Origin of the sequence: Blautia sp. MSK17_66 (assembly GCF_020538025.1) — a bacterium.
GTDB lineage: Bacteria > Bacillota > Clostridia > Lachnospirales > Lachnospiraceae > Blautia_A.
On the sequence record NZ_JAJBNQ010000010.1, the window covers coordinates 57,672 to 109,501 of the forward strand.

General features: G+C 40.2%; 54 protein-coding genes and 4 pseudogenes (1 of these 58 only partly in view). 9 read left to right on the top strand and 49 right to left on the bottom strand.

The window, feature by feature from the left end:
* The 6 genes from dcm to LIR34_RS06930 all read right to left on the bottom strand — a co-directional run.
* A protein-coding gene (gene dcm, locus LIR34_RS06905; RefSeq protein WP_202017292.1) for a DNA (cytosine-5-)-methyltransferase crosses the window boundary here: on the bottom strand, positions 1 to 458 show its beginning. 844 nt of this gene lie to the left of the window's left edge; the window shows 458 of its 1,302 coding nt (coding positions 1-458); the start codon lies at positions 456 to 458; its stop codon lies off the left edge, out of view.
* Positions 459 to 533: 75 nt separating this feature from the next.
* Positions 534 to 1,106, bottom strand: a complete 573-nt coding sequence (locus tag LIR34_RS06910) for a hypothetical protein (RefSeq protein ID WP_015533347.1) — start codon at positions 1,104 to 1,106, stop codon at positions 534 to 536.
* A gap of 218 nt (positions 1,107 to 1,324) precedes the next feature.
* Entirely contained in the window at positions 1,325 to 1,618 is a 294-nt protein-coding gene (locus tag LIR34_RS06915) for a hypothetical protein (RefSeq protein WP_006428275.1), read from the bottom strand.
* A complete protein-coding gene (locus LIR34_RS06920; RefSeq protein WP_173744202.1) occupies positions 1,606 to 2,514 on the bottom strand; it encodes a ParM/StbA family protein in 909 nt (302 codons plus the stop codon). The genes LIR34_RS06915 and LIR34_RS06920 overlap by 13 nt, the downstream gene beginning before the upstream one ends.
* A 164-nt stretch (positions 2,515 to 2,678) precedes the next feature.
* A complete protein-coding gene (locus LIR34_RS06925; RefSeq protein ID WP_055149049.1) occupies positions 2,679 to 3,800 on the bottom strand; it encodes a DUF4062 domain-containing protein in 1,122 nt (373 codons plus the stop codon).
* A gap of 122 nt (positions 3,801 to 3,922) precedes the next feature.
* Positions 3,923 to 4,267: a hypothetical protein gene (locus LIR34_RS06930; RefSeq protein ID WP_015533346.1), complete on the bottom strand. Its 345-nt coding sequence runs from the start codon at positions 4,265 to 4,267 to the stop codon at positions 3,923 to 3,925.
* A gap of 129 nt (positions 4,268 to 4,396) precedes the next feature.
* Between LIR34_RS06930 and LIR34_RS06935 the strand changes: the two genes are divergently transcribed.
* Complete coding sequence (locus tag LIR34_RS06935) at positions 4,397 to 4,648, top strand: helix-turn-helix domain-containing protein (protein WP_015513363.1); 252 nt, start codon at positions 4,397 to 4,399, stop codon at positions 4,646 to 4,648.
* 54 nt (positions 4,649 to 4,702) lie between these two features.
* On the opposite strand, the gene LIR34_RS06940 is transcribed toward LIR34_RS06935, so the two are convergent.
* The 18 genes and pseudogenes from LIR34_RS06940 to LIR34_RS07025 form a co-directional block, all read right to left on the bottom strand.
* On the bottom strand, positions 4,703 to 5,311 hold the full coding sequence (locus LIR34_RS06940) for a DUF6664 family protein (protein ID WP_055147690.1): 609 nt from the start codon (positions 5,309 to 5,311) through the stop codon (positions 4,703 to 4,705).
* A gap of 296 nt (positions 5,312 to 5,607) precedes the next feature.
* A pseudogene (locus LIR34_RS06945) lies at positions 5,608 to 6,105 on the bottom strand (carboxymuconolactone decarboxylase family protein); the annotation flags it as partial.
* A 28-nt stretch (positions 6,106 to 6,133) separates the two neighbouring features.
* The gene (locus LIR34_RS06950) at positions 6,134 to 6,604 is read right to left on the bottom strand and encodes a flavodoxin (protein WP_161286316.1); all 471 of its coding nucleotides are present in this window, start codon (positions 6,602 to 6,604) and stop codon (positions 6,134 to 6,136) included.
* Between the two features lie 125 nt (positions 6,605 to 6,729).
* Positions 6,730 to 7,608 carry a LysR family transcriptional regulator gene (locus LIR34_RS06955; RefSeq protein WP_161286317.1) on the bottom strand — a complete coding sequence of 293 codons (879 nt, stop codon included), beginning with the start codon at positions 7,606 to 7,608 and terminating at the stop codon, positions 6,730 to 6,732.
* 76 nt (positions 7,609 to 7,684) lie between these two features.
* The gene (locus tag LIR34_RS06960) at positions 7,685 to 8,053 is read right to left on the bottom strand and encodes a helix-turn-helix domain-containing protein (RefSeq protein WP_173902524.1); all 369 of its coding nucleotides are present in this window, start codon (positions 8,051 to 8,053) and stop codon (positions 7,685 to 7,687) included.
* A 309-nt stretch (positions 8,054 to 8,362) separates the two neighbouring features.
* On the bottom strand, positions 8,363 to 9,616 hold the full coding sequence (locus tag LIR34_RS06965) for an ATP-binding protein (protein WP_173902523.1): 1,254 nt from the start codon (positions 9,614 to 9,616) through the stop codon (positions 8,363 to 8,365).
* 447 nt (positions 9,617 to 10,063) lie between these two features.
* Positions 10,064 to 10,192, bottom strand: coding sequence for a hypothetical protein (locus LIR34_RS06970; protein WP_264475595.1), 129 nt, complete (start codon positions 10,190 to 10,192; stop codon positions 10,064 to 10,066).
* Positions 10,193 to 10,215: 23 nt separating this feature from the next.
* Positions 10,216 to 11,568, bottom strand: a complete 1,353-nt coding sequence (locus LIR34_RS06975) for an ABC transporter ATP-binding protein (protein WP_244092279.1) — start codon at positions 11,566 to 11,568, stop codon at positions 10,216 to 10,218.
* Between the two features lie 35 nt (positions 11,569 to 11,603).
* Positions 11,604 to 12,281, bottom strand: a complete 678-nt coding sequence (locus LIR34_RS06980) for an energy-coupling factor transporter transmembrane component T (RefSeq protein WP_173902521.1) — start codon at positions 12,279 to 12,281, stop codon at positions 11,604 to 11,606.
* Positions 12,281 to 12,877, bottom strand: coding sequence for an MptD family putative ECF transporter S component (locus tag LIR34_RS06985; RefSeq protein WP_173902520.1), 597 nt, complete (start codon positions 12,875 to 12,877; stop codon positions 12,281 to 12,283). Before LIR34_RS06985 ends, LIR34_RS06980 begins: the two co-directional genes overlap by 1 nt.
* A 15-nt stretch (positions 12,878 to 12,892) precedes the next feature.
* Complete coding sequence (locus LIR34_RS06990; protein ID WP_173902519.1) at positions 12,893 to 14,653, bottom strand: ABC transporter ATP-binding protein; 1,761 nt, start codon at positions 14,651 to 14,653, stop codon at positions 12,893 to 12,895.
* On the bottom strand, positions 14,638 to 16,449 hold the full coding sequence (locus LIR34_RS06995) for an ABC transporter ATP-binding protein (protein WP_173902518.1): 1,812 nt from the start codon (positions 16,447 to 16,449) through the stop codon (positions 14,638 to 14,640). The genes LIR34_RS06990 and LIR34_RS06995 overlap by 16 nt, the downstream gene beginning before the upstream one ends.
* Entirely contained in the window at positions 16,439 to 17,446 is a 1,008-nt protein-coding gene (locus LIR34_RS07000) for a helix-turn-helix domain-containing protein (protein WP_173902517.1), read from the bottom strand. The genes LIR34_RS06995 and LIR34_RS07000 overlap by 11 nt, the downstream gene beginning before the upstream one ends.
* Positions 17,447 to 17,617: 171 nt before the next feature.
* Positions 17,618 to 17,794: a hypothetical protein gene (locus tag LIR34_RS07005; RefSeq protein ID WP_202017291.1), complete on the bottom strand. Its 177-nt coding sequence runs from the start codon at positions 17,792 to 17,794 to the stop codon at positions 17,618 to 17,620.
* 40 nt (positions 17,795 to 17,834) lie between these two features.
* Entirely contained in the window at positions 17,835 to 18,536 is a 702-nt protein-coding gene (locus LIR34_RS07010) for a transglutaminase-like domain-containing protein (RefSeq protein ID WP_173902516.1), read from the bottom strand.
* Complete coding sequence (locus tag LIR34_RS07015) at positions 18,526 to 19,194, bottom strand: class I SAM-dependent methyltransferase (RefSeq protein ID WP_173902543.1); 669 nt, start codon at positions 19,192 to 19,194, stop codon at positions 18,526 to 18,528. Before LIR34_RS07015 ends, LIR34_RS07010 begins: the two co-directional genes overlap by 11 nt.
* A 143-nt stretch (positions 19,195 to 19,337) precedes the next feature.
* Positions 19,338 to 20,120 (bottom strand): ZIP family metal transporter, encoded by a 783-nt coding sequence (locus LIR34_RS07020; RefSeq protein WP_173902515.1) that lies wholly within the window; start codon positions 20,118 to 20,120, stop codon positions 19,338 to 19,340.
* Between the two features lie 227 nt (positions 20,121 to 20,347).
* Positions 20,348 to 20,584, bottom strand: a complete 237-nt coding sequence (locus tag LIR34_RS07025) for a hypothetical protein (protein ID WP_227240636.1) — start codon at positions 20,582 to 20,584, stop codon at positions 20,348 to 20,350.
* 202 nt (positions 20,585 to 20,786) lie between these two features.
* On the opposite strand from LIR34_RS07025, the gene LIR34_RS07030 reads away from it, so the two are divergent.
* From LIR34_RS07030 to LIR34_RS07040, 3 genes are all read left to right on the top strand, one after another.
* On the top strand, positions 20,787 to 22,070 hold the full coding sequence (locus LIR34_RS07030; protein WP_173902514.1) for a sensor histidine kinase: 1,284 nt from the start codon (positions 20,787 to 20,789) through the stop codon (positions 22,068 to 22,070).
* Positions 22,071 to 22,784 (top strand): response regulator transcription factor, encoded by a 714-nt coding sequence (locus tag LIR34_RS07035; RefSeq protein ID WP_173902513.1) that lies wholly within the window; start codon positions 22,071 to 22,073, stop codon positions 22,782 to 22,784.
* Between the two features lie 88 nt (positions 22,785 to 22,872).
* Positions 22,873 to 24,135, top strand: coding sequence for a hypothetical protein (locus LIR34_RS07040; RefSeq protein WP_173902512.1), 1,263 nt, complete (start codon positions 22,873 to 22,875; stop codon positions 24,133 to 24,135).
* Between the two features lie 146 nt (positions 24,136 to 24,281).
* Here the strand turns inward: LIR34_RS07040 and LIR34_RS07045 are convergent.
* The 6 genes and pseudogenes from LIR34_RS07045 to LIR34_RS07070 form a co-directional block, all read right to left on the bottom strand.
* Positions 24,282 to 24,749: pseudogene (locus LIR34_RS07045) on the bottom strand (flavodoxin).
* A gap of 95 nt (positions 24,750 to 24,844) precedes the next feature.
* Positions 24,845 to 25,555, bottom strand: a complete 711-nt coding sequence (locus tag LIR34_RS07050) for a hypothetical protein (protein WP_173902511.1) — start codon at positions 25,553 to 25,555, stop codon at positions 24,845 to 24,847.
* On the bottom strand, positions 25,555 to 25,677 hold the full coding sequence (locus LIR34_RS07055) for a hypothetical protein (protein ID WP_265107713.1): 123 nt from the start codon (positions 25,675 to 25,677) through the stop codon (positions 25,555 to 25,557). Before LIR34_RS07055 ends, LIR34_RS07050 begins: the two co-directional genes overlap by 1 nt.
* Before the next feature lie 25 nt (positions 25,678 to 25,702).
* Positions 25,703 to 26,134: a flavodoxin family protein gene (locus LIR34_RS07060; RefSeq protein ID WP_173902510.1), complete on the bottom strand. Its 432-nt coding sequence runs from the start codon at positions 26,132 to 26,134 to the stop codon at positions 25,703 to 25,705.
* An 83-nt stretch (positions 26,135 to 26,217) separates the two neighbouring features.
* Positions 26,218 to 27,561 (bottom strand): MATE family efflux transporter, encoded by a 1,344-nt coding sequence (locus LIR34_RS07065; protein ID WP_173902509.1) that lies wholly within the window; start codon positions 27,559 to 27,561, stop codon positions 26,218 to 26,220.
* Positions 27,562 to 27,803: 242 nt separating this feature from the next.
* Positions 27,804 to 28,505: a Crp/Fnr family transcriptional regulator gene (locus LIR34_RS07070; protein ID WP_173902508.1), complete on the bottom strand. Its 702-nt coding sequence runs from the start codon at positions 28,503 to 28,505 to the stop codon at positions 27,804 to 27,806.
* 97 nt (positions 28,506 to 28,602) lie between these two features.
* Between LIR34_RS07070 and LIR34_RS07075 the strand changes: the two genes are divergently transcribed.
* Complete coding sequence (locus LIR34_RS07075) at positions 28,603 to 29,199, top strand: ATP-binding protein (protein ID WP_173902507.1); 597 nt, start codon at positions 28,603 to 28,605, stop codon at positions 29,197 to 29,199.
* 17 nt (positions 29,200 to 29,216) lie between these two features.
* Positions 29,217 to 30,821 (top strand): hydroxylamine reductase, encoded by a 1,605-nt coding sequence (gene hcp, locus LIR34_RS07080; protein WP_173902506.1) that lies wholly within the window; start codon positions 29,217 to 29,219, stop codon positions 30,819 to 30,821.
* Positions 30,822 to 30,900: 79 nt separating this feature from the next.
* Here the strand turns inward: hcp and LIR34_RS07085 are convergent, their stop codons facing one another.
* From LIR34_RS07085 to LIR34_RS07125, 9 genes and pseudogenes are all read right to left on the bottom strand, one after another.
* A complete protein-coding gene (locus LIR34_RS07085) occupies positions 30,901 to 31,374 on the bottom strand; it encodes a pyridoxamine 5'-phosphate oxidase family protein (RefSeq protein WP_173902505.1) in 474 nt (157 codons plus the stop codon).
* 83 nt (positions 31,375 to 31,457) lie between these two features.
* Complete coding sequence (asrC, locus tag LIR34_RS07090; protein WP_173902504.1) at positions 31,458 to 32,423, bottom strand: sulfite reductase subunit C; 966 nt, start codon at positions 32,421 to 32,423, stop codon at positions 31,458 to 31,460.
* A gap of 13 nt (positions 32,424 to 32,436) precedes the next feature.
* A complete protein-coding gene (gene asrB / locus LIR34_RS07095) occupies positions 32,437 to 33,225 on the bottom strand; it encodes an anaerobic sulfite reductase subunit AsrB (RefSeq protein ID WP_173902503.1) in 789 nt (262 codons plus the stop codon).
* 1 nt (position 33,226) lies between these two features.
* Positions 33,227 to 34,243 (bottom strand): anaerobic sulfite reductase subunit AsrA, encoded by a 1,017-nt coding sequence (gene asrA, locus LIR34_RS07100; RefSeq protein ID WP_330603658.1) that lies wholly within the window; start codon positions 34,241 to 34,243, stop codon positions 33,227 to 33,229.
* A 2-nt stretch (positions 34,244 to 34,245) separates the two neighbouring features.
* Positions 34,246 to 34,935, bottom strand: a complete 690-nt coding sequence (locus tag LIR34_RS07105) for a Crp/Fnr family transcriptional regulator (RefSeq protein ID WP_173902502.1) — start codon at positions 34,933 to 34,935, stop codon at positions 34,246 to 34,248.
* Between the two features lie 169 nt (positions 34,936 to 35,104).
* A pseudogene (locus LIR34_RS07110) lies at positions 35,105 to 35,593 on the bottom strand (AI-2E family transporter); the annotation flags it as partial.
* Positions 35,580 to 35,956: pseudogene (locus LIR34_RS17955) on the bottom strand (P-type ATPase); the annotation flags it as partial. The pseudogenes LIR34_RS17955 and LIR34_RS07110, both read right to left, overlap by 14 nt.
* Before the next feature lie 287 nt (positions 35,957 to 36,243).
* Positions 36,244 to 36,432, bottom strand: coding sequence for a hypothetical protein (locus LIR34_RS07120; RefSeq protein ID WP_044925941.1), 189 nt, complete (start codon positions 36,430 to 36,432; stop codon positions 36,244 to 36,246).
* Between the two features lie 40 nt (positions 36,433 to 36,472).
* Positions 36,473 to 37,648: an MFS transporter gene (locus tag LIR34_RS07125; RefSeq protein WP_161284241.1), complete on the bottom strand. Its 1,176-nt coding sequence runs from the start codon at positions 37,646 to 37,648 to the stop codon at positions 36,473 to 36,475.
* A 124-nt stretch (positions 37,649 to 37,772) separates the two neighbouring features.
* Between LIR34_RS07125 and LIR34_RS07130 the strand changes: the two genes are divergently transcribed.
* On the top strand, positions 37,773 to 38,675 hold the full coding sequence (locus LIR34_RS07130; protein ID WP_173902501.1) for a helix-turn-helix transcriptional regulator: 903 nt from the start codon (positions 37,773 to 37,775) through the stop codon (positions 38,673 to 38,675).
* 16 nt (positions 38,676 to 38,691) lie between these two features.
* Here LIR34_RS07130 and LIR34_RS07135 read toward each other — a convergent pair whose 3' ends face one another.
* Positions 38,692 to 39,285 carry an MBL fold metallo-hydrolase gene (locus LIR34_RS07135; protein ID WP_173902500.1) on the bottom strand — a complete coding sequence of 198 codons (594 nt, stop codon included), beginning with the start codon at positions 39,283 to 39,285 and terminating at the stop codon, positions 38,692 to 38,694.
* 49 nt (positions 39,286 to 39,334) lie between these two features.
* On the opposite strand from LIR34_RS07135, the gene LIR34_RS07140 reads away from it, so the two are divergent.
* Positions 39,335 to 39,577, top strand: coding sequence for a helix-turn-helix transcriptional regulator (locus LIR34_RS07140; RefSeq protein WP_265107715.1), 243 nt, complete (start codon positions 39,335 to 39,337; stop codon positions 39,575 to 39,577).
* Between the two features lie 11 nt (positions 39,578 to 39,588).
* Here the strand turns inward: LIR34_RS07140 and LIR34_RS07145 are convergent, their stop codons facing one another.
* The 5 genes from LIR34_RS07145 to gnpA all read right to left on the bottom strand — a co-directional run bounded on the left by LIR34_RS07145 (position 39,589) and on the right by gnpA (position 45,585).
* On the bottom strand, positions 39,589 to 40,914 hold the full coding sequence (locus LIR34_RS07145; protein WP_173902498.1) for an MATE family efflux transporter: 1,326 nt from the start codon (positions 40,912 to 40,914) through the stop codon (positions 39,589 to 39,591).
* Between the two features lie 172 nt (positions 40,915 to 41,086).
* A complete protein-coding gene (locus LIR34_RS07150; protein WP_161284236.1) occupies positions 41,087 to 41,248 on the bottom strand; it encodes a rubredoxin in 162 nt (53 codons plus the stop codon).
* A gap of 240 nt (positions 41,249 to 41,488) precedes the next feature.
* The gene (locus tag LIR34_RS07155; RefSeq protein ID WP_173902497.1) at positions 41,489 to 42,217 is read right to left on the bottom strand and encodes a nitroreductase family protein; all 729 of its coding nucleotides are present in this window, start codon (positions 42,215 to 42,217) and stop codon (positions 41,489 to 41,491) included.
* Positions 42,218 to 42,249: 32 nt separating this feature from the next.
* Positions 42,250 to 43,284, bottom strand: a complete 1,035-nt coding sequence (locus LIR34_RS07160; RefSeq protein ID WP_161284289.1) for an alcohol dehydrogenase — start codon at positions 43,282 to 43,284, stop codon at positions 42,250 to 42,252.
* Between the two features lie 144 nt (positions 43,285 to 43,428).
* Positions 43,429 to 45,585, bottom strand: a complete 2,157-nt coding sequence (gnpA, locus tag LIR34_RS07165) for a 1,3-beta-galactosyl-N-acetylhexosamine phosphorylase (RefSeq protein WP_161284232.1) — start codon at positions 45,583 to 45,585, stop codon at positions 43,429 to 43,431.
* A 381-nt stretch (positions 45,586 to 45,966) separates the two neighbouring features.
* Between gnpA and LIR34_RS07170 the strand changes: the two genes are divergently transcribed.
* On the top strand, positions 45,967 to 46,800 hold the full coding sequence (locus LIR34_RS07170; RefSeq protein WP_161284231.1) for an AraC family transcriptional regulator: 834 nt from the start codon (positions 45,967 to 45,969) through the stop codon (positions 46,798 to 46,800).
* A 108-nt stretch (positions 46,801 to 46,908) separates the two neighbouring features.
* On the opposite strand, the gene iadA is transcribed toward LIR34_RS07170, so the two are convergent.
* The 4 genes from iadA to LIR34_RS07190 form a co-directional block, all read right to left on the bottom strand.
* Entirely contained in the window at positions 46,909 to 48,057 is a 1,149-nt protein-coding gene (gene iadA, locus LIR34_RS07175) for a beta-aspartyl-peptidase (protein WP_161284287.1), read from the bottom strand.
* Between the two features lie 17 nt (positions 48,058 to 48,074).
* Positions 48,075 to 49,595: a putative basic amino acid antiporter YfcC gene (yfcC, locus tag LIR34_RS07180; protein ID WP_161284228.1), complete on the bottom strand. Its 1,521-nt coding sequence runs from the start codon at positions 49,593 to 49,595 to the stop codon at positions 48,075 to 48,077.
* Between the two features lie 142 nt (positions 49,596 to 49,737).
* Entirely contained in the window at positions 49,738 to 50,307 is a 570-nt protein-coding gene (locus tag LIR34_RS07185) for an NUDIX hydrolase (protein ID WP_173902496.1), read from the bottom strand.
* Positions 50,294 to 51,580 carry a DNA polymerase Y family protein gene (locus tag LIR34_RS07190; RefSeq protein ID WP_173902495.1) on the bottom strand — a complete coding sequence of 429 codons (1,287 nt, stop codon included), beginning with the start codon at positions 51,578 to 51,580 and terminating at the stop codon, positions 50,294 to 50,296. The genes LIR34_RS07185 and LIR34_RS07190 overlap by 14 nt, the downstream gene beginning before the upstream one ends.
* Between the last annotated feature and the right edge of the window lie 250 nt (positions 51,581 to 51,830).

Here is a 51,830-nt window from a genome sequence, read left to right on the forward strand (position 1 = left end):
TTGCTGTTAAGCACTTTCCATTCGACATGATACCCCAGTTCAGATAGCGTACTGAGGATGGTGTGAAACGTCCGCCCTTTGTCATGCGAAAGCAGACCGGGTACGTTTTCAAGGAGAAAATACGCAGGTCGTTTGTCTGCAACCAGTCTGGCAACTTCAAAGAAAAGGGTTCCTCTTGCATCGGCAAATCCTTCCCTTCGTCCAGCGATTGAGAATGCCTGGCAAGGAAATCCCGCACATAAAAGATCAAAGTCCGGCATTCGTTCTGTTTCAATATTTCTTGCGTCATTGCAGAACCACTCTCCTTCCGTATCAAACAGCACCCGGTAGTTGTGGTCTGCATATGCATCTGCTTCACAGTGTCCGACACAGGTGAAGCCCCCTGCCCTGTGCAGCCCTTCTCGGAATCCTCCGATTCCACTGAACAGGTCAAAAAATCGAATTGTTCCGGCTATCAGCCTCCCTTCGCTGCGAAAAAAACAGTGCAGATTTCTCTGCACCGTTTCCGTCTCTTGGTTTCTGTTTTGTGATGTCTATTCTTCTGATTCCGCTTCCTCTGGCTCAGATTCTTCTGCTTCTTCGGTTTCCAGTTCTGTTGGCTCTGCTTCCGCTGGCTCTTCGTTTTCTGGCTCTGTCGGCTCTTCATCTGCTTCAGCTTCGTCCGGTTCTGTCATTTCTCCGTCTGTTTCAGCTTCCAGTGCTTCTGTCTCAGGCTCTTCTGCTTCAGGTTCTACTGACTCTTCATCCGGTTCTGATTTTGCAGTCTCAGGATCTTCCATTTCTGTTTCTTCGGCTTCCTCTGACTCTGCTTTCCATTTGGCTTCTTCTTTTTCGATTGCATCTTCGATAAGCCCGATTAAGAAGTCTTTCTGTTTCATGCCATTCCTGGCGAGGACTGCTTTCAGTCTGGAAAATAAATCCTCGGTTACCTGTACTGCTACTGTTCTTAAATCTGCCATGTTCGCCTTTTCTCCTTTTCTTGTCATGTGTTCTTCGATTACCATTTCAAGGTATTTTGGTATGCTGATTCCTAACTCTTCGACTTCCAGTTTTAGCTTTTCATGCAGCTCTACCGGGATTTTTCCGCATATGTTTTTCATCTCCATTGTGTTCGTTCTCCTTTCTTTTTTCTACATACAACATACCCTAAAACGTGACAGAAAGCTATTCACAATACCCAACGAATATGAGGCTCTCAAAAGCTCCCAAAGGATGCAGATCCAATAACATTCAATAGGCATCACCCCTTTCAAAAATCCGTGATTTATACTAATTTGACTGCTTGAAATTTGGCTATTTTATCACCAGGAAAGACTTGACTTTTTCAGAATGCATCCTCAAGCCCGGAGAGAAAATCCAGCATCTGGGACGGGATTTCTTCCTTTTTTGAAACACTCTCCCCGGAGCCAGAAATGGAAACACCTGCCAGTTCTTCCCGGATTGCCTGCCGGATGCTTTTCTCCAGCTGGTTGTTTTCCTGATCTTTTAAGATCACCTGAACCAGATAGCTGCTCTTCTGTCCATCTGGAACACTTTGCAGGATCTCCCATGCCTTTTTGTGATCTGGGTTATCAAGGTTCAGGCGGAACGAGAAAACGGGTCTCTTTACTTCGCGCACATCTGCCCCACAATCCGCTCATAGCCGGAAGCATTGGCGTGTACGTCTGTCAGGTAAATCTGCCGACACAGCCCGTCCTGCGGTGTCACGTGCCGTTTCAGAATGCTGGCTCCGCCGCCCATGATCACGGACGGAATTGCCTTCAGATCGAACCCGGCTTCCATAATTGCAGACAGTATTTTCTCCGTGTAGAGCCTTCCCTGCCGGACAATGATTTCTTTTGCGGCCGGGTCCATGCTGCAGCTCTGGCCGTTCAGAACACGTTCGATCTGAATATCCGTTACAGACAGTCCGGTATTTCTGCGTACCTGCTCGGTGATCTCATCCACACACCGGATCACACCAAGTTCCAGGCTGCGGCAGGTAGCGGCATTTGGAACACTGTTGTCCAGCCGCATCAGGTCTACGGTCCAGCCACCGATATCTGCGAGAAGAACAGAAGGCTCGTCCCGAACACATTCCGGGTGGAGAGCCAGGGCTGAGTATCCCTGTGGGAACAGTTTTACATCCTGAATCCGGATCTCATAGCTCTCATCCTCGTACCGGAAACGCAGAGGCTGCTCTTTCCGAAACAGATATTCCCGGAAACCTTTTTTCTCCCTGCCAAAACTTGCCAGTGGGAGGCCGGCTGCCAGAACCACATCTGTTTTCCTCTCTCCCCGGCGGTAGCGGATCTCCTGTGCAATGGCTGCCATTGTCAAAAGATAATAATTGTCATTGGAAGTCTTGCTTCTCACCAGCGTCTGCCGCCCAGTTCCACACACATAAAATTTCCCATTGTACTGCAGGACATTTTGCATGGTATACGGCTCATAATCGTACCCGGTCAGTCCAGTCGGGAAACACACATGGGGAGTTTTGATGGCATAATATCCATGATCGATTCCTATAACAATAAGTCACCACATCCTTTCAGGTTTTTCTTGTTCTTTTCCAGCAGGTGGTCTTTTGGTCTGGAAAAAGAAAAAGGGCAGAACCCCGAAGAGCCCTGCCCGTAATAAAAAATACAGCCATGTATATTTGCAAATAAATACGCATAACTGTATTAGTTTAATTCTTATTAATCTTCAAACTCTTTTAACTCGTCAAGCGGTTCTTTTGAAGTATCTATTGCCATATTGTTCTTTAACCAATCAGCTTTGCTATAACCTGTTCCGGTCAATTCAAATATTTCACCTTTATACCCTACAGCTTTAACCCAGCCCCATTCTATAAGTCTGTCTAAAGCCTCTTCCCATCTCGCAGATTCTCTTTTTGAATTATCAGCCATAAACTGCTTACCTGATGTAAAAATCTGAGTAGGTGAACCAAGTGTCCGTATCTTTAGTATTTGCCCATCACCATCAGCCGCATATACTAATAAAAAGGCAGAGTCCACTGGAATGTTCCCAACATCATCTAGCCCTACAACTGATTTATTTTCTTCTGGATTTCCAATAATTAACGTATTATCTTCAACCTGGAACAATTTTTTGATATCTTCACTTGTTGCTGTAGGAATTTCTTTCAAGGTTAACTGGTTATTTTCTAGGTCAGTGAGTCTACTATAGAATTGAGAAAACATCTCTTTCATGTCATCTAGCATCTTCTGCTGATGTTCTCCAAGTTCAGTATTTGCTTTATTTCGTCCTTCTGCCTCTTCATTAATTATATCCACTATATCTCGATATCGAACCCATCCAGCGTTATCATCAACATAGTTAACGGCGTTCCTAAATGTCGGTGATGCCACATACTTTAAACTGTTTAAATCTGTGAAAAAATCAACTGTATTTTTATCATTTTTGACTTTTTCTCTAAACTCATCCAGTTTCTTCATTTTATCATACTTATCATTTCCGGTATCCTTTTCACTTTCAGAAATAGCCGAAGGTTGTTTAATCAATACAAGTACTGGTAATCCTTTAGTTTTTGCATAATTGTATTCTTTCTCTGTGTAACTTATACCAGTTTCTTCATCAATTGACCCATACCTAGCACCAATAACAAGAAGATAAAAATCACACTCATCAATCATTTTTGTTATAACATTCCATTGACTTGTAGGTGCAGCATGAAATTGCTCCATTCCTACCGGAATAAAATTATTCTCTAGTGCCACACCTACCAATGCCTGTCTTTCCTTTTTAAGATCTTCATAGGTAGAACTTATAAAAATAGAAAACTTTCGTCTATTCTTCATATCAATATGCTCCTTTTATACTTATCTCTTATCACTCCAGGTTTCCGCAAAATCAAATTTCACAAACTCTACTAATAATGATACCACAAAAATGAGTTAGGGTATATTTTTATTTACATTTCTTAAGCTAATTCTCGAAGCCATTCTCTGATTTCCATTGGTGTATTTTTGCAAAAATCCCTAATCCACATTTCATGCAATCTGGACTCTGATTCTGTATTTTCTATGCTCACAGCACATCCACCTGTTTCCTGAAGTGCTTCCAAACAATCCCATTCTTTTTTAAAGTCTCCTGCAAATTCCATCCAAACTTTTATGTGATATTCCTTAAAACCAAGATGATAAATCAGATAAGTCAACCTGTCGAAATCAGCTAACTGCATTTTTTCTTTCTTAAATAATAGCCTTTTATCATGCTCGCTGCATAAATATAAAAATGCAAACTGTTCTATTTTTACCTGCTCCATATATTTCTCCCTCTTCTGTTCTTGTCTCACTTTTACAACCGATTCTACCTTGTCCAATCGTTAAAATCAATACAGATGGTGCAAAAAGTGAGACAAGCCATCCTTTTACCAGAGAGGAAGAGATTTAAGATGCCAAAGCCAAGGACACAGTCTGGTGAGAAGAATCTGATTAGCCAGCGATTGATTGAACTTCGCAAGACCCACAATATGTCTCAGCGTGATCTTGCCTATAAACTCCAGTTAGCTGGTTACGATATGGATAAAAATGTAATCACCAGAATCGAAACAAACAAGCGTTATGTCACTGATCTTGAATTAAAAGCCATTGCTGAAATCTTTCAGGTTTCATACATATTTCTCATTGATGGCAAAGATGAATAGAAGTGACAAATGGGGAAGTTCCTTTCGTGCTTCCCCATTTTATCCGTCCCTTTTTTACAAATTTAATAGTTCCAGAATTTTCTGCATGCCAGCCTGATATAAAGATTCCGCATATAATATCCATCTCTCACTAACTTCAGTAACGTATTTGTCTATTGTTTTTCGCTTTTCTTTTGATAATCCCATTGTCTGAACCTGTTCTTCATATTTCGATATTTTTTCAAGCATTCCCTGGTACACTGTATTTTCTTTCAGCTGATCTTCAACCTCATCAATCCAGGTATCCAGCAGCAACTCCAGCAGTTTCTTTGTGTCACCGTCATCATTTCCCAATATTGCTTTTTTAATTTTTCCAAGCATTGCTCCATAGGAGATCATTTGAGCCTGTCCCATATAAAAATGGTACTGTTCTTCTATCATTTCCTTTTCGCTTTCCAGTCGGAAATATTGATGCACTGCCTTATGCTCTTCTGTCGTTAGACTGATTGCCTGATTCGACTCCATAAATGTTTCTATTACTGGATACCTCTCTGTAAGTTCCAGTATTTTATTTTGCAGTCTCTGGTATTCCGCATCATGCTTTTTCAGATAGGTGCAAACCTGTTCTCCTATCCGTATCCCCAAGCATTGCTCATTCCAGATGATATCTGGCTGTGCTGTCATATCGGTGTCTCCCTTCTGTGTAGTTTTCCTGTTCCAAGCACAAGACTATACCACACTTCTGGGAGAAAGCTATTCACCAAACCTACTGAAATCTCCTGGCAGATCCTGTGCAACCTATCCCTTTTTCCACAAAAAAACTGGTATGAAAGACTCCTTGTTCTCTCATACCAGCTATCTATTTCTTATTTAACTGAATACACATTCTTTTCTATTCTCTGTGTATCCTGTACTTATTTATGGCAAAAATCAGACTACAGACACGCTATACACTCTTATGCTACATAATCCAGTTTACTGCATCCAGGTTCAAATGTTACATTGAAAATTCCAACCTGAGATGTAGAGATTGGTGCAAGAAAACTTCTGCCAGAAAAATACTGTGCAAAGCCATCGTTTGGTGCACCAATTGGAAATACCATCTCTTTTGCATGCGCCCGCATCGCTTCCTCTTCGTATGGCAAATCTCCTTCGCCTGTCTCCCACACTTCCTTTGCAAGATTGAAAACAGCCCATGCTTTTGGCCATCCTGCATAAAATGCGACATGTGCGATTACTGCGGCAATCTCTTTTTGTGTTACACCATAATTTTTTGCATTTTGAAGATGATATTTTAAAGAAGAATCTGTAATTCCGGAAGCCATCAGAGCAACCACTGTGATGATACTTCTTGTTTTTACGTCAATATCCTGGTTATTCCAGTTTTCACCGAAAAGGACATCATCGTTAAAATGTGCAAACTCCGGTGCAAATTCACCAAGTGCATTTCTTCCTGCTGTCTGTATTATTTTTCCCATTTTCTGTATACCTCCATAGCACTGTTATTTATAAAGATTTTACCCACTCACTGATTTCCTGTTTTGTTCCACGGTTTAACAGGCTGCCTTCTGTGATAACTGCATCCGGTGCAGATGGCTGTAATTCCTTTACAGTATTACCGAATCCACTTCCACCGGATGTTGCAAAGAGCACAATCTTTTTACCACTGAAATCGTAAGCTTCTAAAAATGTATTGATGATTGTCGGAGCCACATACCACCAGATTGGGAATCCCAGAAGGATCTCGTCATAAGAACTCATATCCATCTCTTTTTTCATAATCGCCGGTCTATATTTTTTATCACTCATTTCCACACTGCTTCTGGATTTTTTATTCATCCAGTCAAGATCAGGCTTTGTATATGGAACTTTCGGCTCAATCTCAAACAAATCCGCTTTTACTTCCTCTGCGATCATCTGTGCTACTTTTTTTGTTGTTCCGCTTGCACTGAAAAATGCCACTAATTTTTTACTCATAATAAAAAGCCCCTTTCTATACGTATTTTTCACAAAAAATAGATGTATAAGATTTACATTCATCTTACACATCTATTTTAAGCTCTATCGCTTCATTATGTCTAATGCTTATATTGAATTTTGTTTTATGCCTGAAAAGCATTAATCTCCTCGATCATTTTACGAACTGCCAAAGAATATGGGATATTCCGTCGCCAGGCAATCACCGTACTGGTCGTGATTTCAGGAGAAATTCTTCGCTGTACAAGAATATCCTCTCGCCAATACTTTGCAGCACCCTCAATTGAAATTGGATACCCCAGTCCATTTGCCGCCATAACTCCGGCATTCGTTCCAAGATTACTCGTAAAAGCAATCTGTAATTTTGAAAAGTCTTTCCCAAACCAGTTGGCAAGTTCACTTTGAACGTTCATTCTTTCCGGCAGGATCAAGGGCTTTCCAATAAGATCTTCTTTTTTTATAAACTCTTTTTCTGCCAGCGGATCATCCGGCCGCATTCCGACACACCAGTGATCGCAATCTGTGATCCGGATATAATCCAGCCCTTCGGTGTCCACCGGCTCCATGAATAATGCGATATCTACAAGTCCTTTGTTCATCATCTCATACACTGCATCTGCTGTTGCAGTATGCAATACAATCTGAACCAGCGGATATTTTTCTTTATATGTTTTACATATCTTCGCCAATGTCTCCACTGCTGCAAATTCACCGCATCCAATGGTTATCGTGCTCTCTACAACCTCTTCTTTTCCTTGCAGTTCCTCAAGCGTCCTTTCCTCAAGATTAAGAATCTCCAAGGCACGCCTTTTTAATAAAATTCCTTCATCAGTGAGCGATATTTTCTTCCCGTTTCGAATAAATAATGTTATTCCCAGGTCCTCTTCAAATGCCGCCATTTGTCTGGATAGCGTTGGCTGGGTAATATGCAATTGTTCTGCTGCTTTTGTAAAGCTCTGTTCTTTTGCTACTGTTAAAAAATAGCGTAATAATCTTAATTCCATATCTTTATATTCCTACAAATTTTTCTTGTAACCATTCTATCATATTGCATCCCAGACATCATCTATATCTTTACCTTTAATAATAAATCGCACACAAATCAATTATATCAAGAAGTAAATTATACTGCTTCTTTGCTGTATCGTTCATTTCATGATTCATCGGTGCGTTCTGTGAATACAACGTTGCTTCCGAAAACTTTGATGGTGCTGAATGATATAACATCAAGTCTTCTACCGTTATATTGAGCAATTTCAGTATTTTCTGCAAATGGCGATCAAAAGAACTCTTACTGTCTATATTGCCATTCAGCAACTTATCAAGAGTTGGTCTTGAAATGTCTGCCTTTGCCGCAAAGGATACTTTTGTATAACCCATATCTCTAATACAATCTTTTAACTTCGAAGCCACCAGACTTCTCTGTTCAAATAATTCATCAAACTTCATTGTGATGACCTCCTTTTCTCTTCAATTTGTTTGCAAAAAAGCCATAAGATTTCTCTTTCCAAAATCTTACAGCTCTTCTATCATATTGCGTCCCCAATATCATCTATATTTACATGTAATATCTGCACAAAATACCGTGGGTTATTTTGGGGTTATTTTCTAACCGCCTATGCCCTTCAGACTGTGATTTTACTGGCTTTTGAGCGAAGCTTTCAAAGAGTGCCGTGGCATAAAAATAAAATTTTTATCATATGATTTTCTCCTTGTGTTATTGAAAGATTGTGTAATTTGAACCCTCTATGTTCTCAATCACTTAATGATATATTTTGTTCCTCTGCCTTTTCCTTCAACTGCAATCACACCCTTTTTCTCCATAGCTTTCAGTAATTGTGTTGTTTTTGATTTGCCAAATGGGACATATGGTGCAATTTCACTTATTGGTTTCAGCATCGTCTTACTTAAAAATTTGTAAATCACTTTTTCGTCTTCGGTTAAATTGACATTCGTTTCAAATATCGGTAGTACAATTTTTATAGCATTTTCTGACACTTCAAATTCTGGTTTTATCAAACTCTCTGCATACAGTTGTTTGATTCGTGTAATTCCTGTTCCAAATATCTCTACTAATCCCAGTCTGTAAAATACATTTGCAAGATTTCTATTTCTTAAAATAGATAGTTTACCCGATAAATATTCTTCTGCCGTTATTCCAGCCGGCAATCCACCAGGAGACACTACTTCTATTCTATCATCAAACATAGAAACTCTGATGTGTGAATTAATATCCCATACCCTATGAATCAAGGCATTTGCAATTGCTTCTCTGAAAGCTGCTTCCGGTATTTTCTCTACCATCTTTCTGTCAGCCCCCTGTATTACTTCATATTGGTAATAATCTCTAAATACAGCAAGTGCTTTTTCATATATTTCTAAAACCGATATATGTTCAAACGTTACTCTTTTTTGAATAATACTGATATTCTCACCGAACTTAACAATATCAATTCCTGAAAAATGATTTTTATCTGCCAAAAGTCCCGCTGCATTATTATAACCATTTATATTGTTATACAGGTTCAATATCTTTAAAGTATCTTGATTGAAAGTTTCAATGTAAATATTTTCTTTCAGTTTACACTGTAAAATTTCAAAAGATAGCTCCTGATCTTTACAAGATAATTCTTCGAAGCTAATATTTTTTCCATCTAATACAAGCCTTGAAAATTCCAATGTATCTACCTCTATCGTTGCTGTATCATTTCGTTTGTATGCTTTTGATTTATATAAATACGGTTTTTGAAGACCATTTTTTACAGTAAGTTTTATCGTCTGGTCATTATTCTGTATTTCAAGTATATAGTTTGGTTGAGGTGATATACTGTCATTGATTTTATTTTCGATATCCAGACAGGCCTGTTTTACATCTGGCAATCCTTTCACATTTCCATTATCATCAACCCCAAAAAGAATTGTTCCACCATTGTAATTCGAAAAGGCACTAACTGTTTTCAAAAAAGTATTCGTAATCGTTTCCTTGAATTCTAATATTCTTGTCTCACGCATAGTAATCGTTCCCTTTCCAACCATAATGATTATATTATATGCAAAAACGCGCAAAAAATCAATCGTATTTTTTTACGATTGATTTTTTAATTAATTTTGAGTGTAGTATTCTTTTTTGACCAACTGAATTATGACAACTTTTTTAATTATTCCGATCCGATCTTCCAAAGGTGTAAATTCTACGTTTCCACCCAAGAGACCCAATAAAATCAAGACTTTTGCCCCGTCCCTTAAACACTGCCGTGACATATAAATAGTATTTTGACCACGTTTTTATCTCCTTTCGTGCCAACGGATTTGAGGTGATAAGCCTTTATTTTTCAACATTTTTACACATTTTTATATTTAATTGTTTTTCATTTCTCCTCATAAATAAGGGGATTTCCTTTATAACTTTATATGTTAGAAAGTGTGTTATGCCTTTGATATATAACACACTATCATTTTTTAGTCTTCGCCGTCTGCTTCTTCTGAAAAATCCGTTTCCGGTTCTTCGTCGTAATCATCATTATTCAATGATACAAGGGCAGGCACGTTATTCAGTGAATAAAAATTATACGGCTTGCTTTGTGCCATATTAGAGAACTGTTTCCTAAAAGTCAACTATTTATTCTAATATACCTCTTACAAGCTCGATTCAAAAACTCATAGTCATGTGTTACAACTATAATAATATATTTTTCTTCTGCCAGCCGTTTCATCATTTTTTCCACCTGACACATATGCCTAAAATCCAGGCCACTGGTAGGTTCATCGAAAATAAGCATTTTTTTTCCACTCATAACTGCCTGGCAAACAGCAAGCCTTTGTCTTTGTCCGCCAGATAATATCATCGGATGATATTCTGCATACTCTTTCAAGTCAAATTCTTCAAGCAGTTCCCTGATTTCCTGTTCGGAAGCGTCTTCATTTGCAAGCAGGCATTCATTTTTCACACTATCTGAAAACAACTGATGATTGACTTCCTGCATGACCATCCCGAACAGTTTGGTCCGGGCCTTTTCTGACAGCTTTTTCCCTTGATACAGAATCTCGCCGCCTTTGGGCTTAAGCAGACCGCACAAGCAATTGCAAAAAGTAGATTTTCCGGCACCGTTTTTCCCTGTGATACCGATGATGTCTCCCGCTCTTGCAGATAAACTAATATTCTGAAAAATCATCTGTTTCTTTCTCTTAAAGGAAAGATTGCACACCTTAAGCTCTGCATTTTCCAAGTCACCGGAAATTTCCGGAATCTGTATCTGTTCCGGCACTATACTCCTTAATCCCAACTGTTCCCGCTCTGAATCTGACAAAGCCCTGAACTCTGATGGTGTAAATTCCCGTTCTATATGTCCTTCTTTCATATAAAGAATTCGGTCTGCAAATTGCTGAACCCAGGAAAGTCTGTGCTCCGCCACAACTACCGCATGCCCTTTTCCCTTAATTACCCTCAGTCTTTCACTCAACCGTTTGATTCCTGCCATATCAAGATTTGCCGACGGCTCATCAAGCACATAAATCTGCGGATTCATGGCATATACTGATGCAAACGCAAGAAGCTGTTTCTCACCACCTGACATGGAAAATACATTTCGGTCTTCCAGCTTCTCTATATCTAATTCATTTATTGTATTCTTAATTCTTTTTCGTATATATTCCGGTTCCACGCCTCTGTTTTCCAGGCCGAATGCCATCTCAGCATTAGAATTCGTATAAAAAAACTGAGTTCTTGGATTCTGAAAAACAGACCCTACAAGCTCTGCAATTTCATACATAGGCATCTCTGCAACATTTTTCCCGTAAACCGTAATCGTTCCATCTACGCTGACATCCCTCACAAAATGTGGAATCAATCCATTAATCAATTTTGTCATTGTGGTTTTTCCACATCCACTTTCCCCGCATATCAATACGAACTCCCCATCCTGTATCTCCAGATTTACATCTGACAGAATTCTTTTTCCTTGCATTGTTACATTTACATTTTCAAACTTTATCATTTTCTTTATCCTGCAATCACCACTATAAGTATTCCAAATGTTACCAAAATCATTATCAACCAGTCTGAAATCCCCATGTGAAGTATTATTTCACTGGTCTTTTTTCCTGGATTCTCGATTCCTCTTGCCACTGCCGCCGCTGCTATTTCATCCGATGTATTGACTGCAGACACAATCAATGGAACTACCGTACACTCCAAGCGGGATGCCCATGAGATATTCTGAAGTTTCATGGCAGCATTTATATGTACGAACTCCTCTTTCAAAGCTGGAAAATATCGAAGTGTCGTAGACATTGCTATGATAAATCCTTGTGGTAGATGCAGTGTATACATGGCAGCGATCATTTTCCGCATGGACGATGTTCGAAGCAACAACAAACCTGCCAAAACACACGGCAGCATACGCAATGAATAATTAACTAAAACTGGAAACACCATATTCATCCATGCGGGGCACTGCGGAAATACATACATTAGTAAAAGGTGGAAAGAAATAAGTAAAACGATACCTTTACCTGCCGCCTTATATAGTCCATGCACCAGCATAAGCAGGAGAAATATGCCTGAAAGCATACTCCCCTGCTCAGAATTTTTCTGACAGAACATACCAATATTTGCCATTAAAAGCAGCCACAGCCCAGCTCTTGGATCAAGATGATTGATGACTGTTCTCTTATTCATCAGACAATCCCTGCTTTCTTAAAATGTTTACGGAATAAACCTTTAGCAATCAACGCTCCAATCACGCCTCCTATGACTGGAGAGATACAAAGTATAATCAGCATTGGCGTAGAAATCAATCCTGATAAAGACCGGACATATTCTGCAGACATTCCATTTTGCTGAATCTGCGCCAGAAAACTGTCTTTATACACCCATATTGCCAGTGGAGAGCCAAGCATTCCATAACAAAAAAACACAAACGATATCATCATATGTGTAAAACTGTTATCATACTTTGTCACAGCTCTGTACAGTTCTGACAATATACATGCAATGGCAAATGTAATCAGTAACAATACTGTAAACTGACCAGTCACAAAATAAAGCAATGCAGTAATTGTTCCCATAATAAGTACTGCCCCTGATTTTCTCACTTTAGATGCCATAAGCAGGAATGGGATTCCGGTCACAATTCCTGTCACGCCCGGTAACAGCAGCCACAACACTGGCACAAATCCAGTAAACATAGCTGCCAGATTGAGCATAAAATAAATTGCAGAGAAGATTCCTATTGTAATAAGATCCTTTCCTGATAGTTTTCTTGATTCTTCCATGTTTTTCGTTCCTCCTTAGCCAATTTTCCAGCCTTCCGACTGGCTTCTTATATCTACAAAATCCTTGTATTTTCCAGGAATAACCACAAGTTCTCTGTGGGTTCCTCTCTGAACAATCTGCCCATTATCTAGCACCAGAATCTGGTCTGCCTGCTCAATCGTCGCCAGTCTGTGTGCGATTGTTACTATGGTTTTTCCTTTTGTAAGTTCCGATATAGCTGCCTGGATCAAATGTTCATTTTCCGGATCTACACTGGCTGTCGCTTCGTCAAGTATAATAATCGGTGCATCCTTCAGAATCGCTCTTGCGATGGAAATGCGCTGTTTTTCTCCACCGGACAGGCTCCCACCCCCTTCACCGATGACAGTATCGTAGCCTTCCGGTAATGCCATAATAAAATCATGGCAGCACGCTTTCTTTGCCACTTCGACCATTTCTGCTTCTGTTGCATCCGGTTTTCCAAAGCAAATATTATTCCTCACTGTATCATGAAACAGATATACATTCTGAAATACCATGGAAATGTTGGATAACAGACTGTCACAGGTAAATTCTTTCACATCATGTCCTCCCACACGAACACTTCCACTGTCTGCATCATAAAATCGAGCAATCAGATTGCAGATTGTAGATTTTCCGCTTCCGGAAGGACCAACGATTGCTGTAACTGAATACTCCGGAATTTTCAGATTCACATTATGAAGCACCTGTCTTCTTTCCTTCCCTTCCCCGTAAGAAAAATCTACATTCTGAAATTCGATATCATAGTGTGCAATCTCTATCTGCTGTCCATCTGCATCAATGAAGGACTCTTTTGTCAACGCATCCAAATGATCCAAGGCATCATCAATGACAGCCAGTACATGGGCGCAGTCTGCAATCGGCTCCAAAGAACCAAACACATGGAATGACAACAGAATGATAATCATCATATAAGTAAAATCCAGCTGTCCAGAAAATCCCAGATAAAATGCAGCGATCACGATACACACACTTGCTGTCTTTAACGCCAGCAGATGCAGTGCATTATAAGGAATATACCCCCATTCTATTTTCAGATTAATATCACGGCTGTCCCTGCATGCTTTTTTCATAGAATCCATAGAAGCTCCTGCTTTTCCAAAGGATTTTACTACAGAAAGTCCTCTGGCATATTCCAGGGTTGCTCCAGTCAGATCTCTGTTTGCCGCAGCTAGGATTGGTGCATTTCTTGTACTGTACTTTGAAATGATAAGCAGAAATATCAGAGAAACAGCAGCACCCGTCACTGCAATCAGCCCCACTCTCCAGTTCATACAGGTGAGCCACAAAAGGATGCAGATAAAATTCAGATAACCTCCCACAAAGTTATCAATCATACGGATTCCCATTCCTTCCAGCGTATGAAGGCCTGTCGTGATGGAATTGAGAATCGTACCTGTATTCATATTCTGGAAATATCCTAAAGATACACGTTTCAGTGCATCTCCTACTGCAAGTCTGTCTCTGGCAATCAATTCATAACTGATCGACTCCTGAAATCTTGCTCTCAGATAATCAAACAGAAAGCGCAGAAAAATGAAGAACAGCAGAATCACGATACTTTTCCCAATCCAAACCGTTGAGACAGCTTTTCCCTGTCCTTCGCATTCTACAAGCTTCCCGATCATATATGCAGCCCATACGACCGGCATTGCCGCAAACCAGCCTGAAAAAAAGGAAAAAATAAAACCGATATACAGATTCTTTTTAAAGCTTCCACACCAGTCAATGATTCTTTTTACAGTACCAAACATGATTCTTCACCTTCTTTCTGGCTTTCAACTGCCCAGTGCCTTACTCCCACATGGGCCTGCCACATTCTCTGATAAAGCGGACAGTTCTGAATCAGTTCTTCCTGAGTTCCTGCTTCTTCTATACAGCCATTTTTCAAAACAACGATTTTGTCTGCATCTGTGATTGTGGAAAGTCTGTGTGCAATGACCAGCAATGTCTTGCCTTTTGTCAGTTCTTCAATACTCTTCTGAATCTTGTTCTCATTTTCCGGATCCGTAAATGCAGTCGCTTCGTCAAGGATGACGATCGGTGCATTTTTTAATACCATTCTGGCAATAGCAATTCTCTGCTTTTCTCCACCGGACAGGCGTTTTCCTGCTTCCCCTGCCTGAGTATCATACCCCTGTGGCAGTTTCTCTATAAATTCCTGGCAGCATGCCTTTCTTGCCGCTTCCTGCACCTCTTCATCCGATGCTGCCGGATTACCAAGACGTATATTTTCCATAATGGAACACCTGAACAGAAAATTATCCTGTGTTACAAAACTAACCATTTCTGAAAGCTGTGACAGCGGAATTTCCTTAATATTTACATCACCTATAGTAATGCTGCCTGACGTCACATCCCAGAATCTTGAGATCAACCTTGCTACTGTGGATTTACCTCCGCCGCTTGATCCGACCAATGCGGTAAAACTTCCTGCCGGCATTGTCAGGTCTATTCCATGCATCACCTCATCCTTTTCCTCACCAGTATAGGAAAAATGCACATTTTCCAGCTTCACATCATAATTGCTGATATTTACACGTACAGAAGACTCCGGCAATTCTTGCATCGTAAGGAAATCCTGTATGCTTTCAATGTTGTACTGCATTTCACGAAGATTTTCGGAAAATACCTCTATCTTTGCAAAAGATGTTACCATGGACATGGACAACATGATTACCAAAACAAGCTGTGATATGGTCAACTGACCATGCATCGTCAGATACAGCCCCACAGGCAGAGTTCCAAGCAGTGTCGATGGAAACAGGGCGAATGTCATTTTCATGGTGATCCAGGTGGAGGACAGCCATTTCACAACAAATTTCTTGTAATCCAGGATTGCTTTTGCATATTTCTCATAAGAGGTTCCAGCCCTGCCAAATGACTTAATGACTTCGATTCCTTCTATGTATTCTACAATGGTACTGTTCATATGTGCATTAGATTCATCGTACTGAGTGAAACTTTTTCCGCTGATAATCATGGTAAGTGTCATAAATACCATGGACAATGGAACGGTTACAAGAGAAGCCAGTGCAATTCTCCAGTCCAATGTAAACAAAGCGATAAAGCTGATTACCGGAAGCAGGAGATGTCCGCTTCCTTCCGGAATCATATGGGCAATGGGAGGTTCCATATTTTCGATTTTTTCTATCATAATGCTCTTGATTTCACCAATACTGTGCCCTTCTACATCTCCTAACGGTGCTTTCAGAAACCGGTCTGTCAGGCGGATCCTTAGACCCTCCAATATGTGATAGGCTGCTATATGGGAAATCCATGTGGATGCAGAAAAGCTTACAATTTTTATAATGTAAAAGAGTAGGGCATATAGACACCACTTTAAAATTTCCTGCATAGGAGCCTGGTTCAGATTTCTTATATACAAATCAATGCCACGGTAAATGCAATAATATGGCATGAGTCCACTGATAATACTGATAACAGATAAAACAACGGATATTCCAAGCCTTTGCCCGCTTCCTTCGGTATAGCCAAGCAATACTTTCAGCCAGCTGTCTTTTTTTTCTGATGTTTTCCTATTTCCCATCTAATATTTCCCCTTTCCGAAATCTGTACTCTACAGGTGATAACCCCATCACACTTCGAAATGCAGATGAAAATTTTCCCGGATTTTCATATCCTAAACAGGAGGCGATCTCCTGTATTTCTTTCGCCTTATCCTGTAACAACATATTTGCAGCCAGATTCATGCGGTATCTCTTCTGATAAGAATAAATAGAATCTCCATAAACATCTTTGAAGCATTTTTTCATAGTTGTCAGTGGAATCTCATACATAGAGGAAAGTTCTTCGATGGTAAACCGTGTCTGAGGATTCCCTGTGATCTGCGCATGAATCCCTTTGATTTTTTCCATCTGAGTTTTGTAATAATATGGTCTGACTTCCTTCCTGTCTTCTACGGTCATCGTGTTTAAGTACAACAATAATTCCACGACTTTTATCTGATAATATTCTTTCGTTTTTGCAAGCTCTGGATGAGCCATGTTTTTCTGGTAAAATCCGGAAAGAATCGACTCAAGTTCCTTATCTCCCCGAATTACATAAGGTTTCTCTTCGGCACAATACCGGCTTCGAAGATTCTCAATGGATACGGAGAATCCCTGAAACAATTCATCAAGTGCCTTCTGAACTTCCACAACTTCCATGAAAATACTGACTCCATGATAATGCTTCAGAGGATAATAAGTTGTCCCTTTATGATTTTCTCTGTTATCCAGACGAAGTTCCTTTTCCTGCATAATACTGAACACACCAGGCTTTACCTCCATCTCAATTCTTCCCTCCCGGCAGTGGTCAATACAGAATATTTTTCTGTCATTCTTCAATTCAAATTCAGATACACACTGTTCCATATGCATGTCTGAAAAGCAAATCATCACTCCGGGCAGCACACGGTAAATTGTCATCACTCCTTCTCCTGTCATATCATTCAGCATAAGGATCGAACAATTCTCATTTTGAATCACAGGTTTCACATTACTTCCAAGGCTTGCAATTTCATTCACATTCAAATTTCTTCTCATTCCCTTCATATAGCTGTATTTTCTCCGTTAGTTATTTCTAACTTTTTTTTATATCTTACCATGAGAATTAAGCTTTATCCATACCCGAATGGACCTTGGTAATCCATTTGGACAAAAAATAAAGTTCCAGACTTATCATCTGAAACTTTATAATGAATCATCATCATTGCATTACTTCACGCAATAGAAATATACCATGGAACCATCAACATGGACATCAGTTTCTTTATATAGTTTTTGAAGGATATTTCTTAGCTCTTTCTCCGTCTGACACGGTGGAGAAAACCGACCTTTCTTTGCAAGAATATTTTTTGATGTTTTATAGGCATTTTGTATTTTGTCTGCCATATTACCCTCCAAATTGAATTTTAATTCTAAAATCTTAAAACTATCGTTCTCTCATCTTCCTGACATTACGATTCATGAGGTGTCTTCCAATATGTCTATAAGCAAATGCTTTAAAGGCTGAAATTTCTTGATGATGTTCCTTCAACAGTTCATCTGGACAATCATAAACACCAAAATCCTGATTGATTCCCTCGCTCTGAATATAAGTATTGTTCCTATCAAACTCAATAATGAGATTTCTGAAATCCTTGACTGCTACTCCATAACCGCAAAATGCACCTTTACATTCCGGATTTCGTTCCTGTAACTTCTTTATATAGGTTTTATCCAAAATGAAAGCTTCCAGTTCATACCACTGATTTTCAAAATTAATTTCTACCCAGCTATGGAAAATATTTTTTGGAGCATTACGGTAAACAAACCCGGTCATAGTTCCTTTCTGCAGGCTTTTATCAATCGTAAAACCATGTACTCTGCATGGAATATTGCAGGCACGTAAAAGTGCCATGAATAAAGTTCCTTTAGTATTACATTGTCCATAACCATCTGCAAGTACTTTTGAAGCTGAAATTCCGTCATCAATATTATATCCAAATAAAACATCATCTCTTACATAGTTGTAGATTGCCTTAATCCTTTCAAATTCATCCATTTCCTTCCATTTCATATTTTGAATAAGTTTTTGAATTGCCGGATTAGAAAAATCAACCATTCGTGTTTCCCTAAGATACTTATCTTTCATTTCCTATCGCCTTTCCCATAGGTTTTCTCACAACACAATGCATTCGCATACCTTTACGAATTTCAAATTTTTCTACTTTTAATCCTGCTTTTTTGCAACATTTTATGACCACATCTCTTGTTGGCACTTGGACATCTCCATGTCCGCATATATTTGCCAACGGCATTTCCAATGTATTCATCAGCCATACCAATACTTTATTGTCACTGGTCACATCTCTCAGTATCAATCTTCCATTTGGGCGAAGACATCTTTTCACACTGTCAAAAAATGCCTGCGGATTCGGATAATGATGGAAACTCATAGAACAAATAATTGCATCAAATGAATCGTTTTCAAAAGGAAATTTCTCACAGTCTCCTACAACAAATGTTGCATTTGAAATATTTTTCTTTTTTGCCTGTTCAATCATGGCAGGAGTCAGATCCAGTCCTGTATAATGCCGGTCTGGATATTTTTCTGCTAATAAAGAAATCATCGGAGCAGGTCCACAACCTGCATCTAATAAATCTCTAAATGGCTCCTTTTCTAATTCTTCCAGAATATCCGGATAATCTTTCTTGCACATTTCGTAAATACCAGCATGGCTACTTTCATATCTTCCTGCTGCTTTTGTAAATTCTTTAATTGACAATTTTTTATATTCTTCATTTTTCATGCTTTTTTCTCCAATCACTGTGCCTTTTTCGTCTTGCATCCACATTTCTTCCTTCTTTTCATATAAGCATAAAACTGCTTATGCAATTCCCTCATTTCATCTGGTGCCTTCATAGCATTCTCATAAGAATCATTCCTCTCCTCTTACCCCAGTGCCACATCCAAGATCATCATCAAACTAAATCCAAGTGCAAAGAAAAGCGTACCGATATTCGAGTGCTGTCCCTGAGACATTTCCGGAATTAGTTCTTCAACCACGACATATAACATGGCTCCTGCTGCAAAACTCAGTAAATATGGTAATGCCGGGATTACCAGCTGTGCAGCAAGAATCGTCACTACTGCTCCAATCGGTTCAACCACTCCTGAAAGTACACCTCCAAGAAATGCCTTTCTCTTACTTTCACCCTCTGCCCTAAGCGGCATGGATATAATCGCTCCTTCTGGAAAATTCTGGATAGCAATTCCAAGTGATAAGGCAAGTGCACTTGTTGCTGTAATCTGTGCATTTTCAGCAAGAAATCCTGCATACATTACACCAACCGCCATACCTTCAGGGATGTTATGTAATGTAACTGCCAACACCATCTTCGTAGTACGATCTAGTTTGCTTTTCGGTCCCTCTGCCTGTTCACTTCCAACATGAAGATGCGGAATCAAATGATCAAGAGCGAGTAAAAACAATATACCAATCCAGAACCCAACAACTGCCGGAACAAACGATAAAGTTCCCATATTCTCAGATTGTTTAATAGCCGGAATCAGAAGACTCCAAATTGAAGCAGCAACCATTATACCCGCTGCAAATCCTGCAAGTGCACGTTGCAGTAACTTGCTAAGTGTTTTTCTCATAAAAAACACGCATGCTGCACCTAGCGTTGTTCCAACAAATGGAATCAGTATACCTTCAAAAATATTTATTTGCATTATATTTTCCTTCCATATATGCTCGAAAAAATTCATTGGCAAAAATAATTATCTTCAGCGGTATAGTATTAGTTCTATAGCTTATTGATTATATTGCCTAATATCTGTTATTCTATAATCTTTCATACTTTCATTGTGTTAGTTTCAACTAACTGTCTAGTGTAAAGAAAACCGTGCAAAAAGTAAACTGTAATTTCACACGGTTTTCTTATGCTTAAGTATATCACTTACATAATCATATAACAATATATTTCTTTCAACAATTTACAAAATCTAACGTGTGAATTAATATCCCATGCCCTATGAATCAACACGTTGGCAATTGCTTCTCTAAATGCTGCTTCCGGTATTTTCTCTATCATCTTTCTGTCAGCGCCCTGTATTACTTCATATTGATAATAATCTCTAAATGCATCTATTGCTTTTTCATATACATCTAAGGCCGATGTGTTTTCGAAGGTCACTCTTTTTTGAATGATACTGATGTTTTCTCCGAATTTGACAATATCAATTCCCGGGAAATGATTTTTATCTGCCAGAATTGTTCCAGGTTTTCGACTCCTCCGGTTTCACATAACCAGGTTGTTTTTCTTACTCTGTTTATGATAAAATTACAGTAACTTCAGAAGCTTTCCCATTGTTTTCTTTTTACTGGAGGATTTTTCAATGCAGGAAATACATCATTTTTTTCACTCATTATTCAGTCCCACCCTTGATTTCCGTGTTCGGCTGTTTAATATCCTGGCTTTAGGAGGCACTGTGATCAGCCTGATCATGGCCTTTCTCAGTCTCGGAACCGGTTCCTTTGGAAATGTCCTGATCAACATTATGCTGGTCGCAGTCTCAGGAGGACTTTTTCTTTATTCCTATTACAGTGGGAAATATCAGCGCTGCTATCTGATCACCATTGTCATGATTTTTCTGATTGTTTTTCCGGTGATGTTTTTTACCAGCGGCGGATATCATGGCGGTATGCCGGCCTTCTTCGTGTTTGCCATTATTTTTACCGTGCTGATGCTGGAAAAAAGACGTGCTCTGATCGTTTCTCTGCTAGAAATTATCCTATATATGGGACTGTGTCTGGCCGCATACCATTTTCCGCACATTGTAACTCCTTTTGCCACGGAAGCAGACCGACTGGCAGATATTCTTCTGGCATTTGTCTCTGTAAGTACTGTCTGCGGCATTGTTCTCTATTTTCATCTGAAGGAATACAACCAGCAGCAGCTCCTTCTGGAGGAACAGAACCTGCGGCTGCGCTCCCTTGACAATGCCAAGTCTACCTTCCTGACCACCGTTGCCCACGAGATCAAAAATCCTCTGAGTTCCATCTCCCTCCACGCCCGGGACACCTCTGAGCTCCTTGAGGAAGAACCCCTGGATTTCTCTCTTATGCAGGAAAATCTCCGTACCATTGAACAGTCAGTAATGCGGATCGACCGGATCGTGCTGGATTTGATGGATACCGTTTCCATTGAGCAGGGACGGCTGGCCCTTTCCCTTGTGCCATCAGATCTGGGAGCACTTTTACATTCTGTGGAAAAAGATTTCAGCAGTCATCCAGGTTCCGAGAATAATCAGATGGTGCTTACGATACAACCCGACCTCCCGGAAATCTCTGCAGACCCGGAACGGCTGATTCAGGTTATCACCAATCTGGTCTCCAATGCAGAGCGTCACACCCGAAACGGAACCATCACTATTTCCCTTACAGGCGAACCGGGCTGGCAGACCATCTGCGTCTCCGACACTGGAACCGGTATGTCAGAAGAAATGCGAAAAAACGCACTCAAGGGTTATGTTTCTGCTGATAAAGATTACTGGCGGCACGGCATAGGCCTCTATGTCTGTCATCAGATCATCACTGCCCACAGCGGCAAAATATGGCTGAAAAGCAAAGAAGGTGAGGGAACTCAGGTGTTCTTCTCACTTCCGGAGGAGGAATCATAAATGAATGAAAAGAAATCGCTTATCCTTATGGTGGAGGATGAAGAACAGGTGCTGAATGCCAACTGCCGGATGCTGCGGCGCCGTGGATACGATGTCCGCACTGCACAGACAGTCTCCGAAGTCTATCATCAGCTTGAAGAACAGCTGCCAGATCTTCTCATCCTGGACATTATGCTTCCGGACGGAAACGGCCTGGATATCTGCCGCCACTTCCGCGAAAAAACCATGAACCCGGTTCTTTTTCTCTCAGGAAAAAGTGATATCCGAGATAAGGTAGAAGGACTTCAGCAGGGAGGCGACTATTATCTCACCAAGCCTTATAATTTCGACGAATTTCTGGCCGTGATCCAGATGCTTCTGGAACGCCAGAAACGAATAGAAGAAAAAATAAAAGAAAAATTTCAGGCTTCCCGCCAGATCACCATTGGAAGCCTGCGGCTGGATCTTTCGGACGGCCATGCATATCTCAATAATGCTGACACAGGTCTTACCCGTACCGAATTCTCCCTGCTGCGTCTCCTTGCTGAAAATCAGGAGAAGATTTTTTCTGCAAAGGAGCTCTATGAAGCAGTATGGGGCATCTGTGCGGGAACAGATACCAGCACGGTACGGCGGCATATCTTTAACCTGCGGGTCAAGATTGGTGCCGAGGATACCGATGAATATGACATTGTCTCGGTTTATGGTAAGGGATATCTTTTTACCTGCCGGTAAATGTCTCTTTTTCTTCACATTTCTGAATGTCAGAATCTGTCTGTTACAATATACTTAACAGACAGGTTCTTTTTATCAGGAGGTGCCTATGCATAAAAAAATCTTAATTCTTTTAACAGGCTCGATTGCTCTTTCCATATCTGCAGTCCCGGTCCTCGCTTCTGACTCTCCAACCGATGATGGGCAGTACATCTGGCAGGATGAAAACGGAGATTACTGGTACCGCAATGGTTCCGAGGATGAATATATCGGTGAAGGTAATTATGCCCCTGATCCGGATTCCGGTGAACTGATGGAAGGCAACGATGCCGGCTGGACCGAGCAGGACGGTTATTTTGAACCTCATTATTATTATGAGGATGGCAGTGTATGGCTGGAGGATGCTACCGGAACCACTTATATTGGCTCCAGAGATAACTATTATATTGATGACTACGGCAATCTTCAGGAATATTCCGCTTCAGAAGCTGATTCCTCCTCACAGAATTCTGATTCTTCATCCCCCAGTTCCTCTTCCGATACAGATGTAGAAGAAGCCTCTGAATCAGAAAAGCGTGGCGAGCTTCATATGCGGGTTGGCTTTCCTGCCGATGATACAATCAGAGAATCCATGCCCGAAAAAGGAGGTTATTTCGAGCAACGTTCCGTAAATGAGGGAAAAAGTACTGCCTTTGTTTTAAAAGTAGCTAATTCTTCTCTGGAGGATTCTTCCCTGAAAGGTTTTCTGGCAGAATACTATCCGGTAAAGGGTGAGATCATCACCCAAGAGGACCTTACCTTTGAATCTTATCCTGCTACGAAATATCAATATTTAACTGCTGTCAACGAAGAAGAACAAAATGTAGATGCTCTTGTATGCCAGACTGACGATTATACATTTGGACTTTTTATCCTGACCCCGTCAGACACCTATGATAAAGCCGCTGAAAAAAAAGCTGCAGAGCTGATCAAATCCATAGATTTCGTTTACGCAGAGCGTGTGGATATGGCCATGACGGATTACTTTCAGGTTCTTACTCCGGAGCGTTGGAAATATCTCTGCCGTTATGAAACGACCAAAACCGAAAATGGTGGATATAAACTGACTTATTACAATGAGGATGTTCCTGTGCTGACCCTGGAAGCCAGATATTACGATGGTGAAGACCAGCCTCTGGACAGTGTATGGCAGGGCTATCTCGGCCGCATCGAAACCGTCGATGGCAAAAAATACGATCTTCTGTCCACCATCAGCCAGTACTCCGAGGATGCCTCTGATGAATGGAAGGAAATGTATGACACCTATCTGGATACCATAAACGGAATCCGCATGATGGACGGCTGTTCCCTGACCAAAGGAAGCCATGCCTGATTCTCCTTGCCCCTCTGCCGTTATTTTGCAGACCGGAAAATCTATAGCTGTATCTCCGCAAAAGGCACATCATATTTACACAAAAAAAGCTGCAGAACTTGAGTCTTCATTGTTCTGCAGTTCCTTTATTGAAGTGATTCTCTACTTCATCTGAAGTAACGAGAATGTGACAAACAGTTATTCAATTGACCATATACTTCATCTGTAACCGGATCACACCACTCATTGGATATCTCTTCTCCTGGCACTTCAATTGCCAGATGAGAAAACCATTCATCTGGTGCGGATGGCTGCAGTTCTTTTACGGTATTACCGAATCCACTTCCACCGGATGTTGCAAAAAGCACGATCTTTTTACCACCAAAATCATAGGCTTCCAAAAATGTATTGATGATTGTCGGAGCTACATACCACTAGACAGGAAATCCTAAAAGAATCTCGTCATAAGAACTCATATCCATCTCTTTCTTCATAATCTCCGGTCTGTATTTCTTATCACTCATTTCCACACTGCTTTGGGATTTTTTATCCATCCAGTCAAGATCAGCCTTTGTATATGGAACTTTTGGCTCAATCTCAAATGAATATTTCGCATAAAAACAGATGTATAAGATTTGAAGTTCTCTTCTTTTTAATAGTTTTGGATTCATTCCGAACTTAGCCATATTAGAGCAGTACAAATGTATTATTCCTTTTTATCTTACTGTTATCATTTTCTTTTTTTGTATTTTGTCTGAAGAAGCCATTTCTGATCTATCACTTTCATTTCTTCTCCAAAGCGAATATGAAGACTCACAGAGCACGCTTGTTGCTCTATTTTTTCTATGATTCCTTCGCCAAATTTTGGATGATTGACGCTTTCCCCTTTTTCATATTTTATAATCACATTCTGCGTTCTTCTGTATTCCTGCTCTCTTCTGTGCTGATCCCGTATGGTGACTGTTTTGTCATGAATCGGATTCCTGAGAGTTTTTTCATAATTGTGATTCATCAGTGCCTCACCCGCTTTATAATAGGGCGTTGGTGCCGCACCTATCAATGAGCAGCAGTATTTCCATGCACTTCCGTGAATTCCAGGCTGCCACTGATACTGTTTCGGAATAGGCATATTGTATCGCATATAATGTGCGTATTCGTGTTTGTAAAGATCCATTCTATCTTCTTTGCTGAGTGGATTATTTACGGCATATCCTATGAAAAACAAAGAAAAATGAAAATGTTCTTTCTGCCCGTGTCCATTTTGATTATAAGACCCCAATGAGTCCCTGTCAAAACCAAAAGTTATTGGCACTTTTGCTCCCTGAAGATGAAATTTCTTATCTAATTCTCTGTACAACGCACGAATCTGCGCAATAAGAATTGGTGTTTCTTTCTCAAGTATTGCCCGAAGACTTTCATAAGTATTGTAATCTGTCTGCATTATTTCACATTCCTGCCCAATGTTTTTATTTCTTCCATACCCTTATCATCTTTGATATTAGAGTTCCGTATATTTTGCAACGCTACCTTTATTTTACGAATGATTGGTTTTGCAACCTCCATTTTCCTGTGCCTCTTCTTTACGTGTTTACAAGTCTTTTACAAATTCCACTGCATTTTGAATATCTTTATCATCTGGATGTCCCTTCGCAATACCTCCGACCAGTTTGAACGGACCAAATGTATCGTATCCTTTGCATCCAAATTTTCCCACTACGCTGGCATGTTTTTTATCCAAAACCTGCTCTATGGATTTATAATTCGCACTTCCACCATAAGTACAGATCAGGAATACCTTTTTGTCATCTGGTAAATTCTTTTCGGCAAATTTCAATATCGACTGATGAAACTTTGAAAAATAGATTCCTGATGCAAATCCGATCATATCATACCTGCTCAGATCTGCATCTGACTGTTTTACTGCATCAATCAAATCGACCTGACACTCTTCTGCTATGCTTTTTACTAATTTTCCTGTATTTCCATGATGCACAGATGCATATACGATTGCTTTTCTCATATCGATACCCTTTCTATCAACTCAACAATAAAATTATACCATCATATACTCATTATAAATTTCTCCTTGTGAATTGCTTTAAGTTATCGAGATGACGCCACTTTATCAGTCGGCCATGATCTCCTGAGAGCCACATAGGATATTAAAAAGTTTGCAAACCAACCGGCTGGTACAGCAATCCAGACAAATACAATGCCAAAACGCGGTGCAAAAATCAAAGCAACAGACAGACGAATCGCAAGGTTCACCATGTTTGCAATGAGGAACGGGCGCATGATTCCGAGACCTCTAAGGACTCCATCGGTTGCCATTTTGATTCCCATAAAGATAAAGAAGTAACCGAGCCATCTCATATAATCCTCGGATACCTGATAAGCCAGGGCGGTTCCGTCTTTACCAAGGAACAGCGAGGAAATTTGAGTATGCAGTGTTTCTATGACTATAAAAGCAAGAACTGCAAAACATATATCTAACACCAGCGCAGCGTGATACCCCTTTTTGATACGTTCAATTTTCTTTGCACCAAGGTTCTGGGAAACATATGGCGAAACTGCATTACCAATGGATACAAAAATCAATGAAAAAACATTCTCTACCCGCATCGTCGCCGCATACCCCGCGAGTGCCTGTGTGCCAAAAGGATTTACAACTGCCTGTACGATCATCATACCGATGGACACTGTAGACTGCTGAAGAATCGAAGGTACAGCAATTTGAAGCATGGCATGTAACTCCCGCCTGTCAAACCAGTCAAAATGACTTTTATATTGCCGCATCCGACTAAGGAAAATCAAAAGTGAAAACACTGCCGAAATCCCCTGTGCTATGAGAGTCGCAAGAGCTGCACCAAACACACCGAGACCAAGGCCAGCAACCATCCAAAGATCCATAATAATATTTAAGATTGACGAGAATATCAGGAGTCCTAGTGGAATTTTTGATTCACCAATGGAAGTGAACATGGTAGAAAGAATATTATACATAAACAGAAACGGAAAGCCCACAAAATAGACCCGCAAATACAGCACTGCGTCATCCAGTATATCAACGGGTGTTTGTAAAACACTCATCATCGAGTGAGAAAAGCAAAAGCCAAAAACACCAAGGGCTATGCTTAAAATTAAAAAACTAAGCAAAGACGTTGACACGATGGTTTTCATTTTTCCGTACTCCCTGGCACCGAAATAGCGGCTCACAAGCACACCGGCTCCGACACCGGCTCCCAGTGCCACACAAATAAAAACATTGGTCAACGCTGCACAGGCACCGACAGCTGCCAGTGCAGAGGAACCAACAAATTGACCGACAATGATGGAGTCAGCCATATTGTATATTTGCTGAAAAAAGCTACCGAGAATCATTGGCATTGCAAAAACCGTCAGCGCTTTAAGAGGCGCATCCGTGATTAAATACTCATCTTTTGACATTATCAATAACCTCCACTGTTTTCTGCTTTTTGTCCGAAGCATTCGTAACAAAACAAGCGAGATACTATTCGTATTTTCATCTATTCTTCCCTTCATCAGAATTTATTTTGTGCCTTCGAAACATAAGCATTAAGTTACATTACGGAACAAATTATATGCAGATACAACTAATAAATCAAGTCATTGCTTACTTTTGGCAATATATTTATCAGGTATTTGCGACTCCCGGAACTGTTCCTTTGTCATCTTGTAAAATGGAGATTCTTTAAGTCTGTGCCATTATATACATTCAGTTCAAAATGATTTCGATTTGTTTTTATAAAGCCTTCTTTTTGTAACTTTGATATCTCCGTAGACATTGCCGCACGGTCTATGCAGAGATAATCCGCCAGCTGCTGCCGGTCAAAAGGAATGTCAAAAGATAACGATGAATGTCTGATGGATTCTGCTGACAGATATGACAATAGTTTATCCCTTGTCGTTCGCTTACCAACATGTGTAATCTTATCGTTCAGAATCAGTATCTTATTTGCAAGGACACTGACCAGGTTACGAATCAACTTCTGATGATGCTCGCATGCAGTTGAACAAGTAACCAGCAACCTCTGGACATTTAGAAAAACAATTTCACAATCTTCATCTGCTACCACACTGATATTCAGAACAGCCCCTGGGCTTGCCGCATATGGTTCTCCAAAAAAATCTCCGGTATGACATTTCGACAGAATATTCCGATGTCCCCAGAGATCTTCCTGAATAACAAGAACACAGCCTGACACCACAAGTCCCATTACTTCAGTAGAATCTCCTGCTCTGAAAATATAAGAAGCTCGTTCTTTTGAAATTATTGTTGCTTCTACACAGTGGAGTATAGATAATATCTCGTTATCCGTAAGGCCTTTAAAAAATGGACTTTTTCTTAGAATGGGTAAATATTTTTTCAAAATCATTCCTCCTGTTGGAAATCAAACATACAAGTTGTAGTTATCATACTATAATTCCAACAGAAACAAAAGGTAAATACTATTGACGGAGGTAAAAATGATAAGAAAGATTATCCGGATTGATAAAGAAAAATGTAACGGCTGCGGTGCCTGCGCAGATGCCTGTCACGAAGGTGCTATTGATATCATTAACGGAAAAGCCGAACTGGTAAGAGAACATTTCTGTGATGGACTAGGCGATTGTCTCCCGGAATGTCCCACAGGTGCCATTTCTTTTGAAGAAAGAGAAGCCCCTGAATATGATGAAGAAGCCGTGAAAGAAGCACAGAAAAAAACACTTCAGAACTGGCCGGTACAGATTAAGCTGGCTCCAGTCATTGCACCATATTTTAATGGTGCAAAGCTTTTAATCGCAGCTGATTGTACTGCTTACGCATATGCAAGCTTTCATCAGGATTTTATTCGAAATAAGGTAACTTTAATTGGTTGTCCAAAATTAGATCAGGTGGATTATAGTGAGAAACTGACCGAGATTATTCAAAACAACAACATTCAAAGTGTGACAATTGTAAGAATGGAAGTTCCATGCTGTGGTGGTCTGGAGATGGCAGCAAAAAAAGCACTTCAAAATAGTGAAAAATTTATCCCATGGCAGGTTATAACGATAAGTATTGATGGGAAAACTATAGAATAAAAAAGGAGAATACAATAATGGATAAGAAAATGTTTTGCTTTCAGTGTGAACAGACAGTCGGATGTACCGGCTGTACAGGAAATGCCGGTGTCTGTGGAAAAAAGGCAGATACAGCTAAATTACAGGATGAACTGACAGGTGCGTTGATCAGTCTTGCAAGAGCTGTCGATGGCGCAGAAACTATTTCCAAAAGTACCTGGCAGGTAATGATCGAAGGGCTGTTTACTACAGTTACAAATGTAAGTTTTGATGATGCGTCAATCAAAAATATGATACAAAAAGTCAGAGCAGAAAGAGAAAGACTGGTTCCTGACTGCGGCAAATGTCAGTCACCGTGCGGTAAAACAGACGAATACGATATGCAGCAGCTGTGGAATGCCGATGAAGATATCCGTTCTTTGAAGTCTCTTATTCTTTTCGGGATTCGCGGAATGGCAGCCTATGCCTATCACGCAAGTGTTCTGAATTATGAAGATGCTGAAGTAAATCGTTTCTTCTGCGAGGCATTATTTAAGATTGGATATGAAGAAAGTGCGGAGACTCTGCTCCCTACAGTACTGAAAGTAGGAGAAATCAACCTGAAGTGTATGGCACTTCTTGATAAGGCAAATACAGAAACCTATGGAACGCCAGAACCAACCGATGTTACACTTACGATAGAAAAAGGACCTTTTATTGTCGTGACCGGTCATGATCTGAAAGATCTGCAGCTTTTGCTTGAACAGACAGAGGGGAAAGGCATCAACATCTATACTCATGGTGAAATGCTTCCTGCCCATGCCTATCCACTTTTAAAGAAATTCTCTCACTTAAAAGGAAATTTCGGAACCGCATGGCAGAATCAGCAGAAAGAGTTTGATCATCTTCCGGCTCCGATTCTCTACACCACCAACTGTCTGATGCCCCCAAGAAGCAGTTATGCTGACAGAGTATTTACAACAGAAGTAGTTGCTTTCCCAGGTGCTGTTCATATCGATGAAAAGAAAGATTTTACGCCGGTTATTGAAAAAGCACTGGAATTGGGCGGTTACAAAGAAGATCAGATACTCACAGGCATCAATGGCGGCACAAAAGTGACAACCGGTTTTGGTCATGCTGCTATCCTGTCCCATGCAAATACTGTAGTAGAAGCTGTAAAATCAGGTGCGATCCGCCATTTCTTCCTGGTTGCCGGCTGTGATGGTGCTAAACCGGGACGAAACTATTACACCGAATTCGTGAAACAGACACCTTCTGACAGTATCGTTCTCACCCTGGCATGTGGCAAATTCCGTTTCAATGACCTCGATCTGGGAGAGATTGGTGGTCTGCCGCGACTGATGGATATGGGGCAGTGTAATGATGCTTACGGTGCAATCCAGGTTGCCGTAGCACTTGCGAATGCATTTGGATGTTCCGTAAATGAGCTTCCGCTTTCCTTCGTTCTCTCCTGGTACGAACAGAAAGCCGTCTGCATCCTGTTAACGCTCCTGCATCTTGGCATTAAAAATATCCGTCTTGGTCCTTCACTTCCGGCGTTTTTGTCTCCTAATATTCTGAACTTTCTGGTGGAAAATTATGGTATTGCACCGATCACCACACCGGAAGAAGACATCAAAACGCTGATGAACCATAATAAATAAAATTTTCAAAACCTTTGTAAAATCAACAAAGCCGATACTGGATTTCCAAATCCCGCATCGGCTTTATTGAGTGATTCTATTACTTCGGTTTCTTTCTTTTTCCTGTCATTTTTTCTACCTCCAAAACGTATACAAGTGTTCTGGAAATTGCTGCCGGATTAAAATAAGCATCTTTTCCCATATGATAATGATCCATAAGTTTCTTTAGTGCATCCATTTTTTCTTCTTCATCAAGAATTTTAATGCGTCCTCTGCCAATCACACTTTCATATGCCATTGTACAGTAACCTTTTTCCTCAAAATACTGAAGCTGATGTTTGCAATCCATTTCAAATGACGCTCTGTTATCTTTTTTAATAAGGTCTGCTTTATAACCTTCAAGAGCACTGTGAAAATACAGATTAACTTTTCCATCAACTATTTCCATTCCAAAATTCAATGGTAAAATATATGGATACTCATCATCGTTAAGTGCCAGTCTGCACACATCACAGTTTTTCATAACTTCTATGATTTCATTAAACTCTTTTATTTCTCTATTTTCCTGCCTCATATTTCTGATCTTCCTCTTTTCTTTTGTGCGAATCCCATACAATGGAATATTGATTCAAAGCATATCCATGCAGCAAACCTGAATTATCTGTAATGTATACCGCTCCAGTAAATATTGTCTTTCACGACTGTTTCAGGTGGAATCTCTACACCATCCAACGCCCATTTTTTATATTCCGCAAAACCCACACGGTCAATAATATACCCCACATGTTCCTTACCGCCAGGCGCATTTGGATCAATATATTCTTTCACAAATTTATAGGTATTCAGGATAACTTTGATGATGGTGTCTTCATCTGCCCAGATCAGAAAATCTTCTCCCAGACGTGGATTTTTCTTTCCTGTTCGTCCCATAAGTGTCAGACGATAGTATTTTTTTGCACTTCTGGTCCATGCTCTGGTCGGACATTTTGTCACGCAGACTCCACATCCCACACATTTTTCCTCATTGCGCACGATCCGGTAGTTTTCCATCTTTAATGCATCCACCGAAAGCTTATCACAGCCTTTTACACATGCACCACAGGAAACGCAGCGGCTAGGGTCATATTGTGGCTCTGTCATACCAATAATTCCAAAATCATGCATTCTCGCCTTGATACAGTCATTAGCACAACCTGTAAGTGCAATTTTAAAATGAAGATCATTAGGAAATATAGCTTTTTCAATTCTCTTTGCAAAGACTGCTGTATTATAATTTCCAAAAGGACAGACTCTGTTTCCGATACATGCACAGACATTTCTGGTTCCTGATGCCGGATACCCGGTACCTGCTTCATTTTGATTGATCTGAAGATTATCAATGATCGGTTGAAGCATCTCATTAACTTTATCCATATCTTCCATATGGATTCCTTCAATTTCAAATCCCTGACGGGTGGTAAGATGAATCTGGCCATTTCCATATTTTCTGGCAATATCTACTACCTGCTGCATGACATCCGCATTACAGCAGCCTCCCGGAACACGCACTCTGGAAGCCGTAAGCCCACGGACTTTTGATACACGGAAGGCATTTTTCTTCAGTTTCTTTGTATTGATATCCATTATAATTTCCTCCCTAATCAAACAATTTTTTACCTTCTGAATAACAGAATACCGGACCATCCAGACAAATATATGTGTCATTCATTCGACAATGCCCACATTTACCAAGTCCACAGCACATTTTTCGTTCCTGCGAGATCCAGATTTGTTCTTCCTGCAATCCCATCTTTAAAAGCTCTGCTACTGCAAATTTCATCATAATCGGCGGTCCGACAACAATAGCTGCAGTTTCATGAATATTATCAAGTTCAAGTTCCGGAATATATTTTGTAACAAGCCCCGTTCTATAGAAAGGGACATCGGATGAGTCCACCGTCAGAATCAAATCCATCTGCTGTTCCCAGTTCTTCAAATCATCACGGAATAAAATATCTGCCGGAGATTTAAACCCAAGTATTGTATGTAATTTTTTTACTTCATCCGGATGCTCACCGAAGTAACTGATCACGCCTCTCACAGGAGATACTCCTGTTCCACCTGCTACTACGATCAGCTCTTTTCCCTGATAATTTTCTTTTTCAAAACCATTTCCATAAGGACCACGCATAAAAAAGCTGCTTTCCTCATTCAGTTCAAAAATTTCTCCGGTTACCTTACCAACCTTACGTATTGTCAGATCAACATAATCTTCTCCTATGCCACTGACAGAAATCGGTGCCTCACCATATTTAGGAATAGAAACTTCAAAAAACTGTCCTGGTTTTACTTCACCCACATATGTCATGCGAAATGTATATTCTGTCTCTGTATGCTTTACAATTTCTTTTATCTTAGATAAGAAAGGAATATATTCATTTGTCATCTTATTTCCCCTCCTTTTCTTTCAGTTTCTGAAGACATGCAACATAGGAAATATATTCCGGACACACATTTTCACAACGTCCGCATCCGACACACATATGGTATCCAAATCTTTTCTTATAATCTGAAATTTTATGTAATACCTTAAAGCGCATTCTTTCACCCTGGCTCTGACGGAAGCTGTGTCCTCCTGCAATGTCAGAATATCCATCCACCTGACAGGAAGCCCATACACGGCGCCGCTCTCCTGTCTTTGGATTATCTTTATAAAAAATATCCTGCATAGTAAAACAGGTACATGTCGGACAGACAAAATTGCAGCGGCCACAGCCAATACAGCGGCTGCCATATTCCTGCCACATAGGATCCTGATGAATTGCATCTGGGAGTTTCTCCGGAATCTCTACATGTATCTCATTCTTTTCCACAAAAGTCAGTTTCTCCTGTGCATTCTGTCCATAATCCCATAATAATTCTTCCAGTTCTCTGCATCTCAGTTCCATATAACAGCCCTTTTCATCCTGGAAAATATACATATCATATTCTTCACAACGATTTGTCCCCATACTTACACAGAAACAATTTTTTCCAGATTCTTTACAACCCATCACAGCAAAAACTGTATTTTCCCGCATTCTTCTGTAATAATAATCTTCTACACCGTTTTTCATGTATATCTCATCCAGACGTTTCAGAGCATGAAAATCACAGCTTTTCACAAAAACCAATCGCTGTCTTGCCGCTTCATCTGCGGTTTTTGTCTCGTTTTCCGTAAAATAAAGAATTGTCTCCGAAACCGGAAGCAGCACTTCCTTAAAACTGTAATCTGACTTCTGATTCCAGACAAGTTCTTCCCAACTGTTCAGCAAACCATAACGAACTATATCTGTATCTGAAAAGCAGCCTGCTCCCCGGTAAATTTTCGGTCCAAAGATATCGTACGATTTCTGCAGAATTTCAAAAATCTTCTGCATCTCATCACTGTTGAGTCGTTTTCCCATCAGATACCCCTTTCTCATAATCACATTTTATAAAAGTCTGCAAGACCATCAGAATCTGTCAGTGTAAACCTCTTATTACCATAACGAATCAAACCTCTGTCCGTAAGAACTTTACAGGCACGGGAAACATTTTCCCTTGGTGCACCAACTAAGTCCGCCATCAGGGTAATAGTAAGATCAATATCTATCATCACCCCATCTTCCGTATCCACACCAAAATCACGACCTAGCTTCCATAATTTTGCAGCTATTTTTCGCTCCATCTGCATGTTTCCGGTCGTATTTTTTAACTGGTGACCCATTCGCCAGAGATTTCTTTCATATTCTCTCAGAACAGCTCTTGTTAAAGCATGGCTCTGCTCCATAAGCTGAAGGAATTGTTCTTCTGCAATTTCTATTACCTTCACTGGACAGGCAGCCTCACAAAAAAGTGCATTTGGCTTTTTGCTTACAATACTCTGATTTAAAAGCTGTCCTTTTCCCAGGATAAAAATCACCTTTCTATTTCCGTGCTTGGTCAGATTGTAAAGCATCACTTCCCCAGAATACACGAAATATACTGTTTTCGTTCTGCTGCGTGAATGAAAAATCACTTCCTTTTTCTTATATGAAACAACCTTACTTTCATTAAGCAGATTCTGCAGAATATCCTTTGGTATTTCTTTAAAAAAATCCATATTCTCCAGTTCTCTGATCGTTATCTGTCCCATTTTATCAACCTCGCTGGCATAACTTTTACAGTCATTGATAATAAACTGCTTCTGTCTTGCTTTCCTTTTGTATTATAATTAAAAAGTTTATCATTTTCCGTGATGTATGTCACATTAAAAAAAGACGTAAGTTTCCCTACGTCTTAATTCTGCCAGTTTCATCACTCAATTACATCCTCTTATCATATTCTTCCACTTCTGTCCGCGTTACTCGTTTTATATTCTGTTTTTTCAGACGCAAATAGACATATTCGCGAAAAATAGTATAAAACACCGATACAGTCGGAATAAAAATGAGCATACCTACTATTCCCATAAGATTTCCACCGATTGTCACTGCCGCCAGCACCCAAATCGACGGAAGGCCAACAGATCCGCCAACAACATGCGGGTAGATCAGATTACCTTCAATCTGCTGTAAGAGTAAAAATATAATAATAAATAAAACTGCTTGTTTTGGACTTACCATGAAGATCAAAAAACTACCCACTACACATCCAATAAAAGCTCCAAAGATAGGAATCAATGCCGTAAATGCAACCAAAATTCCAATCAAAAGCGCATATGGCATTTTTAATATACTCAATGTAACAACAAACATGGAGCCCAGAATTATGGCTTCGAGACACTGTCCGGCAAGAAATAGTGAGTGCACTCTCATCAACCTTGAGGCTTGCATTTTCAATCAATCTTCCATCCGCCGGGATCATATCTCCAGCTTCGAGCAGTATCACATCTCCAATGACCAGTTCCCTGGCTGGAATCTGAACAGCAGATCCATCACGCAGTACCTTTGCCTCCGGACCAGAAAGCTTCTTTAAACTCTGTAAGGATTGTTCCGCTTTTACCGTCTGTACTGTTCCCAAAAAATCTGCAGGATATTTTTCTTCTTTCCTTCTGCAAGTTCATTCCATCCGCATTTTTCTCTGGAAGATTTCACCTGTTCACTCGTAAGGCCTGATATATTGCCTTTCACTCGCTCAAATACTTCTTCTACTGTCTGTTGATAAATTTCTTTCATCACTTATGCCTCCTCTTTTCATAAATGTCTATTGGATTTTTATGCAATGAAAGATCTTTTCGATAAAAATGTATAAAAAAAGAAACCTTTATTGCATAACAAAAATGCAATAAAAGTCTCACCATTTTCTTGCGGTACCGGATGTTTCCACCGTACTGACGATACCACAAACGCAGATTTTAAAAGCGTAGGTTACTCCCCTTTATTTGGTACAATCATATATCAAATCAATATCACTGTCAAGAAGTTCCTAAGCCTTGTAAATCAGACATTCTTCAAAAGAGTTCTTATATAATTATTTTTCTATGAATTATACGCATTTGCAAGTCTTTCCCACACAAAAAACAACTTTCATAACCCAAATCAGTATATCGTGGTTCATGTAATACAGGCACTTGTAGATCAATCATTGCCAGTGTTATTTCTATAACATCCTCATCCGTCCTTGTTTCAAGAATAATTTGTTTTGTTTCCATTCGTATTTTCATCTCTTTTCTGTAGACCAATTTTGAAAAGTTATCTGGACTTTATCTTATCAAAAAATAAGAGTCCGATTACCATTACCACGGGAAAGATCAGGCCGACCAACATGCCGCTCCTTATATTATCTCCCGCCATCTGGGTTACTCGTCCAACAATACCAGGACCGATGCTTCCTCCCAGATCTCCAGCCATGGCAAGAAGTGCAAACATTGCAGTACCACCTGCCGGAAACTTCTTAGATGAGATACTTAATGTACCCGGCCACATGATTCCAACAGAAAAGCCACACAGGATACATCCTGTAAGTCCGACTACAGGATTTGAAAAGAGTGATGCAAGAACATAACATACTACGCATAACGCACCTGAACCAAGCATGAACTTTGACAGATCTACTTTTTCTCCGTATTTTCCATATAGTATTCTGCTGATTCCCATGGAGACAGCAAATAAACATGGTCCCAGAAGATCTCCCATTGTTTTACTTAAGCCAAGCGCTGCCTCAGCATATGCAGAGGCCCATTGTGCCATAGATAATTCAGAAGCACCTGAACATACCATCAAAATAATAGCAATCCAGAATAATGGTATTTTAAAAAGTGCTGATATGCTCATTCCCTCGTTCTCATCTACAAGATATTCAATAGGACAGGTTGCAAAATTATAGATATTTACTGTCGGAATCAGGGCTAACAGAACTGCCAGCCATTTCCAGCTGTCGATTCCAAATACTGCAAAGAAAATTGTTGAAACAAGAATTGTTCCTACTGCTCCCCAGCAATAAAAAGAATGAAGCAAGCTCATAGTTGCTTCTTTATTGTCAAATGGACATGCCTCAATGATCGGGCTGCAAAGCACTTCAATAAGCCCGCTGCCTATTGCATATATAATTACACTTATTATAATTCCCGCAAAAGGATTCGGGAGAATTCCCGGAAGAAAAGCCAGTCCTATAAGCCCCAGGGCCGAGCAGGCTTCCGAAGCTACAATGCAGATTCTGTACCCTATTTTATCAACAAATTTGGCACAAAATAAATCAACTATAAGCTGGGTAAAGAAAAAACAGGTGGAAATAAGTGCAATATTTCCAAGTGTAATATTGTATTCCGCATGAAACTTCAAATATAAAAGCGGTGCGAAATTAGCAGCGATCGCCTGTGTTATAAATCCAAGATAACAGGCCAATTTGGTTTTTTTATAATTCTTCATGTAAGATGCTCCTTGAATAATATTTGTTTGTATTATATAATATGTAGATACTAATTTCATTGTAATTTTTTCATATTTTATTGTAATATATCGCATTGTTCAATTATATGAGGTATTAATAGCCATGAGTTTTCAAAATCAATTCACCAAAATAACAACGGATGCCAACTTAATGGAAACCGTCCATCATGGAAGCGCCGAGTATCCTTTTCGCTACTATTATGAAAATATAGCTCTGTTTGATTTTAAGTGCATCGACTGGCACTGGCACAGTGAGCTGGAATTTATATATATCGAAAGCGGAAATGTGGTTTTTGATATTGGTACGGTTCACTTTGAACTTAATGAGGGTAACGGCATAATGATCAATTCCAAAATTCTCCATCGATTACAGTCCTCAAGCGATGCCATCATTCCCAATTTTCTGTTTCAGCCTTCATTTATTGCACCACAGGACAGTCTCATTTATAAAAAATATATCAATCCTGTAATTTCATCTTCTCTTGAATATCTCGTTTTTCAACCAGATATTCCCTGGCAGAAAAAAGTTCTTGAAATCATAAAAACAATAATTGCAGTACAGGAAACAGAATTTAACCGTGAGATTATTGTATCTATGTCAGTTCAGCAACTCTGGATATTACTTTTAGAAAATCTGACTTTTGATCAATTTGAAAACATGGGCGCTGTAATTTCCAGAACACGGCTTCAGCTGATGATGCAATACGTTCATGCACATTATTCGGAAAATATAACACTTGAGGATATTGCCAGAACTGCAAATATCAGCAAGAGTACTGCCCTTCATCTTTTTCAGAATAACCTTAAACTGACACCGGTTAAGTATCTTATCAACTATCGCCTTAAACAAGCAGCACTTCTTCTGATAAATACAGAAGAAAAAATAGCCACAATCTCTAATAACACCGGATTTAACAACGTGGATCATTTTTGCCGAACGTTCAAGAAAGCATATAAGATGACTCCCACTGACTATCGAAATAAAGAAAGAGCACCAGTTTCCTGATGCTCTTTGTTCTTCATTATTCTTTTGAATGAAGTGCTGCAAAATCGCCATTATAAAGACGACTGTTTTTATACTTATAAAATGGTGCATGGAAAAAATGAACTTTTTCAACTTTTGCCTGCAATTCGCCAGATAATATCATTTCCCCACACATCAGTGTTTCTTCTGCTTTTTCAATTGGAATCAGACAATGCCCGCCACCACAGACATCAAACGAATCTTTTCTTGCAAAAATTCTTTTTCCGGCCTCATGCCATTCCTTCAATAAAGCCTCACGATCGCTGGCAGGAGCGCAGATCAGTTCCAGATCATTTACATTATCACCAGAAAACAGAACTCTGTCTTCTTCATCCAGAATACATACAGATCCAGCTGTATGTCCTGTCATCTCATATACAACCAGCTTTTTATCTCCAAGGTCAAAAATGTCCCCATCTTTCATAAAATGAAATACTGGCTTCTGATCATTTCTTAGTTTTTCAGAAATACTCGGGCTACCAGGCGCCATAGCACCGGCACTTTCCATATTCTTTAAAAACATTATCCAGGAACTGTCCTGTGTCACTACACGAAATACAGGAATAATCGTCAATACCGTTATAGAATACATAAATAAAAACTATGAAAAACAAATTGGATTAAATGATGCCGCAGAATTTATAAATCGCAATAGCTCCTACATTTCCCGGTTGCTAAAGAAAGAACTCTCAATGGGTTTTTCACAGCTTCTCACAGAACGTCGAATGGAAGCCGCTAAGGATCTTCTTGCCCATACTACTATGAAAGTATCTGACATTTCAGAAAAAGTAGGCTATACTTCTACCAAGTATTTTAACCAGGTTTTTTATACTAATTTTCAAATGGCACCTACTGATTATCGTTTTATCATGAAACAGTTATAGATTGTGCAGAATTATTCCAACTGCTTTCTGACTTTTTTATAAAAAATCAGCGTCAGTACTGTAGCGGCAATCCAGCCAAACGGCCATGCCATCCAGATTCCGGTGCTTCCATAATTTTTGCTGAACATCAATGCAAATAAAATTCTGATGATCAGATCAGGTACTGTCGCAGCTACAAAATACATCATTGCGCCGGCACCTCTGATAATTCCATCTGTCATCAGTTTTACCACGATCATAAGATACCAGGGTGCAACAATCCGAAGAAATTCCATTCCAGCTCTGATCGCCTCTTCACTTTCTGCATTTAGAAACAGCCCCATCATTTGTCTGCTGAAACCAACATACAGAACAACAAACGGTACAGCTGCCACCGCTGAAAGTTTCAAACCAGTCCGAAATCCCAACGGTATCCTTTCTGCTTTACCAGCACCAATATTCTGGGCGGTATAGCTTGAAAGGCACGATCCCAGCGTCATAAAAATATTTATGGCAAAAGTATTCAGCTTAATAGCACCTGAATATCCTGCAACAACTGCCGATCCATAGCGATTTACAATATCCTGAATAAAAAGATTTCCGACACTCAGGACACTCTGCTGCATGATACTTGGTACTGCGATTGCAAATATCTGTTTAAAATATTGGCTGTCAAAAAAAGGCTGTTTTTCTTCTCCCGCAAAAGCCTTAATTCTGGAAAACAATGTAAGCAGTGCAAGCACCGCTGAAATTCCCTGTGCAATAAAAGTGGCCCATGCAACACCTGCAACGCCCCAGTGAAACTGAGCTACAAATATCAGATCCAGGACAATATTACCGGCAGATGATCCCAACAGAAAATACAATGGTGTTTTGGAATCTCCCAATGCTGTAAACACACCAGTACATACATTATAAAGCATCAGGAAAATCAGTCCGAATACATAGATTTTCAGATATAGAACTCCATCTGCCATAATGTTCTGCGGAGTATGTATCCATTCCATCATATTTCTACAGAAAAAATATCCCCAGACAGTAAGTACTGCTGCAAGTCCCAGTGACGAAGCAAATGCCGTCGTTACCGCACGCTTCACACCTTTTCGATCACCTGCACCAAATAATCTGGATACTATTACCGATGCGCCAAGGTTCATTCCCACTGCAAAGGCCATAAAAATAACTGTGATCGGATAGGATGCTCCTACTGCCGCCAGTGCATCCTCCCCGGCAAATTTTCCTGCGATCATACTGTCCGCAATATTGTATATCTGCTGAAACATCACGCTGAACATCATTGGAAGCCAGAATTTCCATAATGTTCGGTCAGGATGCTCTTTTGTAAAATCTGTGATCATTATTTTATATCTCCCCTCATCCCTTCAAAGTACAGAATCTGTTTGTATTGATAAAGTCAATGTATCAAATCCCCCAAAATTAATTAAGTGTCCTCTAGCTATTTTACCAAAAATGAAATGCCCCACTGGTTTTCCAATGAGGCATCCTTGACCTTATAAATATGCTGAATTTTCAGTCTTCAACTTTTGAGAACTGATCCTTTCCAACAGAGCATAATGGACATTCGAAATCATCCGGAACATCTTCCCATTTTGTTCCTGGTGCAATACCACCTTCCGGATATCCTTCTTCTTCATCATATTCCCAACCACAAACATCGCATACATATTTCATTATAAGTTCCTCCTTTACTATCTTTGCAAAATTTATACATAGAATATTTGTAATTTCTGTCTTCTATAGCTGACGCTAGTTTTGCTTTTGTTATAAGTTATTGTCTGATAAGATTATATATCTATTTGAAATAGATGTCAATATAATATTAGTAATTATTACTATTTTATTTGTTTCATAACTTGCTTATTGCCTGGAGTTATTCATTTTTTTCTATACGCAAAGAATTCAGCGCACTTTTTATTTTTCAAACTGATCCAGATATTCTGCTGCCGATCTGCTCATTTCTTTTGAAAAGTCTGAATTATACTTGCGTTTGCAGAATGCACTGCACCATTCCTCATAGGTATGATTTTTATGCTTATACGCAAACATTTCCCTCAGTTCATCTCCATCCATACTGCGGTATCCGTTTTCGTGCACGATATGTTTCCGCTCGCATCGTTCCGGCTTCTGCCGCCGTACCTGCTGCTCAGTCGGCCAGCCAAATACCAGCATGACTGCCGGAAATACATATCCGGGAAGCTGCAAAAGTCTCCTCTGTTCTTCGTAATTTTCCATAATATCACCGATATAACAAGAACCAATCCCGAGACTTTCTGCCGCCACCACAGCATTCTGTGCTGCAATGGCAGTATCCGTCACTGCAAGCATCAGATCACCCACACCTGGCTTTCTCGGTTCACAGCCGGCTTCCCGATAAGCATCATACCATTTCTTACAATCTGCACAAAATACCAGAACCATCTGTGCGTTTGCAATAAACGGCTGATGATCACAGCTTTCTGCCAGTGCTTCTTTTAACTCCTGATCTGTAATATCCAGAATTGTATATAACTGCTGACATCCTGCTGTCGGAGCCTGCATTGCAGCTTCCAGGATCATATCCTTCATTTCTTCCGGAATCGCTCTGTCTTCATATACCCTCACTGACTTTCTGCGATATAAACTCTCTATAATTTCATTCATTTCAGATTTTTTCTCCTTTACATGCTTCTTTATCAGCATTCCACTGCCACTTTGATCACACCATCTCTCTTATTTTCAAAAAGATCATATCCCTCTTCAATTCTGCTGAGTGGATAGGTATGTGTGATCAGTGGTTCTGTATTGATTCTGCCTTCTGCGATCAGCTTTAATGTTTCTTCGCAGTCGCAGCCATCCACGCCGCCTGTTTTGAATGTAAGATTCTTGCCATACATTTCCGGAAGAGGTAAGGTCTGTGCTTTATCATAAAGTGCAACCACTGTTACGACCGCATTTGGTCTTGCACATTCCCAGGCCAGACGAAATGTGGATTCTGCACCCGCAACTTCAAGAACCACATCTGCTCCTCCATGATCACTGTTATCCCGAACAAACTCCTCGCATTTTTCCGGAGAAACTGTAAGAATCTCCGGATAATGTTCCCTAATAAAACAGATACGGTTTTCATCCTTTTCACATACAATAATACGCTTCGGATTCTTCAGCATAGCACAAAGCAAGGTACAGATACCTGTAGGACCTGCACCGATAACCAGTACCGTATCTTCCTCTGTGATCTCAGAAATACGTGCAGCCCAGTAGCCGGTAGCGAGAACATCCCCTACCAGCAACGCCTGTCTGTCCGTAACCTCTTCCGGGATCTTATTCAGCCCCTGATCTGCAAAAGGCACTCGCACATATTCCGCCTGTCCCCCATCAATACGACAGCCCAGCGCCCAGCCACCATTCTTATCTGTGCAGTTATTTACATAGCCTTTTTTACAGAAAAAACATTCTCCACAAAAAGTTTCTACATTTACCGTCACTCGATCTCCCGGTTTTACTTTAGTTACAGCACTGCCAACTGACTCCACGATTCCTACCATCTCATGTCCAACTGTTATACCCGGAACCGCACGAGGAACACTCCCATGTTTGATGTGCAGATCACTTGAGCAGATACTGGCAAGTGTTACTTTTACGATTGCATCTCTTTCATGCATAAGCACTGGTTTTGGTTTTTCTCTTAATTCAAATTTTCCTTCTGAAACATATGTGTAAGCCTGCATTATTTCCCCCATCTCTTTCTCCATCATTTTTATTTTAATTGTACCAGAAAACACATAAACTTTGTATATTTTCATTTTTTTACCCAAAGAAAAAAGATGGCTAATGATAACCATCTTTTTCTTATTATATATTTGATTTTTCTTTTAGATCTGATACCACTTAATTTCATTTGCTTCCAGATGAAGTTCAAAACTACTTCCGTCGCCTCTGTAAACAGTCGTATCCTGTGGCTCATAAGTATTATTAACCACACAGTACTTACCATTCTTCACATAAGCATGTACTTCCACATTATAGTTCGTGGAGTACCAGCAATGAAGTTCTTTCTCAGCAGACGCAGACCAGAGAACCGCACGATAGAGTACACGGCTGTTTTTGAAACTGTATGGAAGGCCGCTGATATATACGCCTCTTCCTTTTCCAAAACTCTTCACAGCCATCTGCACTTCCTGATCTTTCTGGATCAGAATGTCTGTTTCCGGCAATGCATAGATGTTCTTCTTGCCTTCGCCGAAGTCAACATCTCCGTCAGTATCCTGCAGGATAAAATGCTCTCTGTGTTCTTCCCAGTTATATTTATCCGTATTAAGATTAAATCCTCGCTCTTCTTCCACACCAAGGATATCATCCAACTGGAAGAATTTACCCTGCCACTGATGAGCTGCCGGTTCACCTACTCCAATAAAACCTCCGCCATTATATACAAATTCTCTGACCGCAGTGATGACCGTTTCATCGATCCAGTTTTCACCACCTGACTGTGCGGTATCTGCATCTCCGACATTGATGATAACATCAAAATTCTTCAGCAGATCTCTGTTCTCACGGATATCATCAAAGTTGATAAAGGATACTTCAAACGGTGCCCCGCTCAATGCTTCTATAATTCCGAAATAAGAATAATTCTGCTTATAATAGATCGCATGATGCACCATATGATTTCCCCAAGAGCGCATTTTTCCCCAGCAGTTCAAAACCGCTACTCTCTTCACGCAATAAGGAGTTGTTCCCTGAATGTTGTCATATAAGGTACGGAATTCATCACAAACTTCCTTGATATACTGTACAAAATCCGGAAATTCCAGTGCGAGCTTCAGATATCCACCGTAGCCGATTCTCTGGATCGGGCTTCTCAGAATTGCTCTTCTTGCGGTTACCCAGTTTACTTTTGCCTCTTTTACAGGATCTCCCCCTTCATGGAAAGTATCCGGGAAGAAATACGGAAGAAATCTTCCTTCTGTATATTTCACATTCTTAATATCGCTGAACAGACGTAAGGTTGCACCGTTTCCAACACTTCCTACTACTGCATCCAGTCCGATAGATGCAAATTCATCCATGAAAGGTTCCATACCGATCCAATGATCTCCCATGAACATCATTGCTTCTTTTCCGTACTCGTGAACAATGTCTACCATTTCTTTGGCAAGCTTCGCTACTTCCCGTCTCTGGAATGCCTGGAAATCTTTGAATTCTGCTGATGGAATTCTGTATGTGTTGTTCATATATCCCTGATCAATGATATATTCCGGTCTGAAAGGATAACCCACTTCTTTCTCAAACTGCTCCAGGATATATGGGCTTACAGATGCAGAATATCCAAACCAGTCTACATATTTTTCTCTTGCCAGTTCATCAAATATAAGGGTAAACTGATGGAAAAAAGTAGTAAATCGTACGACATCTACATACTCATGTGTGTCCAGAAATCTGCGCAGACGCTCCATAGAATATGCTCTTGTTTTCGGCTGACGCACATCAAATGTGATCTGTGGTTCCACATCCTTCCATTCATTTACTACTGCATTGTACATATGTACCGGATCCCACATAATATATGCCAGGAAACTTACCGTATATTCATGAAATGGCTTTGCAGCTCTGAGTACTACATTACCTGTTTCTTCGACATAGCTCCACTGAGTTGTCGGCACTGCTTCTCCGGTGGTTCGATCCATAACTTCCCACCATCTGTAAATATCGTCTCTCGTATTTACTGCCAGCATATCCGGATACAGATGATCCATCAGATGGATCTCCAGTTTATCCGATGTAGCTGTATGGAAAGATGTCATGATATACATCTGCTGGATTTCCTCCGGATTTGCCTTTGCCCAGGCATTATCCTTACGGGTTGTATAATAAGTTGCATATATCTTGGCACCAGTTTCTTTTAATTCCTGTGGAAACTCTGTTCCATCACAGTCGCGGATCGCGTCCGCTCCCCACTCATCGAGCATTTCCAGTGTCTGCGGTACTACATCTAAATTAGTTGGTATTGTTACACGACCTTTTTTCATTTTATCTCCTCCTGGAAAATTAAGTAGAACTTTCTGTTTCTTTTCACTGTTTATAGAATACGTTCTTTACCTTCCTTTTTCAATTCACTTTTTGCTTTGTTTTTTAGAAATCTTGCTCTTCGAACAAGATTATGATATTATATCCAAAAACGTTATTATTATTTTTATAAGCAATCTATTTTTAGCCATAATAGCCTATTATATTTTTATCTTTTTATATTTTTTGTGCATTTACCTCAATTTTTTCATCTGAACACGAAATATGTTATTATCATTATATTTTTATTTGTATTTTTATTTCGAACAAAATTACTAAATTGTCAACGAGCACAATAAACTGGGAAATCAGCATAAGATTTTTGATGAAAGGAGGAACCTTTTATGAGCTCACACTCTCTTCGTTTCAGCCCTGAGGATACCGATTCACAGGATGTCACACTTCTGAATGCATCTTCTTCCCGCTACGAAGGTGACTGGCCAAGCATTCCCCATTCTCATGCATTTACTGAATTGTTTTATGTACGAGATGGACGAGGTGAATTTCTGCTTGAGGACAAGATCTATCCTATTTCCAAAGATGATCTGATCATTGTCAATCCTCACATCAACCACACGGAGATTTCCAAAGGGACACCGCCTCTCAGCTATTTCACCGTAGGAGTAGAAGGGGTATGCTTCTCTTTTAATGATCAGAAAGAATATCGCATTTTCAACTGCAGAAAAAAAGAGGCAGATCTGCTTTTTTACTTTAACTCCCTGTTTCAGGAACTGGATAAGCAGTCCGAAGGATACGAAAAAATCTGCAACTACCTGCTGCACATTCTGATTCTGCAGCTTCAGCGAATTACAGATTCTCCTTTTGAACTGATCACCGCACAACACCCCAGTAAGGAATGTGCTTATATCAAACGTTATCTTGATTCTAATTATAGTGAGAATATTAACCTTGATCATCTGTCTGCACTCAGTCATCTGAACAAGTACTATCTAAGTCATGAATTCACAAAATATTACGGAATCTCTCCCATAAATTATCTGAGTCGAAAACGAATTGACGTGTGTAAAGAACTCCTGGAAAATACCGATTACGGAATTTCAGACATTGCACATCTTGTAGGATTCTCTTCCCAGAGTTATCTGTCCCAGAGTTTTCGTAAATCCTGCGGCATGACTGCCGGAACTTACCGCAAGCTTAAGAAAAAAAGAAAGGAATAGATTTAATCTGCCTTCATCAGAACATTGTAGACTAATTTCTAAAGCAAAAAAATATCCGGTTCATAACGTATATGTTCTGCACCGGATATTTTAATTATGACTCTTAATTTACTTTGTATATACTGTTTTGCCTCTGGCTATTACCTCAACAAGCTGCAGGCTCTGGTCCAGAATACACAGATCCGCATCGTATCCTTCCTCAATTTTACCTTTGCCATTGAGATGAAGGATTTCTGCCGGATTTGATGTGATCGTGGAAAGTGCGATTTCCAGTGGGATTTCTGCCTTAAATACACATTCTTTTACTTCCTTCAGAAGACAGCTGGATTGACCCACTCCCATTCCAAGGAATTCTCCATCTTTACTGTACATTGGCAGACTTCCCTGTCCATCAGAAGAAATCGTCATTCGTTTTGGATCAACGCCGGCCTCCAGCATACGCTTCATGCCCTTGCATACACGCACCTCATCACAGATTGTCTCCCAGTAATCAATATCCTCGTTCCCGGTAAAGTCGACTGCTCCACCCTTCAACGCATACTCGATTGCCTTACAGAAAAGCATTTCATTTCGATTGATATGTGTCGGAAGAAACTGGGATGCCGGTATTTCTGTCTCATCGATCACACGATCAATAAGATCCATACATCTCCTGCTGTCACCGAGATGAACATTTACTATACCGGCTTTCCCGGAAAGGACACCACCAAGCCGCGTATCTGCAACTACACGTGTAAATTCCTCAAATGTCGGCTGTGAAGAACGATGATCCGAAATAGCGATTTCTCCTGTTCCGATGATTTCCTGGATCATCATGATATCCTTCGTTATGCTGTCTGTCAGTGTGTGAACCGGAATCTGATAGCTTCCTGTATAGCAGTAAGCTGACATTCCCTGTTCATTCAATCCCTTTGTCTTTGCGACAAGAGCACACATATCCCGGCCGATTCCATCTGTACCCAGACAACCAACAACTGTTGTTACGCCAAATTTCGTAAGCCCTTCAAGAGTTGCTTCCGGAGTACGATTTGCGAATCCACCTTCTCCACCACCTCCAAGTACATGAACGTGACTGTCAATAAAACCTGGTGTCAAAAGCAGATTACTTCCGTCGATCACCTCTGCGTCAGCAAGAAATCCCTCTGCCAGTATCGTACCTGCATCTGCAATTTTTACGATTTTGTCATTGATCACAAGTACATCCTTTGTTCCCAGATGCTGCGGAGCATATACATCAATATTCTGAATTAGTTTCATCATAATCTCACTCTCAATTAAAATCCGATTGCAACGGCAATCAGTATTGTTATAACAGCACCGATCATCAATACACCAAGGAATTTCCACATAAATTTGATCCAGTTGGACCATTCAATCTTTGCAATTGCCAGGGAACCGATCAGACATCCTGATGTCGGAACGATCAGGTTTGTAAATGCATCACCGAGCTGGAACGCAAGTACGGAAGTCTGACGTGTAACGCCTAACAGGTCAGACAGCGGTGCCATGATCGGCATTGTGATAGCAGCCTGTCCTGTTCCGGAAACAACGAAGAAGTTAAATACAGACTGGAACAGATACATAAGTACTGCTGCAACTGCTCCGGAAACACCTGCCAGTGCATTGGAAATATTATACATGATCGTATTGATAACAGTTGGTGTTGTCGGATCAGAACCACCGAGAACCTGCATGATACCCTGTGCCATAGCAACAACAAGAGCCGCACCGATCAGGTCTTTGGCACCGTCCTTAAAGGAACTTGCAATGTCATTCATCCTCATGTCATTTAATTTAAAGATGACTCCGATCACACCGGAAACGATTCCCATAATAAAGAACTGTGTGGCAATTTCAGGCATATAATAACCCTGGGTCATAACGCCCCAGATTACCCAGATTACCGTAGCAGCCAGTGTCAGAAGAACCAGGATATGTCCGATACCAAAAGAATGGCCCTCATCAATACCAGTTTTTTCGTTCTGATCACGGAAGTACTGATCAGATTCATACGCAACAGAAATTTTCGGATTCTTTTTTACTTTGGCTGCATAAAAGATTGTCATTCCGCATCCAAGTCCTGTGAAAACAACCCACATCACCATACGGAAGCCTGCGCCGGAAAATACATCGATACCAGCAATACCCTGTGCAATACCTACAGAAAATGGATTCATCCAGGATGAACCGAAACCGATCTGTGTTGCAACGTAAGTAACCAGTACTGCAATTACTGTATCATATCCGACTGCGACAAACAACGGACAAAGAATCATAGTAAATGGAAGAGCCTCTTCGCCCATTCCAAAAACAGCACCGCCAAGAGAAAACAGTACAAAAAGTACTGGAATCAGCAGTTTTTCTGCTCCCTTTGCCTTACGTATCAGTCCGATCAGACCTGCTTCGATCGCACCTGTACGGATCATAATACCAAACGCACCACCAACAATCATAAGAAATGCAATGATCTCAATAGCAGAACTGTTTACAATTCCATTGTACATGTAATTGAAAAATCCTGTTCCGCCATCTCCACTGAAAAGCGCAACACCCTCAGTCACTACATTTCCCGCATCATCCTTCAGATACTGAAAACTTCCGTCTTTGATTACGGTACGGGTCTTCTCAACCCCGTTGATCATGTACGAAACATCCTGTGTTTCGTAGTAGCCCTTCGGCACAAGGAATGTCATAACTGCCGCGATAACAACTACAAAAAAGATAATAATGTAGGTATCCGGAACCTGAAATCCCTTGTTGAATGATTTCAAACCTTCTCCTTGTTTTTTACTCATACTCGAGTTTCCCTCCACTCTTTTTTAATATACATTGACAGTCTAACATAAAACCCTGAAAAAGTAACCCAAAAATTAACATGAGAGAGACTTCTTGAGGTTTATCCACAAATTGCCTTATAAAATCATTCTGACCATAAAGTTATTCTTTTATCTGCTGATTCTGCCTCTCCAGATATTTCTTCACCACCTCAAATCCACCACTCGGCACGCAGAATTTGTCTCTGTTTTTTCTGCATCCCTCACATGTTTCTTCGAAGTCAAACCATTCCACGGCTTCTACTTCTTCTTTCTGCAAAACCAGCTTGCTGATATCTACTGGCTGATCATAGATATATACAAATGCAATTTCTTCGTCGCGAAACATTTTTCCATGAAATTCTTTTTCGAAGGAGATGGGAAAAGTTCCAGCAAATTCCATCTGGTCCGGTGAAGCCTGGATTCCCAGTTCCTCATGCAGTTCACGGATTGCAGATTCCTGCGGCTCATCACCGACCTGTATATGCCCCGCAGATGAGGTATCAAATTTACCTGGGAAGGAATCTTTATTCATGGAACGTTTCTGAAGCAAAACCTGTGCTCTGCCGTCTTTTTTACGGATGATCCAGATATGGGCCGTTCTGTGTGAAATTCCATCTGTATGGGCTTTTTCGCGGGTTACTGTTTTGCCTGTGGGGTTTCCGTTTTCGTCTATGATATCAAATATTTCCATTATCTTTGCCTTTCTCTGCCTGTTTTCTATGTCTTACTTCGAGTTCATTCTGCATCTGTGCACGGGCTTTTCGTGCAATACCTGAATTGCTGTTCATAATGCTCGCACGGGTGATTTTGTCATTACCGTACTTCTGGCGGATACTGTCCAGTGCTGCATCTAATTTCCTGTGACGTTCTTTATTTTCGGTATTTTCGAACAACGATAGCTGCTCATATTCGTCATCGGAAAGATTCGTCAGTGTTACTCCTATCAGCCTGAGTGGTTCGCCCTTCCAGAACTCTCTGAATAATTTTTTTGCCTGTCTGTAGATTTCATCTGTCACATCGGTTGCATTCTGAAAGGTAGCCTGATGTGATCTCTTTTTGAAGTCCAATGTACGGAAAGTAACAGCTACAGACAGACATTTTTTCTGCTGTCTGCGCATTCTTGTTGTTACAATATCACACTGCTCCAGAAGAATCGGAAACACCTGTTCCAATGAGATAATATCTTCATTGAATGTTGTCTCCGCGCTGAAGCCCTTTGCCTCATCAGCCTGTTCCCTGACCGGTGAATCATCGTTTCCAAGAGCATACTGGTAAAGCTGATGTCCGTTTTTGTTGCCCAATAGTGCCTGAATATCTGCTTCTCGTGCATGTGCCAGATCTCCGATCGTGCGGATTCCGACTTCGTTCAGTTTCTTCTCTGAAGCCTTTCCAAGAAAAAGCAGGTTTCTTACCGGAAGCGGCCACATCTTGGACTCAATTTCCTCCGGAAATAAAGTATGGACCCTGTCTGGCTTTTCAAAATCAGATGCCATTTTGGCCAGTAATTTATTTGTGGAAATTCCCACATTTACAGTAAATCCCAGTTCTCTGTGTATCCTGTCTTTGATTTCATGAGCAGCCGCGATCGGATCCGGATAAAGCAATGACATTCCTGTCATATCCAGAAAAACCTCATCAATAGAAAATGATTCCATGATTGGTGTGTAAGATGCACAGATTTCTTTGAAAGCTCTGGAGCATTTTACATAGAGTTCAAAATCGCTCTGCACGATCACAAGCTCCGGACACTTGCGGAGGGCCATTGCCATCGGCTCTCCCGTCTGAATTCCATATTTCTTTGCCGGAATTGATTTCGCCACTACGATTCCTGTCCGTTTCTTTGGATCGCCGCCGATGCAAGCCGGAATATCCCTCAGATCCGGCAAACCTTCTTTTACTCTCCGCGCAGATTCCCATGAAAGGAATGCACTGTTTACATCTATATGAAAAATCAAACGACTCATATTTCATCTTCCTTTCAGTATTCTGAATATGTCTCTCTTAATTATATCATCTTATCATCAGACAATCTGCTTATTTTATATTTCTTATTCTTTTTTCTGATATTTTGTCCTGAGCAGCCATTTCTGGTCGATCACTTTGAGTTCTTCTCCAAAACAGATATGAAGACTTACAGAACCTGTTCCCTGTTCAAAATCTCCTTTTTCTTTATATCCTCTTCCACATAATCCTTTATTGTATTTTCCAGTTTTT

What these genes read in the sequence shown, in the direction of transcription:
- LIR34_RS06910 (WP_015533347.1), bottom strand. Translation starts at nt 1,106, where the DNA reads ATGGAGATGAAAAACATATGCGGAAAAATCCCGGTAGAGCTGCATGAA.
- LIR34_RS06925 (WP_055149049.1), bottom strand. Translation starts at nt 3,800, where the DNA reads ATGAAGAATAGACGAAAGTTTTCTATTTTTATAAGTTCTACCTATGAA.
- LIR34_RS06930 (WP_015533346.1), bottom strand. Translation starts at nt 4,267, where the DNA reads ATGGAGCAGGTAAAAATAGAACAGTTTGCATTTTTATATTTATGCAGC.
- LIR34_RS06935 (WP_015513363.1), top strand. Translation starts at nt 4,397, where the DNA reads ATGCCAAAGCCAAGGACACAGTCTGGTGAGAAGAATCTGATTAGCCAG.
- LIR34_RS06940 (WP_055147690.1), bottom strand. Translation starts at nt 5,311, where the DNA reads ATGACAGCACAGCCAGATATCATCTGGAATGAGCAATGCTTGGGGATA.
- LIR34_RS06950 (WP_161286316.1), bottom strand. Translation starts at nt 6,604, where the DNA reads ATGAGTAAAAAATTAGTGGCATTTTTCAGTGCAAGCGGAACAACAAAA.
- LIR34_RS06955 (WP_161286317.1), bottom strand. Translation starts at nt 7,608, where the DNA reads ATGGAATTAAGATTATTACGCTATTTTTTAACAGTAGCAAAAGAACAG.
- LIR34_RS06960 (WP_173902524.1), bottom strand. Translation starts at nt 8,053, where the DNA reads ATGAAGTTTGATGAATTATTTGAACAGAGAAGTCTGGTGGCTTCGAAG.
- LIR34_RS06965 (WP_173902523.1), bottom strand. Translation starts at nt 9,616, where the DNA reads ATGCGTGAGACAAGAATATTAGAATTCAAGGAAACGATTACGAATACT.
- LIR34_RS06970 (WP_264475595.1), bottom strand. Translation starts at nt 10,192, where the DNA reads ATGGCACAAAGCAAGCCGTATAATTTTTATTCACTGAATAACGTGCCT.
- LIR34_RS06975 (WP_244092279.1), bottom strand. Translation starts at nt 11,568, where the DNA reads ATGCAAGGAAAAAGAATTCTGTCAGATGTAAATCTGGAGATACAGGAT.
- LIR34_RS06980 (WP_173902521.1), bottom strand. Translation starts at nt 12,281, where the DNA reads ATGAATAAGAGAACAGTCATCAATCATCTTGATCCAAGAGCTGGGCTG.
- LIR34_RS06985 (WP_173902520.1), bottom strand. Translation starts at nt 12,877, where the DNA reads ATGGAAGAATCAAGAAAACTATCAGGAAAGGATCTTATTACAATAGGA.
- LIR34_RS06990 (WP_173902519.1), bottom strand. Translation starts at nt 14,653, where the DNA reads ATGTTTGGTACTGTAAAAAGAATCATTGACTGGTGTGGAAGCTTTAAA.
- LIR34_RS06995 (WP_173902518.1), bottom strand. Translation starts at nt 16,449, where the DNA reads ATGGGAAATAGGAAAACATCAGAAAAAAAAGACAGCTGGCTGAAAGTA.
- LIR34_RS07000 (WP_173902517.1), bottom strand. Translation starts at nt 17,446, where the DNA reads ATGAGAAGAAATTTGAATGTGAATGAAATTGCAAGCCTTGGAAGTAAT.
- LIR34_RS07005 (WP_202017291.1), bottom strand. Translation starts at nt 17,794, where the DNA reads ATGGCAGACAAAATACAAAATGCCTATAAAACATCAAAAAATATTCTT.
- LIR34_RS07010 (WP_173902516.1), bottom strand. Translation starts at nt 18,536, where the DNA reads ATGAAAGATAAGTATCTTAGGGAAACACGAATGGTTGATTTTTCTAAT.
- LIR34_RS07015 (WP_173902543.1), bottom strand. Translation starts at nt 19,194, where the DNA reads ATGAAAAATGAAGAATATAAAAAATTGTCAATTAAAGAATTTACAAAA.
- LIR34_RS07020 (WP_173902515.1), bottom strand. Translation starts at nt 20,120, where the DNA reads ATGCAAATAAATATTTTTGAAGGTATACTGATTCCATTTGTTGGAACA.
- LIR34_RS07030 (WP_173902514.1), top strand. Translation starts at nt 20,787, where the DNA reads ATGCAGGAAATACATCATTTTTTTCACTCATTATTCAGTCCCACCCTT.
- LIR34_RS07035 (WP_173902513.1), top strand. Translation starts at nt 22,071, where the DNA reads ATGAATGAAAAGAAATCGCTTATCCTTATGGTGGAGGATGAAGAACAG.
- LIR34_RS07040 (WP_173902512.1), top strand. Translation starts at nt 22,873, where the DNA reads ATGCATAAAAAAATCTTAATTCTTTTAACAGGCTCGATTGCTCTTTCC.
- LIR34_RS07050 (WP_173902511.1), bottom strand. Translation starts at nt 25,555, where the DNA reads ATGCAGACAGATTACAATACTTATGAAAGTCTTCGGGCAATACTTGAG.
- LIR34_RS07055 (WP_265107713.1), bottom strand. Translation starts at nt 25,677, where the DNA reads ATGGAGGTTGCAAAACCAATCATTCGTAAAATAAAGGTAGCGTTGCAA.
- LIR34_RS07060 (WP_173902510.1), bottom strand. Translation starts at nt 26,134, where the DNA reads ATGAGAAAAGCAATCGTATATGCATCTGTGCATCATGGAAATACAGGA.
- LIR34_RS07065 (WP_173902509.1), bottom strand. Translation starts at nt 27,561, where the DNA reads ATGTCAAAAGATGAGTATTTAATCACGGATGCGCCTCTTAAAGCGCTG.
- LIR34_RS07075 (WP_173902507.1), top strand. Translation starts at nt 28,603, where the DNA reads ATGATAAGAAAGATTATCCGGATTGATAAAGAAAAATGTAACGGCTGC.
- hcp (WP_173902506.1), top strand. Translation starts at nt 29,217, where the DNA reads ATGGATAAGAAAATGTTTTGCTTTCAGTGTGAACAGACAGTCGGATGT.
- LIR34_RS07085 (WP_173902505.1), bottom strand. Translation starts at nt 31,374, where the DNA reads ATGAGGCAGGAAAATAGAGAAATAAAAGAGTTTAATGAAATCATAGAA.
- asrC (WP_173902504.1), bottom strand. Translation starts at nt 32,423, where the DNA reads ATGGATATCAATACAAAGAAACTGAAGAAAAATGCCTTCCGTGTATCA.
- asrB (WP_173902503.1), bottom strand. Translation starts at nt 33,225, where the DNA reads ATGACAAATGAATATATTCCTTTCTTATCTAAGATAAAAGAAATTGTA.
- asrA (WP_330603658.1), bottom strand. Translation starts at nt 34,243, where the DNA reads ATGAGAAAGGGGTATCTGATGGGAAAACGACTCAACAGTGATGAGATG.
- LIR34_RS07105 (WP_173902502.1), bottom strand. Translation starts at nt 34,935, where the DNA reads ATGGGACAGATAACGATCAGAGAACTGGAGAATATGGATTTTTTTAAA.
- LIR34_RS07120 (WP_044925941.1), bottom strand. Translation starts at nt 36,432, where the DNA reads ATGGAAACAAAACAAATTATTCTTGAAACAAGGACGGATGAGGATGTT.
- LIR34_RS07125 (WP_161284241.1), bottom strand. Translation starts at nt 37,648, where the DNA reads ATGAAGAATTATAAAAAAACCAAATTGGCCTGTTATCTTGGATTTATA.
- LIR34_RS07130 (WP_173902501.1), top strand. Translation starts at nt 37,773, where the DNA reads ATGAGTTTTCAAAATCAATTCACCAAAATAACAACGGATGCCAACTTA.
- LIR34_RS07135 (WP_173902500.1), bottom strand. Translation starts at nt 39,285, where the DNA reads ATGTATTCTATAACGGTATTGACGATTATTCCTGTATTTCGTGTAGTG.
- LIR34_RS07145 (WP_173902498.1), bottom strand. Translation starts at nt 40,914, where the DNA reads ATGATCACAGATTTTACAAAAGAGCATCCTGACCGAACATTATGGAAA.
- LIR34_RS07150 (WP_161284236.1), bottom strand. Translation starts at nt 41,248, where the DNA reads ATGAAATATGTATGCGATGTTTGTGGTTGGGAATATGATGAAGAAGAA.
- LIR34_RS07155 (WP_173902497.1), bottom strand. Translation starts at nt 42,217, where the DNA reads ATGAATGAAATTATAGAGAGTTTATATCGCAGAAAGTCAGTGAGGGTA.
- LIR34_RS07160 (WP_161284289.1), bottom strand. Translation starts at nt 43,284, where the DNA reads ATGCAGGCTTACACATATGTTTCAGAAGGAAAATTTGAATTAAGAGAA.
- gnpA (WP_161284232.1), bottom strand. Translation starts at nt 45,585, where the DNA reads ATGAAAAAAGGTCGTGTAACAATACCAACTAATTTAGATGTAGTACCG.
- LIR34_RS07170 (WP_161284231.1), top strand. Translation starts at nt 45,967, where the DNA reads ATGAGCTCACACTCTCTTCGTTTCAGCCCTGAGGATACCGATTCACAG.
- iadA (WP_161284287.1), bottom strand. Translation starts at nt 48,057, where the DNA reads ATGAAACTAATTCAGAATATTGATGTATATGCTCCGCAGCATCTGGGA.
- yfcC (WP_161284228.1), bottom strand. Translation starts at nt 49,595, where the DNA reads ATGAGTAAAAAACAAGGAGAAGGTTTGAAATCATTCAACAAGGGATTT.
- LIR34_RS07185 (WP_173902496.1), bottom strand. Translation starts at nt 50,307, where the DNA reads ATGGAAATATTTGATATCATAGACGAAAACGGAAACCCCACAGGCAAA.
- LIR34_RS07190 (WP_173902495.1), bottom strand. Translation starts at nt 51,580, where the DNA reads ATGAGTCGTTTGATTTTTCATATAGATGTAAACAGTGCATTCCTTTCA.